The sequence below is a fragment of the Kribbella sp. NPDC056951 genome, from assembly GCF_042674205.1.
In the GTDB taxonomy this organism is placed as follows: domain Bacteria; phylum Actinomycetota; class Actinomycetes; order Propionibacteriales; family Kribbellaceae; genus Kribbella; species Kribbella yunnanensis.
Genome location: NZ_JBHUQZ010000003.1, coordinates 389,996 through 445,671, shown reverse-complemented (window position 1 = coordinate 445,671; position 55,676 = coordinate 389,996). Strand labels below are relative to the sequence as shown.

The following is a 55,676-nucleotide window of genomic DNA, read 5'->3' as shown; positions in this document are numbered from 1 at the left end:
AGGGTACGTGACCGAGCGCCGCAGCGCCCGTGAGAAATCAGCGGTACTTGTCGGGATCCTTCAGCCGCTCGTTCATCGAACCGGACCGGAACCCGCGCGGATCGACCCGGGCCGCGGTGAACCCTTCGGCCATGACCGCATCCACCAGCTCCTGATGGTCCACCCGGGCGATCAGCTCGTGATCGATCTCGATACTCGCCGCCTCGCCCAGATCGCGGACGCGCACGTTCTGCAGCCCGTACGACGCCAACCGCGACCGGATCGCCGCCTCGGCCCGGTCGACCCGGGCCAGCAGATTCGGCGTGATGCGGATGCCGTACGCGATCCGGCTGGACAGGCAGGCCGCCGCCGGTTTGTCCGAAGTCGCCAGCCCCCAGCTGCGCGAGGCCTCGCGGATCTGCGCCTTGGTCAGCCGCGCATCCTTCAGCGGGGTGATCGCACCCCGCTCGTGCGCGGCCCGGATCCCGGGCCGGAACCCGGCGATCGCGTCGTCGGCGTTCGTCCCGGTCGCGATCGCGGTGATCCCGAACTCGTCGGCGATCGGCTGCAGGGTCTCGACCAGCTCGGCCTTGCAGAAGTAGCAGCGATCCCCCGCGTTGGCCTGGTAGCCCTCACGCTCCATCTCGTGCGTGTGCGGCGTCACGTGCCGCACGCCGAGCGCATCGGCGAACCGCGCGGCCGGCTCCAGCTCCGCATCCGGGAGGCTCGGTGAGATCGCGGTCGCGGCGACCACGTTGGCCGGGCCGATCGCCCGGGCCGCAGCCGCCAGCAGGAACGCCGAGTCGGCGCCACCGCTGAACGCGACGACCAGCTTGTCGTAGCTCGACAACCGCTTCATCAGCGCTTCCAGCCGCTGCTCGAGCACATACGCCTCGAGCCAAGCCGGGAACTCGGTCAGATCGTTCAGTACGACGTCCGCGCCGTACGCGCGCAGTTCGTCAGCCGTGAACGGCCCGGTCGCGACCGCCACCGCAACCGCGCCGGCCGCCTGCGCGCCGTCGATATCCGCGGTGTGGTCCCCGACGAAAATGCCCGCCTGGTGCTCGCGGAGCGCCGTACCCTTCTCGGCTCCGTGCAGGTCGCCGACCGGCTCGTCGACGTCCAGCCCGAGGTGCTCCAGGTGCAGTCGCACGGACGGCGTGTGCTTGGCCGAGACCACCATCGTCCGCCCGCGCAAGGCCCGGATGGCGGCCAGCGACTCGGCCACGCCGGGCAGCGGCAGGCTGCCGGTGATCGCGTGCGAGGGGTAGTGCTCGCGGTACCGCGTGACCATCGCGTCGACCTGCTCCGGCGGGAACCAGTTCGCCATCTCCCAGGTCAGCGGCGGCCCGAGCCGGCTCACCACGAGCTCGGAGTCGATGGGGACGCCGGTCTCGGCGGCCAGCAGGTCCCAGACCAGCTGGATCCCCGGCCGCGAGTCGATCAGCGTCATGTCCAGGTCGAACCCGACCACGAGTTCCGGTACGTCGAAAGTCGCGGGAGCGGGTCGGATCTCGGCGGTTGACACGTCCCCAACCCTACGTCCTGCCGCCGACAGCCCGGTCTCGCATCCCGAAACGGCCGATAAGTCTAGTAAATCAGTCGGATTATGGATGTTAACCCCACAGGAGGAACCATGACCGCTCAGCTCGAAGCTCCCGAGATCACCGTAACCAAGGCCGGCGGCGCGATCGGCGCCGTGATCGGCAACGTCCAGCTCGGCGGCGATCTCGCCCCGGAGACGGTGGCCGCGATCCGCCAGGCCCTGCTCGACCACAAGGTGATCTTCTTCCGCGACCAGCATGAGCTGGACGATGCCGGCCAGCTCGCCTTCGCCAAACTGCTCGGTACGCCGACACTGGCGCACCCGACCTCGAAGAGCCTCGACGGCGCGGCGAACGTGCTGCCGATCGACTCCGACTACGGCAAGGCGAACAGCTGGCACACCGACGTCACGTTCGTCGACCGGGTCCCCGCGATCAGCCTCCTGCGTGCGGTCACCCTCCCGCCGTACGGCGGCGCAACCACGTGGGCGAACACAGTTGCGGCGTACGCGGGACTCCCCGCAGCGCTGCAGGCGCTGGTCGACCGGCTCTGGGCTGTGCACAGCAACGTGTACGACTACGCCGGTGCGGCCGATGAGGTCCGGATCGGTGGAGTGGACGTGAAGGTCGAGACGCACCGCAAGCAGTTCGTCTCACAGCTGTTCGAAACCGAGCACCCGGTCGTCCGCGTGCACCCGGAGACCGGTGAGCGCTCCCTGGTGCTCGGTCATTTCGTACGGCGCTTCGTCGGCCTCACGTCGTCCGAAACGACCGCACTGTTCCAGCTGCTGCAGAACCGGATCACGAATCTCGACAACACCGTCCGCTGGCAGTGGCAGCCGGGCGACCTCGCGATCTGGGACAACCGCGCGACGCAGCACTACGGAGTCGCCGACTACGACGACCAGCCGCGCCGGCTGCACCGCATCACCCTGGCGGGCGACGTACCGGTCAGCATCGACGGTGTCCGCAGTACGCCGCGCACTGGCGACGCGACGCACTTCTCCTCACTTGACAACTGACGACTACCTGTCTGACCTCTTGACACTCTGGATGCTTTTGTAAACCATCAGGGACATGGACTCGTTCGCGGACCGGACCAAACGGCGGCTGCATAACGAGCTGCTGGATGCTGCGTACGACGCGATCGTCGCCGGCGGGTACGACGGACTCCGGATGGCCGAGGTGGCTCGGCGTACCGGAGTCTCCCGGCAGACCGTCTACAACGAGTTCAGCGACAAGTGGGGACTGCTGCAGGCAGTCACCACCCGCGAAACGGAACGGTTCCTGCTGGAAGTGAACGCAGCACTCGCTGCAGAGTCCGAGCCGATCGCCGGTTTGCAGGCCGCGGTCGAGCGGGCGCTCGCACTGGCCGGGGAGAACCCGCTGGTCAAGGCGATGCTGGGACAGCCGGGATCGGACCAGGCCAGCCAACTGCTGACCACACGAGGACAGCAGTTGCTGGAGGTGAGTCACCAGGCGCTGGACGCCCACGTCCGTGAGCACTGGCCCGAGGTGCCGCCAGAGGACGCGACCAGCTGTGTGGACATCGCACTGCGCGTTGTCCTCAGCCACATCGTCACACCGGGTCCTCCACCGGTGGCCGTGGCTGCGCAGCTGGCTCGCGTCCTCAGTCCGTTCTTGAGCCAGCACCGTCTAGTCCAGTCCAGGAGGCAGTGATGACGAATGCGTTGCACAGGCAGGGTTTCAACTCGCTGAAGTCAGGTGGCTTCAACTGGGACGCACTGCCGTTGCGGCTGTTCGACAAGGGCAACCGCAAGTTCTGGAACCCACGCGACATCGACTTCACCCAGGACGCTCTCGACTGGCAGAGCCTCAGCGAGAACGACAAGGACAACGCCCTCATGCTCTGCTCACAGTTCATCGCCGGTGAGGAGGCGGTCACCGAGGACCTGCAACCGTTCCTGCAGGCCATGGCGGCCGAGGGCCGGTTCGGCGACGAGATGTACCTGACACAGTTCTGTTTCGAGGAGGCCAAGCACACTGCGGTCTTCCGGCTCTGGCTGGACGCCATCGGCGTCACTGAGGACCTGCACCGGTACGTCGAGACCAATCCGGGCTACCGGGCCATCTTCTACGAGGCCCTGCCGGTCGCACTCAAGTCACTGGCCAACGACCCGTCACCGGCCAACCAGGTCCGCGCCTCCGTCACCTACAACCACGTGGTCGAAGGGACGCTCGCTCTGACCGGGTACCACGCATGGAACCTGCTGTGTACGGCGCGCGGCGTACTGCCGGGCATGCAGGAGCTCATCCGCCGGATCGGTGACGACGAGCGTCGCCACATGGCCTGGGGCACGTTCACCTGCCGCCGTCACGTGGCCGCCGACGAGTCGAACTGGAAGGTCGTCACCGACACCATGGAAGAGCTGCTGCCGCATGCGCTCGTCCAGATCCAGTGGGCTCTCGACAACTCCCCAGAGCTCCCACCGGAGATCAACCCGACCGCACTGATGACGTACGCCGGCGACCGCGCCACCCGTCGCCTCGGCGCGATCGAGTCCGCAGTCGGCGCAGATGTGGCCGGTATCGACCTGGACTACTCGCCAGAGCGTCTAGAAGACGTCTTCGGCGATGAGGACTCAGCCGCCCTCGCGGCGGTCCGCTAGCTTTCGCACCTCGGTGTCGGCGGCCGTGACCACCCGGCCGTCGGCAGCGTGGACCTTGAGCGGCTTGAGTGGCTTGTGGTTGCGGCTGTCCAGCAGCTCGGAGTGCGGCTCTCCCGGCTCGAAGGAGTAGGCCTCGCCCCACTGGCGGAGTGCGACAATCACCGGGAACAGCGCCTCGCCCTTAGCTGTCAGCGCATAGTCGCTGTCCAGAATCCCCTGCTCCACAAGGCGTTTCAGACGCGCGCTGAGGATGTTCTTCGCGATCCCCAGACTCCGCTGGAACTCCCCGAACCGACGACTGCCGTCGAAAGCGTCGCGCACGATCAACAGCGACCACCAGTCGCCGACCGCATCCACCGACCGCGCCACCGGACAGTCCTCGTCGTCGAACCGCGTTCGCTTGACCACACCCACCTCCTTGGTTGCAAAATGCTACCACTCGCCTCTACGGTAGCAACATGCAACCAACCCATTCTGCCGGGGCCCGCCAGCGCCTGTTCCTCGCGGTCGCGGCCGGGGTCTCGGTCGCCACGATCTACTTCGCGCAACCTCTGCTCGTCACCATGGGCACGGAGCTCGGCCTGTCCCCAGCCACGGTCGGCCTATTCGTCACCGTGACCCAGATCGGCTACGGATTCGGCCTGTTCTTCCTTGTCCCGTTGGGCGATCGCCTCGACCGACGACGGTTGATCCGCTGGCAACTGGTGCTGCTGGCGGCCGCGCTGCTGCTCGTCGGCATCGCTCGCAACGCCGCGATGCTCCTGATCGGCCTCGCCGCCGTCGGCACCCTCGCCGTGGTCACCCAGTCCCTGGTCGCCTTCGGTGTCTCCCTGAGCGCACCCGCCGAGCGCGGCCGCACCGTCGGCACGATCACCACCGGCGTCGTCCTCGGCATCCTCCTCGCGCGGACAGCATCCGGCGTACTGACTGATCTCGCCGGCTGGCGCACGGTCTACCTGGTGGCGTGCGGCCTGTCCCTTTTGATCGCCGCCACCCTCTTCCGCTCCCCGCCAGAACAGAAGACAGACCTCTCGTACGGCGCTCTGCTCCGCTCGACTGTTGGTCTGTGGCGCGACGAGCCGTTGTTCCGCAACACCGCCATCCGCGCGTTCTTCCTCTTCGCGTCGTTCAGCACCCTGTGGAGTTCGGTCGCGCTGCCATTGACCGCGAAAGGCTTGTCGCACACGGAGATCGGCGCCTTCGGCCTGATCGGCGCGGCCGGCGCCTTGGCCGCGGGCCCGGCCGGTCGGCTCGCGGACCGCGGTCACGGACAACTGGTGGCCGTGACCGCTTCGATGCTGTTGGCAACGAGTTGGCTGGTGATCGCCTGGACGCCCAGATCACTGGTGGCGCTGGCGATCGGCGCCGTCGCACTGGACCTCGCCGTACAGGCGATCCACGTCACCAACCAGAGCCGCATCTACCCACTCCGCCCGGATGCAGGCAGCCGCCTGATCGGCGGCTACATGGTCTTCTACTCGCTCGGCAGCGGCCTGGGCGCCATCGCGTCGACCTGGCTCTACGCCCGCGCCGGCTGGACCGGCGTGAGCGTCCTCGGAGCGGTCTTCGCGCTAGGTGCCGTGGTCACGACAGTCCGAGCAGGCCGAGCGACTTCTCGCGCATCTCGACCTTCCGAATCTTTCCGGTGACGGTCATCGGGAAGTCGTCGACCAGCAGCACGTACTTGGGGATCTTGAAGCGGGCCAGCTTGCCGGTGGCGAACTCGCGGACGGCGTCGGCGTCGAGCGGGTCAGCGCCCGGCTTGAGCTTGATCCACGCGCAGAGCTCCTCGCCGTACCTCTCGTCCGGTACGCCGATCACCTGCACGTCGGCGATCGCGGGGTGCGTGTAGAGGAACTCCTCGATCTCGCGCGGGTACACGTTCTCGCCGCCGCGGATGACCATGTCCTTGATCCGGCCGACGATGTTCACGTAGCCGTCGTCGCGCATCACCGCGAGGTCGCCGGTGTGCATCCAGCGCGCCTGATCGATCGCCTCGGCCGTCTTCTCGGGCTCATCCCAGTAGCCGAGCATGACGGAGTAGCCGCGCGTGCACAGCTCCCCTGGCTCACCGCGCTCGACCACCAGACCAGTGGCCGGGTCCACGAGCTTCACCTCGACATGCGGCATCACTCGCCCGACAGTCGACGTACGGCGGTCCAGGTCGTCGTCACGCCGGGTTTGCGTGGACACCGGCGACGTCTCGGTCATGCCGTAACAGATGGCCACCTCGGCCATGTGCATGTCCGCCACACATCGCTTCATCACCTCAACCGGACACGGCGACCCGGCCATCACCCCAGTGCGCAGTGTGGACAGGTCGTAGTCGGCGAAGTCCGGCAGACCCAGTTCGGCGATGAACATCGTCGGTACGCCGTAGAGCGCCGTACACCGCTCGTCCTGCACAGCCTGCAGTGTCGCAGCGGGGTCGAACGCCGGACCGGGGATCACCATGCACGCACCGTGCGTTGTGCAGCCCAGGTTGGCCATCACCATGCCGAAGCAGTGGTAAAAGGGCACGGGGATGCACAGGCGGTCGTCTGCGGTGAAGGCGATCGTCTCGGTGACGAAGAAGCCGTTGTTGAGGATGTTGTGGTGGCTGAGCGTTGCGCCCTTCGGGAAGCCCGTTGTGCCGCTGGTGTACTGGATGTTGATCGGGTCGTCGAAGGACAGCTCCTCGGTGCGCTGCTGCAGCTCCGCGTCACTCACCCGGTCGGCTGCGTCGCGCAGGCTGTCCCAGTCGCCAGTGCCGATGTAGACGGTCTCCTCGAGCGCAGCGCAGTCCGGACGCACCTCATCGACCATGGCTCGGTAGTTGCTGGTCTTGAACTCGGTGGCCGAGATCAGCAGCCGCACACCGGACTGGTTGAGCGCATAGGCCAGCTCGTGCGTCCGGTAAGCCGGATTGATGTTCACGAGGATGGCGCCCACCGTGGCCGTCGCGTACTGCGTGATGGTCCACTCCGCGCAGTTCGGCGCCCAGATGCCGACCCGGTCGCCCTTGGCGATCCCCCACGCCAGCAGGCCCTTCGCGACCCGGTCCACCTCGGCACCCAGTTCGGCGTACGTCCAGCGCCGGCCGCTCTGCACCTCCACCAGCGCGTCCCGGTCGCCGTACTGCTGGACCGTCCGTCTCAGGTTGGCGCCGATCGTTTCGCCGAGCAACGGTACGTCGGAGATCCCGGAGGCGTAGGAAGGCAGGCTCATGCCTGTCATCGTCGCCCCGGTCAGATGCGTCTGCAACCGCACGTGCGGCAGGAAACAGGGGGTGGACGGCAAGCAATGTCCGTACCAACTCTCCGTCACATCGGTAGCGCTGCGTCATTGGACCGTTACAGTGGTTGGGAGAGGTGTGAGGCGATGGGCCGATCCGCCGAAGGTCAGCACCGCAGCGACCGTCCGCCCGGGCGTACCGCCGAAGCGGCACAACGGACCGCTGCGGTGAGCGAACGCGTCCGGGACCTGGGCAACGTCCTGGCGAGCACACTCGCGATCGATGTGCACGGCACCGATCTGCAGACCCTCAAACGCGCGCCCCGGCGTGCTCCGCCCACTGTGTCGGCAGCAGATCTGACCGCGCGTCCCGGACCCGTCTGGGACGCGTTCCTGCCCCAGGCGCCCGGCCCGTTCCGCTGGTGGGGCACCGAGCGCCGGTACGCGCGGCGGCTGGCCGCGGCCGAGGACCGGTTCGCGGAGGCGATCGAGCGGCACCGGGCCGCCGAGGAGAACCGCCGCGACCGGGTGACGCGTGCCCAGCGCGAGCAGGTCGAGCAGCAGCGCCGGCTGGACGAGGCGACCGCTGAGCAGCACGCGCGCGTCGATGCGTACCAGCGTGCAGTGGAGAGCCGCGACCGCGCTGCGGTGACCCGGTACTTCACCAAGGCGCTGGAGCGAGTGACCGAACCACTCGACTTCCCCCGCCGGCGACGGGTCGGCTACGTGCCCGAGTCCACGTTGCTGGCGATCGAGTGGGATCTCCCGGACATGAGCGTCGTACCGGCTGAGGCGTCGTACCGGTATGACCGCGTGGCCGACGCGGTGGTCGCCGTACCGCGGCCGGAGAAGGAGGTGCGGCTGCTCTACCAGCAGCTCGTCGCCCAGCTCGCACTGCGCGCACTGCACCTCGTCTTCGGCAACGACCGGTACGGGGTCGTCGACACCGTGGTCTTCAACGGCATGGTCGAGTCGGTGGACCTGCCGACCGGGCAGACCGTCCGGCCGTGCTTGATCACCTTGCGGGCAACGCGTGAGCAGTTCCAGGCACTAGTGCTCGACCAACTCGACCCGGTCGCGTGTGTGCGCCACTACTTCGCTGCTGAGGTGTCACGGCACCCAGAGGAGCTGCAGCCGGTCGAGCCGGTGCTGGACTTCGACCTGGCCGACCCGCGCACGGTCGAGCCGATCGACGTGCTCAGCGAGATCGACAGTCGGCCCAACCTGCTGGATCTGAGCCCGGAGTCCTTCGAGCACCTGGTCCAGAACCTCCTGACCCGCATGGGCCTCGAGACCCGCCTCTTCCGGCTGGGCACCGACGGCGGCATCGACTGCGTCGCCTATGACCCGCGCCCGATCACGGGCGGCAAGTTCGTCGTCCAGGCCAAGCTCTGGACGCGCACTGTGCCGCCCTCCGCCGTCCGCGACCTCTTCGGCACTGTCCTCGACGCCGGTGCTACCAAAGGCATCCTCATCACCACCAGCGGCTTCGGCCCGACCAGCTACCAGTTCGCGACCGGGAAGCCGCTCCAACTCATCGACGGCACCGCTCTGCTGTCGCTGTGCCACCTGCACAACATCCCGGCGCGCATCATCCCCAGGGCTAGCTGATGGGCGACTCGTAGATCTGGATCTCGGTGCCGGTCGCGTCTTCGCCGTCGTCAGGTGCGGTGTAGAGGCGAAGCTTGCCGGCGGTGGTTTCCAGGGCTACCGGGTTGCGGGTGGCGTTGTGGCCGGTCGGGGAGAAGTAGGGGAAGGGGATCTCGTGCAGGATGCGATTGCTGCGCAGGTCGAGGAGTGCGAGGCCGCCCAGGTCGTAGGAGCCCTTGGGACCGGGGAGGCTGGTGACGCCGCCGCAGAGCTGCTTGCCCCGGGAGACGTAGTCGCAGTCCTGGTAGTCGAGCAGGTGGCCCTCGTTGGCGACCCGTTCGAGGCGGTGGCCGGTGGGAGTCCAGTTGTAGAGAGTGCGCGAGCCCCAGCTGACTCCGTGCACCTGTCCGGTCGTGCGGTCGCGGACTACGCCGCCGACGTGGTCGTTGGCGCGGAAGCGCTCGGTGACGCGGTAGGTCTTCGGGTCGACTGTGTACACGATCGCCCGCGAGTTGGGCCGGTACTCCGCGACCGGGATCCACACGTCACGTCCGTCGAAGTCGATGCCGCCGGGGTGGTACGCCGTACCTTCGCCGAGGCGGATGTCCTGCTTCAGGTTGCCCTGTCGGTCAAGGACGAACAGGTGGCCGATGCCCTTACCCGGTGAACGGTCGTAGCCGTCGACAGGCACCGGGTACTTCACCGGCGCCTCCAGGACCTCCACACTCGACAGGAAGATCAGATCGCCGACCAGAGCGAAGCCCTGCGGGTGGTAGGTCGGGAAGCGCAGCGGGATGCGTGCGACCTGGGTCCACGCCGTACTGCGATTGGTCGCGGTGAACGCCCGGGTGACGGCGTCGTCCCGTCCGCTGGCTTCGGCAGTGCTGAGGCCGGTCAGCAGGAGACCGGCGAGCACAGTGGCAATGACGAGTCGGCTACGCATGACACCAGCTGAGCAGACTCCGTTGCCCGCAGGGAAGTGTCAGACTAACTGCCATGGAAACTGGGGTAACGGTTGTCGGATCAGGTCAGGTCAGCACGGCGCCCGACGTACTTCGGGTGTCCTTGAGTGTCGAACACGTCGCACCGGACGTGGCCGCCGCCGTCGCCCAGGTGGCCGAGCGCACGGACGCTGTGATCGCAGCGCTGCGCGGGCAGGGGCTGGACGAGTCCGACATCGGTACGACGACAGTCAACGTCTACCAGGAGTACCGCGAACCGGGGACCGCTGCGGCGTTCCGCGGCTCCCACCAGCTCACCGTGACCACCAGGGACCTCACCGGCTTCGGCACGCTGCTCAACGCGGCCGTGGAAGCAGCCGGCAACAGTCTGGGCCTGCAGTCGCTGCAGTTCGACGTACAGGACAAGTCTGCGCTGCTGACTCGTGCCCGCGAGCTGGCCTTCCGCCAGGCCCAGGAAAAGGGCACCGAGCTCGCTCATCTGGCCGGCTACTCGCTCGGCTCGGTCACTGCGATCAGTGAGACCTACAGCCACGCCCCCATCCGTGAGGTGGCCATGGCGGCCGGTGCGGCCAAGGCCTTCGACGCCGCGTCGATCAACATCACCCCCGGCGACCATTCCGTCGAGGTGTCCCTCGAGGTGCACTTCTCCTGGGCCTGAGACTCAGGTCTCAAAGCAGGCACAAAGGTTGCGCTGTCGGCGCTGTCGTAGAGACTTCTCTCATGTATGCACCGGCGCCACTGAGGCGGCAGTTGAACCGGTCCGGGCTCTTGCTGCTCGGACCGGCGTTCGTGGCGGCGGTCGCCTATGTCGATCCGGGGAACTTCGCGACCAACATCGCGGCCGGGGCGACGTACGGGTATCTGCTGTGCTGGGTGGTCGTCGGGGCGAACCTGATGGCCGTTTTGGTGCAGTATCTGGCGGCAAAAGCGAGTATCGCGACCGGGCGGACGCTGCCGCAGCTGTGCCGCGACCACTTCCGCCGGTCCACGTCGACCGGGCTGTGGGCGCAGGCTGAGCTGGTGGCGATCGCCACCGACCTGGCAGAGGTGGTCGGCGGGGCGATCGCGCTGAACCTGCTGTTCGGGATCCCGTTGCTGCTGGGTGGTGTGATCACCGGTGTGGTCTCGTTCGGCCTACTGATCTACCAGTCCAAGCGCGGGCAGCGGCCGTTCGAGGCTGTGATCATCGGGCTGCTGGCCGTCGTTCTGATCGGTTTCGTGGTCTCCACTGTTCAGTCCCAGCCGTCCGCGTCCGGTGTGATCGGTGGGCTGGTGCCGCGTCTGGACGGCGTGCAGTCGCTGGTGCTGGCGGCCGGCATGCTCGGTGCGACCGTGATGCCGCACGCGATCTGGCTGCACGGCGCACTGGTCACTGACCGGCACTGGAAGACGATTCGCTCCACTGCGGGCAAGAACCGCGTTCTGCGCGCGACCCGCACCGACGTAGCCGTCGCCATGGCGCTGGCCGGTGCGGTCAACCTCGCCATGGTCGTCCTGGCTGCCGCCGCACTCAGTGGGACCGGTGCCGACTCACTGGATGCTGCACACGCAGCCATCGGCGACCGGCTCGGTCACTTCTCCGCACTGCTCTTCGCACTCGCCCTGCTCGCCAGCGGCTTCGCTTCGTCCTCGGTCGGCACGTACGCCGGTTCCGTCATCCTGGACGGGTTCTGGCAGCGCAAGGTCCCGCTGACGGTCCGCCGCCTCATCACGCTCATCCCGGCGCTGGTGATCCTGGCGATCGGCATCGACCCCAGCCGCGCGCTGGTGGTGTCCCAGGTGGTCCTCAGCTTCGGCATCCCGTGTGCACTGTGGCCACTGGTCCGGTTGACCGCGTCCCGGCGCGTCATGGGCCACCTCGTCAACCGCAAAGCGACTACTCTCGCCGCATGCCTGGTAGCAACCGCCGTCACCGCGCTGAACGTCGTACTGATCGTGCTGACGATTCGGGGCTGACATGACGCGCGTTTTCGCGGTCAGCGACATCCATGGGCATCCGGAGAAGCTGAAGGGGTCCTTGCTGGCAGCGGGGCTGGCCGATGCCGAAGGCAACTGGTCGAATACGGACGCGCGGCTGTGGGTGCTGGGTGATTTCTTCGACCGCGGGCCGGACGGCATCGGCGCGCTGCGCTACGTCCGCGGTCTGGTCGAGCAGGCACCGGCCGGTGCGGTCAACGTGCTGCTCGGCAACCACGAGATCCTCGCGCTGGGGATGCGCAAGTTCGGCGACACCTTCGTCCCGCACGAGGGCATCACCAGCCGCAGCTTCGAGCGCTCCTGGGCACTGAACGGTGGCCAGGACCGCGACCAAGAGCTGTTCACCGACGACGACGTCGCCTGGCTGCTCGAGCAGCCGCTACTCGCCCTGGACGCCGATCACCTGCTGATGCACTCCGACACAGCCGAGTACGTCGACTGGGGTGACACGCTCGACCAGATCAACACCCGCGCCCGCGCCGACCTGCACTCCGACGACATCGTGGTCTGGTGGGAGATCTGGCGCCGGCTGACGTCGCGGTACGCGTTCCGGGGTGAGAGCGGTCCCGAGGTGGCTCGGATCATGCTCCAGGCCCTCGGCGGCCGGCGGATCGTGCACGGCCACAGCATCGTCGCTGACATGCTGCACATCTCCCCCGAGTTCCTCACCGGCCCACACCTGTACGCCGACGGTCTGGTGCTCGGTATCGACGGCGGCGCCTTCGACGGTGGTCCCTGTCTGGTCGTGGAGCTCGAGCAGTCCTAGGGGAATGCAGTCGGCCGCCAGGTGGTTGGCAGGGGTTATGGCGGACAAGACGCGGAAGATCCCAGGCCCGGACCACCCGATCACAGTCGCGAAGAACCCGGACCGAGTAGTGGTGAAGCTCGGCGACCAGGTGCTCGCAGACACCCGCGATGCGCTCTCCCTGCAGGAGTCGACGTACCCGGCGGTGCAGTACGTCCCCCGGGACGACGTCGACTTCACCCTGCTCGAGCGCACCGAGCACTCGACGTACTGCCCCTACAAGGGCGACGCGTCGTACTACAGCATCCTGCCCGCGGGCGAGGCCGGTGTGAACGCGGTCTGGACCTACGAGCAGCCGTACGACGCGGTCGCCGACATCCGCGATCACGTGGCGTTCTACGCGGACAAGGTGTCGATCGAGATCATCGCCGACTGACACCGCCCTGCAGGAACGACCGCAGCACGGGTGCGAGGAACTCCGGCGGTACGACGTGGTTCTGGTCGGCGAGTTCGATCAGCGCGGCCGCCCGGAGTTGCTTCACGACGCGATAGCCGGCGTCGATCATGAACGGTGGTGAGGCGGTGCCGGCCAGCACCAGAGTCGGCTGGGTGATGCTCGCCAGCAGTTCGACCGGCAAACGCCCACCGGGAGCGCCGTAGTCCATCACAGCGAAGTCATAGGCGAGCGTGGGCGCCAGCTCGGCGATACCAGGCTCAGCGGCGAGTTCGACGGCCTCTGACATCGGCACACCGGCCATCAGCAGGAACCGCTCGACCGCCTCCTGATTGCGCCCCTCCTTGAGGAGCTCGAGGACCTGTGCGCCGTCCTCACTGGAGTCGACGTCGTCCGGCCCGTACGGCGGCTCGTGCAGCACCACCTTGCTGAACGGCAACCCGCTGCTCGCGGCGACCGCCGCCAGCCCGGCACCGGACGAGTGCCCGTAGATCGCTGCCCGACCGCCGATCGCGGCAAGCAGCGCCGCGATGTCCTCCACCTCACGCTCCACCGCGTACGGCGTCTCGTCGCCGGAGTCACCGCGCCCGCGCCGGTCGTAGGTGATCAGATCGAACTCACCGGCCAACGCAAGCGCCAGCGGCTTGAGCGCATTCCGGTCACACAGTGCCCCCGGTACCAGGATCACCGGTTCGCCTCTGCCCAGTCGCTCGTATGCGATCGCCGTACCGTCCGCAGACGTCACACTCTCCATCGAAGTCCTCCTGCTCGTGGTCACTGCTCCTAGGTCGGAGCCGTCCGGGAGAAATCGACATGCGGTGCGCCCCGAGCGGTGGTTCACTGCGTGGCTGTGATCACTAACGTTGACGAGTACCTGCACGCGGCACCGCTGTCCGGCTCTGAACCTGAGGAGGTCGGGCCGTTCACGCTCTTCCGCAGTACGACGATCTGGCCGTACTACGCGCGTCCTCGCGCCGGTGTGACCGTGGAGCCGGCGGATGTCGAGGCAGTGCGAGCCCGGTGCGCCGAACTGGGTCTGCCGCTGAACTTCGAGTGGGTCGTCGAGGCGTGTCCGTCACTGGGACCCGCAGCCGCTGCGGCCGGGCTGACGGTGATCGAGCATCCGCTGCTGGTCATGGACCGGGCTGACTTCAAACCGGTGACGGTGGATGCGCGGGTCGAGATCCTGCCGGCCGATGCCGCTCTGGTCCGAGAGTCACGGGCTGTTCAGCACCTCGCCTTCAGCGACGCCGGGACCGCGGTCGGCACCGGTGGGCCGACTGAGCGGGACGCTGCAGCGGCTGAGCTCTCTGACGCACTGATTGCGGGAGTGGCGGATCGCATCAGCCGTGGGGTGACGGTGTCGGCCGGAGCATTCACCGACGACGGCATGGTCGCCACCGGTCAGCACCAGCCGGTCGGGACGGCCTCGGAGATCGTGGGCGTCGCCACGCTGCCCTCGATGCGGCGGCGTGGTCTGGCGGCCGCAGTGACCTCAGCACTCACTCAGCACGCCTTCGACAACGGTGTGGAGCTGCTACTGCTCTCGGCCGAGAGCGACGCAGTGGCAGCCGTGTACGAGCGAGTCGGCTTCCGGCGTATCGGGTTCGCCGGGGCCGCAGAGTGACACGCGGTTAGTGATCGAGTCAGAAGCGCCGTACCGTTGGAGGGATGACCACGTCCGAGCGCTCCCGCCCACGCACCCTCGCCGAGGCGCTGCGTAGTTGGGACGACGCTGCCCTCGGGACGTTGCTCCAGCACCGGCCTGACCTGGCCATGCCCATCCCGGCCGACACCAGTCAGCTGGCCGCTCGCGCCACTACGAACGCCTCGGCGGCGCGGGCGATCAACCGGCTCGACGAGTTCGGTGTCGACCTCTTGGAGTCGCTGTCGGCGCTGCCGGAGCCGGTCAGCCTGACCGATCTGGCTGCCGGAGTCGACCAGCCAGTGGAGACCGTGCGGCCGCGGATGGATGAGCTGCTGGACCTGGCGCTGGTCTGGGGCACCGAGGACGACCTGCGGCTGATCCGGGCCGTGCACGAGCTGCTCGGCCCGACTCCTGCGGGTCTGGGCCCGATCACTACGCGGCACTTCGGCGATCTGGACAAGCTGATCGCCGATGCCGGCCCGGACGCCCGTGAGGTGCTCGACAAGCTCACGTGGGGTCCCCCGACCGGATCGGTCGAGAAGGCCGAGCGTCCGGTGACTATCGCGTCCGCACGGACCCCAGTCGAGCGGTTGCTCGCACGCGGCCTCGTCGTACCGCGTGATCCGAACACAGTGGTGCTGCCGCGGCAGATCGGTCTGCACCTGCGCGGCGGGCGCGTGCTGGCCTCGACGCGGCCCACTCCGCCGCCGCTGGACGGCAAGACGGTGACGGCATCGATCGTCGACCGGGCCGCGGCCGGAGCAGCGCTGGACCTGGTGCGTCAGGTCGACCGAGCGCTGGAGCAGCTTGGACTCGAGCCACCGCCGGTGCTGCGTACTGGCGGGATCGGTGTTCGGGAGCTGCGCAGTCTGGCCGGGAAGATCGGTGCGGAGGAGTCCACCACCGGAGCCGTGCTCGAGATCGCGTACGCCGCCGGTCTGGTCGCGGCCGTCGAGATCGGGACCAACGAGCACTGGCTGCCGACGAACGCGTACGACGACTGGCTCGAACTGGACCTGGCGCATCGCTGGGCCCAGCTCGTGACGGCCTGGTTCGGTGGGATGCGGGCGATCGGTCTGATCGGTCGCCGCGACTCGGGCGGTTCAACAGCTGCCGCGCGCGAGCGGCTCATCAACGCGCTGGCACCGGACCTTGAGCGTTTGCTGGCTCCTGAGGTCCGGGTGCTGACTCTCAATGCATTGGGCGAGACTCCGGCAGGTATCGCGCCAGCCACGCACTCGGTGGTGACATGGGTGGCCTGGCATCGCCCGCGCCGGGGCGGGCAGTTCCGCGACGAGCTGGTCGAGTGGGCCATCACCGAAGCCGCACTGCTCGGGCTGACCGGTCTCGGCGCGTTGGCGACCCATGGGCGTCCATTGCTCGAGCAGGAGCCCAGTGTCGATGAGCTGGCCAAGGCCATCAGCCCGCTTGTACCAGAGCCGGTGTCAGAGATCCTTCTGCAGGCCGACCTGACCGCAGTGGCTCCCGGCCCGCTGGTGCGATCCGTTCAGGACGACCTGTCCGCCATGGCCGATGTCGAGTCGCAGGGCGGCGCTGCGGTCTACCGCTTCAGCGAAGGCTCGGTACGGCGTGCGTTCGACCTCGGGCGGACTGCCGACCAACTGCACAAGTGGCTGGCCGATCACTCGCGCACGCCAGTCCCGCAACCACTGACCTACTTGGTCGACGACGTTGCCCGGCGGCACGGCGTACTGCGGCTGGGTACGGCGTCGACGTACCTGCGGTGTGATGACGAGGATGTGCTCACCCAGCTGATCAGTTCGAACCTGCCTGGGGTTCGCTTCCGCCGGTTGGCGCCGACCGTGGTCGTGTCGCCGTCACCGCCGGATGTGGTGCTCAGCCGATTACGTGATGCCGGACTGGCTCCGCTGGCCGAGACGTTCGACGGCGTGGTGCACGTGAGCACGGCCACGACTCGACGCGGTGACCCGCCACGCCGCCGTACCAGCCGAGACTTCGCCGACAGCGCGGTGGACCTCACCGACGACCAGGTGAAGGCGGTGATCGAGAAGGTCCGCGCCGGCGACCGTCTGGCCGCGGACCGCCCGGCCGACGATGTCGCCGCCGAACCCACCGCCCCTGCCGAGACCATCGCCGTCCTGACCAACGCAGCCGAGGCCCACAGCCGCACCTGGATCTCGTACGTCGACCACAACGGCACGGCCTCCGAGCGCATCGTCGAGCCCACCCGGGTCGCCGACGGCTGGCTCACCGCCTACGACCCCAGCACCAACCAGCCCCACACCTATGCCCTGCACCGCATCTCCAGCGCCCGCGCAGTCGAAGGCTGACCAGCGGTTTGGCGGGTGGGGGCACAATGGAGGGTCGGGCCAACGATGGGAGTGACGGGTGACGGACGGGCCGTTGATCGTGCAGTCGGACAAGACTCTGCTGTTGGAGACTGCACATCCGGATTCTGGGGAGTGCCGGAAGGCCATTGCGCCGTTCTCCGAGTTGGAGCGCGCTCCTGAGCACGTGCACACCTACCGGCTGACTCCGCTCGGCCTGTGGAACGCACGGGCCGCCGGACACGACGCCGAGCAGGTGATCGACGTACTGCTGCGCTTCAGCCGCTACCCGGTGCCGCACTCGCTGCTGGTGGACATCGCGGAGACGCTGGATCGCTACGGCCGCTTGCGGCTGGAGAAGCACCCGCAGCACGGTCTGGTGCTGGTCACGACCGACCGCCCGGTGCTGGAGGAGGTGCTGCGCTCGGCGAAGGTGAAGCCGATGCTGGGCGCGCGGATCGACGACGACACCGTGCTGGTGCACCCGTCGGAGCGCGGTCACCTCAAGCAGACGCTGCTGAAGCTCGGCTGGCCCGCTGAGGACCTCGCCGGGTACGTCGACGGTGAGGCGCACCAGATCGAGCTGGTGAAGGACGGTTGGGAGCTACGGCCGTACCAGGAGCAGGCGGTCGAGTCGTTCTGGCACGGTGGCTCGGGCGTCGTCGTACTGCCCTGTGGTGCCGGCAAGACGATCGTCGGCGCTGCGGCCATGGCACAGGCGTCGGCGACCACGCTGATCCTGGTCACCAACACGGTGTCCGCGCGGCAGTGGAAGGACGAGCTGCTCAAGCGCACCAGCCTCACCGAGGACGAGATCGGCGAGTACTCCGGTGCCCGCAAGGAAATCCGGCCGGTGACCATCGCGACGTACCAGGTGATGACCACGCGCCGGAAGGGCGTCTACACGCACCTGGAGGTGTTCGACGCCCGCGACTGGGGCCTCATCGTGTACGACGAGGTGCACCTGCTGCCCGCACCGATCTTCCGGATGACCGCCGACCTGCAGACCCGCCGCCGGATCGGTCTGACCGCCACCCTCGTGCGTGAGGACGGCCGTGAGGGCGATGTGTTCTCACTGATCGGCCCGAAGCGCTACGACGCCCCCTGGAAGGACATCGAGGCCCAGGGCTGGATCGCCCCCGCCGACTGTGTCGAGGTGCGCGTGGACCTGGAGCAGACCGAGCGGTTCGTCTACGCAACCGCCGAGCCCGAGGACCGCTACCGCCTGGCCGCATCAACACCGGCCAAGTCCCGCCTGGTCAAACGCATCGCCGAACACCACGACGGCGAGCCCCTGCTGGTGATCGGCCAGTACATCGACCAACTGGACGAGCTAGGCGAGCGCCTGAACTGCCCGGTCATCAAAGGTGAGACAACGGTCAAAGAGCGCCAGCGCCTGTTCAACGCCTTCCGCACCGGCGAGATCAACCGCCTGGTCGTCAGCAAGGTCGCGAACTTCTCCATCGACCTCCCCGAGGCCTCCGTGGCCATCCAGGTCTCCGGTACCTTCGGCTCCCGCCAGGAAGAGGCCCAGCGCCTCGGCCGCGTCCTCCGCCCCAAGGGCGACGGCCGCACCGCCCGCTTCTACTCCATCGTCGCCCGCGACACCATCGACGCCGAGTTCGCCGCCCACCGCCAACGCTTCCTCGCCGAACAGGGCTACGCCTACACCATCGTCGACGCCGAAAACCTCTTCGCCTAGAACAGCGCAGCGACACGCGGTGACCGCCACTGTCACGCAGAGTCAGGAAGACTCCTCCTGCAGGCTCTTGCCGGAGGAGCTATCCATGGCCGACCGCATCGAACAGCTGTTGCACCGCCGTACCGACCTGAGCACGTTCCTGGTCCACCTGACCAAGGACACGGAAAATCACACCGCCCGGGACAACCTGCTGTCGATCGCCGAGTCCCGGACGATCGAGGCCAGGTCGCCGTTCGGGCTGGCCAAACAGCATGACCAGCTCTTGCATCGCACTCGGGCGACCCAACGTGTTGTGTGCTTCTCCGAGACTCCGCTGGAACACACCTGGATGATGGTTCGCGACATCCACGGACGTCAGGAGTCCTTCACGAAGTACGGCCTCGTCTTCACCAAGGCGATCTGCCGACGCCGGGGATGTAACCCGGTGTGGTACCTGGACATCTCCGTCGGACACGACTGGTTGAGCAACCCGGTCAACCGCCAAGTGGACCGCGCCATCGCGGAGTCGACCGTCGAAGGCACGGTCGACAGCCGACGGCTGGCCCTCCAGGACATCCTGCGGCTGACTCCGTTCATGGAGAAGATGGGCAACCCGAACGGTCAGCGCAAGGAGTTCTCCTGGGAACGGGAATGGCGGCACGTCGGCGACTTCTCCTTCAAGTCCGTGGAGAACGTCGTTGCCTTGCTTGCACCCGAGGACGACCATTCGGCGCTGCGCGACGACTTGAGCTACAGCTGGAAGCGGCGGAGCATCCCGTTGATCGATCCCGACTGGGGTCTGGAGCGGATGATCTCCGTCCTGTCCGGCGTTTCGGCCGTCTAGTCGACGAGGCGGGTGTGGATGCCGTTGAAGTGGGACTTCATGGAGCGGGCGAAGGCGTCGGGGTCGCCGGAGGTTAGTTTGTCGAGGAGGTCTCGGTGCCAGGCGGCGGCGTCGGCGGGGGTGTAGCGGGCGCCGGGGAGGCGGGCGTCTACGTCGGCGAAGGTGCGCCAGAAGACTGAGAGCAGGTCGATGACCAGGGCGTTGCCTAGGGGCTCGTAGAGGGCCTGGTGGAAGGCCCAGTCCTCGTCGGGGAAGTAGCTGCCGGTGGCGGCCTTGGCTTCCATCCGCTGGACCAGCTCTTCCAGGGAGTCTGCGCCGTGGGTGCTGAAGTGGGCGACCACCTCCTCGGCGAGGCCGACCTCCAGTGCCTGGCGGACCTCCAGGACGTTCTGGACGTCGCGGAGGTCGCCGGCCATCGACTGGGACATGCGGAAGGCGAGGCCGTCCTCCAGCGACTGCAGTGACACCTCACCGACGTAGGTGCCGTAGCCGTGGCGAATCTCGATGATGCCGACTGCTTGCAGGGCCTTCATCGCCTCGCGCAGGGGGTGCCGCCCGACACCGAGCTGGGCCATCAGGTCCTGTTCGTTCGGCAGCGGGTCGCCTGCCTTCAGGCCGCGCTCGAGGATGTAGGACTTCATCTGGTCGCGGATGAAGGTCTGATTCCCCGCAGCGCCACGTGGCCTCGTCACTGACAGTCCACCTCCTGTAAAGGTCGTTAGTGTAATCCGGCCTCGTCCAGTAGGGGGCGGAGTGCGGCGATCTCTGTGTCGTCGAGGGGGATGCAGGGGTACGCGGTGATGGGGCAGTCGATGACGCCGAGCAGGTAGAGCGCTGCCTTGAAGGCGCCGAGTGCTGCTGAGCTGGCGCCCATCCGCGACCGGTCTGCCACGTCGACGATGTCGAACAAGCGGATCAGCCGCTCCTGTTCGTGCCACGCATCCGCACTGGACGCACCGAACAAGCGCACGTAGCCGGCCGGGTCCACGTTCCCCAAGCCCGGTACGACGCCGTCCACACCGAACGCCAGTGCGGAGTCGACGGCTACCTCCGACCCGGTCATGATCGCGAACTCTTTGAGCCCGGCTTCTCGCCGTTCCATCACCAGCCGCCGCAGACTGGGCTCTTGCCCGCTGGAGTCCTTCACACCGGCGATGACCCCGGCCTGGGCGAGTGAAATGACCAGTGAGGTCGGCAGCTTCGTACCGACTCGCACCGGGATGTCATAGGCATACAAGGGCGTCTCGCCCGCCAGCTCGGCCAGTCGCGTGAAGTGTCGCTCGATCTCCGCGGGATGCGTTGCGGCGTAGAACGGCGCTGTGGCAACCAGCCCGTCCACTCCGGCCTTCAGAGCCGCCGAGACGTGCGCACCGACCCGAGCGGTCGACGTGTCAATCACACCGGCCAGCACCGGGACCTGGCCACTCACCTCACCCACTACGGTCTCAAGCACGACCTGCCGCTGTTCGTCGGTCAGAAACGTTCCCTCACCACAGGTGCCGAGAACGAACACACCATTGACTCCCCCGGTCAGCTGGTGCTGGATCAACCGCGCCAGCGATCCAGTGTCCACGTCGTACGACGGAGTGAGTGGTGTGACGAGCGGAGGTACGACACCAGTCAGCAAAACGAGCTCCCAATGGTCAAAGGGCGAATGTGGCAAAGCGCAGTGCAGCGAAGGACGAGGTCTCACCGGCCTCGTAGAAGATCCCCACCGACCCGTCGGCCAGCAGCACCAGATCGGAGTACCCGGCCATCCCGGGATGCACGACCAGTAAGGGCTCCCAGGACGCACCGGCGTCGGAGCTCACGAAAACGGTCAGCTCGCGCCGGACCGCCGGATCGGTCGGGGTCGACAGCAACAATCGCCCATCGGGAAGCGCCAGCACGCTCCCCTGGATCCCCGGTGCAGTGACCTCAGGGATCCCCGCGTACGGCGCCTCCAACGTGGCACCGCCGTCCGACGACCACGCGTGGACTCGGGCCGGCCCGGTACCTAGGTGGTTGCGCGCATTGAAGTACAGCCGGCCATCGGGGAGCTCCGCGACCGCATTCTCGTTGACGTTGATCTCCGGCTCGTCATTGCGATCGACGAACCCCACCGACCAGGTGTGTCCGCCGTCATCGCTCACGATGCAATGACCACCGTTGACGCCATCCGGCAAGGCAGAGTGGTTCGCCGGGACCACCAACCGTCCACTGCGCAAGGCGATCGCGTGACACGGTCCGGTCGCGTACCAACCCCAGTCCGCCGGTTTCACCTGCTCAGTGATCTCCACGGGCGCACTCCACGTCGTACCGGCGTCAGCAGACCGCTGCACGAAGACGCGTCGGCCGTCCTCCGGGTCACTCCCCCGCGCCAGTGACGACTCCGCGGCCTCAGCGCCGTTCTGCACCGACACCAACACGACATCCCCGCTGACCGGATCGAAGACCGGTGCCGGGTTACCGCAGGTCTTTCCTGGCGCCGCCAGCACGACCTGCAGCGGCAGCCAGGTCAGACCGCCGTCCAGCGACCGCCGCAGTACCAGCTCGATCTCTCCGGAGTCCCCAGGCCCGTGCCGCCGCCCCTCGCAAAAGGCGAGCACCAGCTCATCACGCGCCACCACGGCCGGGATCCGGAAGGTGTGGAACCCGCTCCCGGCCGGTTCGAAGACGACCCCGAGTCTTGAAGACATAGGACGTACTATGTCATCGTGTGGCCTCCCAACGACAGTGCTTGTCTAAAAAGAGTGAGGCTCGAAGATGCCCGTCAGCAGACGCACGTTCCTCGGCGGCGGACTGGCCGCCGCGGCGGTCGCGATGACCGGCTGCTCGTCCGGCCCGAAGAACACGGCGGCCGCCAACCGCGCTGTGGCCCTGCCGACGTACACGAAGTACGCCGGAGTGACGCCGGACCTGCCCGGCGACGGTGTGGTCCTGGACGCCTTCCTGAAGTACCCCGCGAAGCCGATCCGCGCGATCACCGAGGCTCCCGGGGACGGGCAGCCGATCACGTTCCTGACGAACATCCCGGGCGCGATCCCACCCGCGGCGGACCGGAACCAGTTCTGGCAGGCGCTGAACGACCGGCTCGGCTCCGAGCTGCAGATCAGCATGGCGTCCAACGACGAGTACAAGGACAAGTTCGCCACCCGCATCGCCGGCGGTGACCTGCCGGACATCCTCAACATCCCCGTCGACACCGCACAGATCCCCGGTCTGGTGAAGGCCAAGTGCCTGGACCTCACCGAGCACCTGTCCGGTGACGCGATCAAGAAGTACCCGTTCCTGGCCAACATCCCTGCGGACTTCTGGCAGGGCTGCGTCTTCAACGGCGCCATCTACGGCGTCCCGGTGCCGCGGGGCATGTCCCGGACCTCAGGGGTGCTCTATCGCGAGGACCTGCTCGCCGCCAAGGGCATCAAGGACCCCGCACCGAAGAACTTCGAGGAGTTCTTCGCCCTCGCCAAAGAGCTCACCGCCGCCAAGCAGAACAAGTGGGCGTGGACCCGGGTACCGCTGTCCACCCTCCGCCAGCTGCTCGGCGTACCGAACGTCTGGAAGGAGCAGGGCGGCAAGTTCACCTCCAGCTACGAGCATGAGGCGAGCCAGGAGGCACTGGAGGCGGCACGCAAGATGGTCGCCGCCGGAGTGATCAACCCAGATGCGTTCAACGACAAAGCCAGTGCGCGCAAGCAGTGGTTCAACAGCGGTACTGCGGCCTTCGACTACGACAGCTTCGTCGCCTGGAACCAGTACTACGCCGACAACATCGCAGGTGACTCCTTCGCGGTGAACATGCTCGACCTTCCCGGCAGCACGCCGTGGATGGGTGGTGCGCTGAACAACGTCACCGCCTTCAGCAAAGACAGCAAGCACTCGGCCGAGACCCTGCTCAAGATCGCCAACTGGATGGCTGCACCGTTCGGCACCGAGGAGTACCTGTTCCGCAAGTACGGCGTCGCCGGGCGCCACTACACGTTGCAGGGCACGGATCCGGTGCCGACCAAGGCAGGTACCGTCGAAACCGGTATCGGCCTGCAGTACATCAGCGACTCACCTCTGGCGCTCTACTGGGCCGGCAAGCCGGATGTGCCGCGCAAGCAGCACGCAATCCAGCAGAAGGTCGCCAAACGGCTGGTGCGCGACGCGTCGTACGGGCTGTACTCCGACACCCAGTCGAAGAAGCAGGCGCAGCTCGTGAAGACCATGACTGATCTGGAGAACCAGATCGTCCAGGGCAAGAAGCCTGTCGCCGACTGGACGCGTGGGCTGGCGGACTGGAAGTCGGCGGGTGGCGACAAGATCCGCTCGGAGCTCGAGCAGGCACTGGCCGACACGGCAGGGAAGTAGATGAGCCTCTGGCACCGGCTCGGCCGCGACCGGGTACTACTGCTGTTCGCACTACCCGGCGCGGCTCTCATCATCGCGTTCCACTACGTGCCGCTGCTCGGCAACGTGATCGCCTTCAAGGACTACCAGCCGTTCCTGGGGATCGGTGGCAGTGACTGGGTCGGCTGGTCGAACTTCGCAGTGATCTTCAACGGCGATCCGGCGTTCCTGCGCGCTTTGAAGAACACACTGATCCTGACCGGCCTGCAGTCGGTGTTCGTCTTCCCGGCGCCGATTCTGCTGGCCCTGCTGCTCAACTCGCTGTTCTCCGAGCGCATCAAGCGGATCGCGCAGAGCATCCTCTACCTGCCGCACTTCATGTCGTGGGTGATCGTGGTTGCACTCTTCCAGCAGATGCTCGGTGGGAGCGGCCTGCTGAACAACTACCTGCGTGAACACGACCTGGCCACGCTGAACATCATCGGCAACTCGGAGCTGTTCCATGTCCTGCTGACCTCGCAGATCATCTGGAAGGACACCGGCTGGGCCACCATCTTGATCCTGGCCGCACTGTCCCAGATCGACTCGCAGCTGTACGAGGCGGCCAGTGTGGACGGCGCAAGCCCGACCCGGCAGCTCTGGCACGTCACACTGCCCGGACTGCGCGGGATCATCATCCTGCTGTTCATCCTGCGTCTGGGCGACTCTCTGACCGTCGGCTTCGAGCAGATCATCCTGCAGCAGCAAGCCGTCGGCCGAGACGTCAGCGAGGTGCTGGACACCTACGTCTACAACAACGGTGTGCTCGGTGGCGCGTGGGGCGTCGCAGCCGCAGTCGGTCTGGTGAAGGGCCTCGTCGGCGTCGCTCTGGTGCTGGCTGCGAACAAGATCGCCCACATCTTCGGCGAGCAAGGGGTGTACAGCAGATGATGATCAGGGCGCTCAAAGGCGTTGTCCTGCTGGTGTTCTGCGCCGTGGTGATCATCCCGTTCGTCGCAGTGATCTCCACGAGCATCGCACCGAACAAACAGATCACCGAGTCCGGCGGACTGGTTCTCCTCCCCGAGTCGGTCGACTTCGCGGCGTACCGGTCGTTGTTTGCCGGCGGTGTGGTGACGCAGGCGCTGGGAGTGAGTGTCTTCGTCACCGTGGTCGGCACTTTGCTCAGCCTGACCGTGTCGTGCCTGCTGGCTTACGCACTGGCCAGGCCGAGCTTTGTGGCCGGACGGCCGATTCTGCTGGTGGTGTTGTTCAGCATGCTGTTCTCGCCCGGCATCATCCCCACCTACCTCGTGGTGAAGGGTGCCGGACTGCTGGACAGCATCTGGTCGCTGATCGTGCCGACCATGATCAGTGCGTTCAACGTGATCGTGCTGCGCGCGTTCTTCATGAATCTGCCGGGTGAACTGACCGAGAGCGCCCGGATGGACGGCGCCAGCGAGCTCAAGACCTTCGGGTACGTCGTCCTGCCCCTGTCGAAGGCGGTGTTGTCGGTGGTCGGGCTGTTCTACGCGGTGTCGTACTGGAACGCGTTCTTCTCCGCACTGCTCTACCTGAACGACAGCCGGCTCTGGCCACTGCAACTGGTCTTGCGGACGTACGTCATCAACGACACCCAACTGGGCAGCGCTGAGCTGGGAACCGAACTGCTGCCACCGCAGGCCTCGATCCAGATGGCGATCCTGGTGGTGTCGATCGTCCCGATCCTGCTGATCTACCCGTTCCTGCAGCGGCACTTCGCCAAGGGCGTGCTGACCGGAGCCGTCAAGGGTTGATCTCGGCCGCATGACAGCCGCGTCACGGACGGTTCCTCGGGGGTTGCCCAGGGCAACGTCAGGGTTGCGCCTGGGCAAAACCTGAGGGAACGGCAGGTACCGTCGAAAGGTATGGGGACGCAAGCGCTGGAGGGCGTGGGGGTAGTCGGGGAGCAGGACAAACAGCAGCGTCGGGCGACAGTCTGGCGAGTGATCCGGGAGGCGGTGCTGCTCGCGACCCTGTTCGGGGTCTACAGCGCCGGGCGCCAGATCGCGGCCAAACACACCGGGTCCGCGTTCGACCACGCTCGCGAGGTGCTGTCGTTTCAGAACTGGCTACACCTGCCCAACGAGGCGGCGATCCAGCAGGCGGCCCTCAGCTTCCCGCATCTGGTCCAGTCGGCGAACCTGTACTACGCCTCCGTGCACGCGCCGCTCACCGGCGCCGTACTGCTCTGGCTGAGCATCTGGCGACCGAAGGCGTACTCGAACGTGCGGTGGACCATCGCTGCGCTGACCGGACTCGCACTGATCGGTCACATCGCGTTTCCGCTCGCACCGCCGCGAATGATGCCCGGCTTCGTCGACACCGGTCTTGCCTACGACCAGTCCGTGTACGGCGCGGATCGGTCCGGCAGCGTGGTGAACCAGTTCGCCGCCATGCCGAGCCTGCACGTCGGTTGGGCGGCTCTGATCGCCCTGTCGATGATCCTGATCACCCGGTCCCGCTGGCGCTGGCTCTGGCTCGCCCACCCGATCATCACGTTCGCAGTGGTCGTGATGACCGCCAACCACTACTGGCTGGACGGACTGGTCGCCCTGGTGCTGCTGGCCGCCTGCCTGCCGCTGTTGCTCCGGCGGGGGCGGTTGCAGGCCGACCTGCCGCGGACGCGTAATTCAGTACCGATCCGGAAGGTGCTCAAGTAACGTAGCTGGGCTCCCCCACCCCCTGCTGGAGGTCACTCATGCCCGCAGACACGTCCGACACCCTCCAGGCCGAGAAGAACTATCTGAAGACCTCCCGCGAAGCTCTGGCACAGATGCGGGAGAAGACCGGCGCACTGGAGATTCACAGCGCGGACCGGGTGAACCAGGAGTTTCTGAAGGCTGCGATCTGGCGGCGGATGAAGGAGCTGGAGGACGACCCGGAGGTCCCGCTGTTCTTCGGCCGGCTGGACTACGTCTCCCCAGCTCCGGAGACCTTCCACATCGGCCGCCGGCACGTGAACGACGCCCTCGGCGAGCCCTTGGTGGTGGACTGGCGAGCGGACATCTCGGTGCCGTTCTACCGCGCCAGCCGGACCGAGCCGATGGGGGTCGGCGCCCGGCGCCGGTTCGGCTTCACGCACGGCGAGATGACCGCGTTCGAAGACGAGGACCTGACCTCAGCCGCTCCCGTCGAGGAGCACAGCGACATTCTGGACGCTGAGATCGAGCGCCCGCGCTCCGGTCCGATGCGCGACATCGTGGCGACCATTCAGCCCGAGCAGGACGTCATCGTCCGTGCGGGCGTCGAGGACACGATCTGCGTCCAGGGTGCACCCGGGACCGGGAAGACCGCGGTCGGGCTGCACCGAGCGGCGTACCTGCTCTATGCCTACCGGGACCAGCTCAGCCGGGCCGGAGTGCTCGTGGTCGGGCCGAACGCGAGCTTCCTGCGCTACATCGGTGACGTGCTGCCCGCACTGGGCGAGATCGAGGCCAAGCAGACCACTGTCGAGGAGCTGGTCGCCCATGTCCGAGTGACTGCGCCCGGGCCGGCGGCACTCGACGTACTCAAGGGCGACGCCCGGATGGCGGAGGTGCTGCACCGCGCAGTGTGGTCGCAGGTGCGGACGCCCGAGGACGCTCTGGTCGTGCCACGCGGTTCGCACCGGTGGCGAGTAGCGGCGTACCAGGCCGAGGAGCTACTCACCGAGCTGCAGACTCGCGGTGTCCGGTACGGCGCCGGTCGGGCAATGCTCCCGCAGCGCCTGGCGCACGCCGTCCTGCTGCGGATGGAGGCGGCCGGTGACTCACCGGATGACCGCGTGCAGGACGCGGTGGCGCGCAGCCGCCCGGTCAAGCAGTACGCCGAAGCTCTGTGGCCAGCGGTGGACCCGGCCAAGCTGTTGTTCCGCCTCTTCACTGAGCCGGAGCTACTGGCTGAGCACGCCGAAGGCATCCTGACTGCGGAAGAGCAGGCAATGCTGATCTGGGCCAAGGCGCCGCGCTCCGCCGGGGCAGCCAAGTGGTCAGTGGCAGATGCCACCCTGATCGACGAGATCGCCGATCTAGTCGACCGGACGCCCTCACTCGGCCACGTGGTGCTGGACGAGGCACAGGACCTGTCCGCCATGCAGCTGCGCGCTGTCGGCCGGAGGTGCTCGACCGGATCAATGACCGTGCTCGGTGACATCGCACAGGGCACCACTCCGTGGGCCACACCGTCCTGGGACGAGGCCCTGAAGCACCTGGGCAAGACCGGCGCCCACACCGAGGAGCTGACCGCCGGCTTCCGCGTCCCGGGTCAAGTGATCGAGTACGCCGCTCGTCTGCTCCCGACCATCGCTCCCCACCTGACACCGCCCACCGCCGTACGGCGTGCGCGCGGTGAGCTCACCATCAGCCGGGTCAGCGACAGTCTCGCGGCCGCTGTGACCACAGTGAGCGAAGTGTCGAGTCGACTGGGCTCCATCGGCATGATCGTCCCCGATGCGCTCGTCCCCGCCACTCGGAAGGCACTGCAGGAGCAGGGACTCGAGTTCGCCGTACTGGGTGATGAGGACGACGCCGAGTCGCACCTGGACGTCGTACCGGCGTCACTGGCCAAGGGTCTCGAGTTCGACCACGTAGTGCTCGTCGAGCCGGCCGGGATCGTTGCTGGTGAGGCCGACGAGCGCACCGGCCTCCGCCGGCTCTACGTCTGCCTCACCCGAGCCGTTACCTCGCTGGCAGTCCTGCATAGCCAGGACCTGCCGACCGTCCTAGCGACCGCAATTTAGCCCCGAAGTCGTTCGGCAGCGACAGCCGGAACACCTTGGCCCACGCCGAGGCGACCTGCTTCGGCAGCGGCCCGGTGGTGTAGCGCAGGTTGTACTCCTCGAAGATCGCCCGCACCTTGGGTGCGATCTCCTGGTACCGGTTGCTGGGCAGGTCCGGGAACAGGTGGTGCTCGATCTGGTACGACAGGTTGCCGGTCATGATGTGCATCGCGCGGCCGCCGCTGATGTTGGCCGAGCCGAGCATCTGCCGCAGGTACCACTCACCGCGGGTCTCACCGTCGATCGACTTCTTCTCGAACGTCTCCACGCCCTCCGGGAAGTGCCCGCACATGATCACCGAGTGGGACCACACGTTACGGATCACGTTGGCGACCGCGTTGGCCGCCAGCGTGTGCAGCACCGACGGCCCGGACAGCAGCGGGTGCACGACGTAGTCCTTGGTCATCTGGCCGCGGATCTTCTTCAGCACCTGCTTGGTACGCGCCTTGAAGTCAGGGTTCTGGCGGCGCTCCTTGGTGGCCAGGTTCCGACCGAGCTCCAGGTCGTACGCAGCGATGCCGTACTCGAAGAAGACGGCGTTGATGGCGTTCCAGAACGGCTGCGCCAGGTAGAGCGGGTACCAGCGCTGGTCCTCGTCGACACGCATGATGCCGTAGCCGAGGTCGTTGTCCTTGCCGACCACGTTGGTGAACGTGTGGTGCAGGTCGTTGTGCGCGTGCTTCCACTGGTCCGCCGGAGACGCGTGGTCCCACTCGTAGCTGGTCGAGTGGATCTTCGGGTCCCGCATCCAGTCCCACTGGCCGTGCAGGACGTTGTGACCGATCTCCATGTTCTCCAGGATCTTGGCCACCGACAGACCCGCCGTACCGATCAGCCAGGCCGGGGGGAACAGCGAGAGCAGCAGAACCGCCCGGCTGCCCAGCTCCAGCTTGCGCTGCACGCTGATCACCTTGCGGATGTACGCCGCGTCGCGGGCGCCCCGAGTGGCGATGACCTCGGCCCGGATCTCGTCCAGCCGGCGGCCGATCTCCTCGATGTCTTCGGGAGTCAGGTGGCCGATGGGGTTGGCGGCCTTCTTCTGCAGAACAGTCACAGGGGTCTCTTTCTCAACAGTCGATGTCGCAGGTGCCGGCCGCGGCCGAGATACAGGTCTGGATGAGTACGCCGTCACCTGGCGCGGCAGTGGTGACATCTCCCGAGCGGAGGTCGCGCACCGAGCCCGAGCGCAGCGGAAGCACACAGGAGAAGCAGATGCCCATCCGGCAGCCGGACGGCATCAGTACGCCGTTTTGCTCGCCGGCGTCGAGGATCGGCGTCGCACCGTCGAGCTCGACCGTGGTCCCGGTCGCTGAGAAGGTGATGCTGCCACCTTCTCCTGGCTCGGCCAGTGCGGTCCGGAAGCGCTCGGTGTGCAGCACACCCGCCCACTGCTCCTCGAGCGCATCCAGCAGACCCGCAGGTCCACAGGCCCACGTCTCGCGCTCAGCAAGGTCCGGTACGACGTCCGCCAGCGCAGCGACGTCGAGTCGGCCGTGCGTGTCGGTGTGCTGCTCGACCAACCGCAGGTGTCCAGCAGCGGCGTACTCGCGCAGCTCGTCGCCAAAGATCACGTCCTCGGCCCGAGCCTCGGAGTGCACCAGGACCGCATCGTTGAGCCGGCCGAGACCTGCGCGCAGCATGCCCATCACCGGAGTGATGCCGCTGCCGCCGGTGACGAACAGGACCTTCGCCGGCGCAGGGTCCGGCAGCACGAAGTCTCCGACCGCCTGGTCCAGGTGCACGAGCTGGCCCGGCCGTAGCTCCTGCGCGAGGTGTGCGCTGACGAGACCGTCCGGAACCGCCTTCGCGGTGATGGTGATCAGTCCGTCGCCCGGCGCGGAAGTCAGTGAGTAGGAGCGCCACAAGCGGACGCCGTCGACCTCCAGCCCGATCCGGACGTACTGACCCGGCCGGTGGCCGCGCCAGGCGTCGCCGGGCCGCAGTACGACGGTCACGGCGTTGCCGTTCTCGGGGCGGACGTCGACCACTCGGGCGCGCAGGTCGGCGCCTGCCCGGAGCGGCCGGAACATGTCGAGGTAGTCGGCGGGGTCACGCGGGTGGGTGGCCGCCGCCGCAACCTGCCAGGCCCGGTCGCGCAGCCGGCTGCGGAACGTCGTCCGCGCGCGCGGGTCTGAGGCAAAGGTCGTCATGCGTTCCAGCATCCTCGACCCACGGTGTAGTTTCATGACCAAAGACGGTGAATCTGAAACCTGACCTTGTTCGGAGGGAACAGTTTGTCGGCCACTGACCCCACCCGGCACGCCAGCCGGACGGCCCGCGGAGCCGCCGAGCTGAAGCTCGGCGAAGCGGCCATCGAGCTCCTCCGCGCCCGCCTGCCGGAGATCGCGGGCCTGACGGTGACCGCGATCATCGTCGAGGTCCCCGGCTACACCAATGCGCTGGCCGGACCGATGGGCGCCAAGATCGAGAACGCGGTCCAGTTCGCCCTCGGCGGCTTCCTGCGGCTGGCCAGCAGCGGCGAGCCCGGTACGCCGCTCGCGCCCACACTCGAGGCTGCGTACGTGCTGGGTCGCGGCGAGGCCCGCAGCGGCCGGAGCATGGACGCCCTGCTCGCCGCCTACCGCGTCGGCGCCCGGGTGTCCTGGCGAGAGCTCTCCCGTACGGCGGTCGAGGCCAGCCTGCCCGCGGATACGGTGGCCAAGTTCGCCGAACTCGTCTTCGCCTACATCGACGAATTGTCCGCCGCGAGCGTCTCCGGCCACACCGACGAGCTGGCCACCACTGGACGAGTCCGGCAACGCTATCTCCAGGTGCTGAGCCGCAGCCTGCTGCAGGGCGACACCCGCGAGCACCTGATCGGCAAGGCCGAGCAGGCCGACTGGGATCCACCGCGGACGCTGACCGCCGTGATCCTGCCGAGCGCACACCTCCGAGGCGTCCTCGGAGCCCTGGATCCACGGACCCTGCACCCGGACGACGACCTGGCCGATCTCACCACTCCCGATCCGCTGGGCGAGGAGGACCCCGCCGAGCTGGGCGTTCTGCTGGTCGCCGATGCTGATGGGTCGGCCCGGACCACCCTGCTGCGAACTCTCCGCGGGCGCCAAGCCACCGTCGGTCCGGCACAACCGTGGACGACCGTGCGTACGTCGTACCTGCGCGCTCTGCAGGCCCGCAGACTCCAGCTCACCGCCGGCGCGGACGCAGTCGTCGACACCGAGAGCCATCTGGCCACGCTGGTCGTCACCTCGGACCCGACGGCTCTCGACGATCTCCGTCGACAGGTGCTGGCACCTCTCGACGACCTGCGCCCAGCCACGGCGGACCGTCTCACGGAGACACTGCGCGAGTGGCTGCTGCACCTGGGCCGCCGCGACGATGTCGCCGCGGCCCTGCACATCCACCCGCAGACTGTCCGCTACCGCATGACCCAGCTCCGGCAGCTCTTCGGTCCGCGTCTGGACGATCCACAGGTCGTTCTCGACCTGACTATCGCCTTGTCCGCGAAGGCCCCGCTAGAACCCGCGGGACCCGCCTGAGCGACGCGACGACCGTCGGGACGAGCCACCACCACTGGACCGGGTGCGCGACGAGTAGGACCGCCGCGACGACCCGCTCGACCAGCCGCTGTCGCCATCACTGGACGAACTGCGGGACGACTCCCAGCTGCTGATCGACGTACCGACGTCGTCCCTCCAGCGCCCGAAGCGAGCACCTGCTCGGCGAGAGGCCCAGCGTGAGCGCATGCGCTCGCCGGCTCGCCGCGTGTTCTCTTCGGGGTACCACCAGCGTCGCCCGTCGCCCTGTGACCAGTAGCCGTCGATGTACGCGGCCAGTTCCTCGCCGAATGTCCAGTAGGGCTTGGCGTCCCGCCACAGCGTGACCATCCGGATTTGCGGCTGCTCACCGGCTTCGTCGCGCTGCTTGCAAGCCGCACACACGTCCACCTTGCGGGTGGTGCCACCTTCTGGCTGCCACTCGACCTCTGCCGAGCTGGGCCCGTGCCGCGGGTCGAAGAAGCACGGCGGTGTCGGCTCCGGGATCGGCTGCCCAGCTCGTACGGCGTCGATGCACACCAGCCCGTAGCGCGCAGAGCCGAGCAGGGTCGTCACGGCCTCGATGTCGGCGTCACCCTTGGCCGCATCCAAGCGGTGCCTAGCTTTCTCGACTGTGTCGAGCACATCCTTCGACAGCTTCGCCTGCTGCGGTTCACTCGTCGCAGGCAGCTCTGACACCTGCTGCGAGAGCGCGATGATCTCTTCGTTCAGCATCGGCCTGGCGACTGACAGATGCGCCTTCTCGTCGCTCCGCCGCGCTCTACGCGCTCCCAGCGTGACGATGCCCCACCAGAGACCGAACACTCCGCCAATGCCACCGGCCCACGGCGCAATGTCTACGTACCAAGGCTTGTCGACCACCTGCGCCCGCAGGATGAATCGCTCCAGCATCCGCTCGTAGTTCGGCGCACAGCAGTCCACGGCCGAGTCCACTGCGTCCTCGACGTGGTACGTCGGGCCATGGTCGGCGCGCTGCACCGCATGGAAGCCACGACCCTTGCTCTGCGAGCTCGCGTCGACCAGTACGGCGTACACACCTTCGACACCGACGCGGTCGTACAACTGGTCGGCGATCTCCTCACCCTCCCAAGCGAGGCTGGACGAGTATCTGCCGCCGGTCTGAATCTTGTCTGCGGGGATAACCGCGATCCGGATCGGCGCTGCCGCGTTCTTGGCCGCCGCGTTCAGTTCCGCGACCTCGCTCGCGCTGAGCTCGTCCACGTCGGGATCGACCCACACCCCGGTGTCACCGAGGTTCGCGGCCACCTCGTTCAGATAGGCGTCCGGTGTGGTCGCGGCCTGGGCCGGCAGCACCGGGAGCACTACTAGGGCCAGTACTGCAAGTAGGCGCTTCATCGTCCACTCCTTGCGAGGCGGGCTTGGCAGGACTTGCAGACCGGGATCTCCCGCGGCTGGCCGCCGCCGGGTGTGAACATCCAGTCGGTCACCGAGACGCCATGTGCTGGGTCGAAGAAACAGCGTGCCCGGCGCGGCGGTGCGGGCGTGCCTGCGACCAGTGCCTGCGCACAGGCCAACCGCCAGCGCCCGTACTCGACACGAGCGCGCACATCGAGCAGCTCGTCGTCATCCAGATCACCGTTGACCACCCGACCGGCATCGGCGTACGCATCCAGTGCTGCTTGCACATCCGCTGCGTTGTCCACGCCATCCAGACGCACGTCTGCCGCATCCAGTTCCTCACCGAACCGCGTGACGTCCTCACGTGCCAGCGCCTGTCGCTCGGTCAGCGTGTCCGCCTCGTCCGGCAGTACGTCGTACGACGGCCGGTACAGCGCAGGCCCCGAGTCCTTGGCCGGCCGGGCCTTCCACCAGCGCCGGACCAGTCCCAGCCCCGCGAGCATGACGACCAGTGCGCCCACCAACCAGATCCAGCCCGGCGGACCAGCAGATGCCTTCGGTACGTCGAGTTGGTCGAGCACCCCGTTGAGTGTGCCGACCGGATCGGACCGGCTGTGCCTGGCCAACTCCTCGGTCAGGATGTTCGCGATCGGGGTGTCCACCCCAACCGCACTCCCCCAGATGAGCGCACCGCCGAACACGACCAGGTACACGCCGTCCGCAGCCTGCTTGTCGACCAGTGCATCCACATAGGCCTTGGCTGCGGCCCCGTTGTCGCCACCGCCGTTGTTGAGCACGGCCGCCGGTACCACCGCGATCCGGATCGCCGGAACGCGCCCGTCGATCCGCGACCGCAGTTCGTCCGCATCCCGGTCCGGGACCAGCGAGCGCTGCGTGGAATCGACGTACACGGGTGACTTCTTCCACCCGTCGATGACCGGAGCGGGGTCAGCCGCTCCGGTCATCGTGGTGGTCAGCAGCATCAGCGCGGCCAGCAATCGCATGGCCGCTACCTTGCCCTAGGCAGAGGGCGAAACCGCTACCGACTCCTCTTCGACATGCTCGAGTTCTTCGATGTCTTCGAGCCCTGGGTCACGCCGCAGGGTCAGTGTCAGCGCCAGCACGATCAGCGACAGTACGGCGGCCAGCGGGGGCAGGTAGCGCAGTCCGGCCACCTGGATCACCAGACCGCCGACCACTGCGGACAGTCCGGCGCCGAGGTAGATCGCCGAGGCGTTGAGTGCAATCAGCAGTCCACCGCCCAGCTCCAGCAGCAGGTTCTGGATAGGCGGGTTGAAGGCCCAGGTGAACATGCCCCAGACGAACAAGGCCACGCCGGCGCCCACTGCACTGGTGGCCGTCAGGTCCAGTGTGCTGACCGCCAGGATGATTCCGATCAGCAGCACGATGAGGGTGCGGATGCTGCCGAAGCGGTCGGTGGCGCGGCCGCCGATCAGGTTGCCGACCACCGCACCAACGCCGTACACGAGCAGCAGGACGCCGGTGACGTTGCCGGTCAGACCGGCCGTCTCCTTGAGCAGCGGCACGATGTAGATGTAGACGCTGAAGGCACCGAGCACACCGAGCACCGACATCGCCAGGACGATCTGAACGCGACGGTCGGCCAGTCCGGCGAACCGCTCACGCAGCCCGACCACAGGTGGCGCAGGAACCTTCGGAAGCGCGGTCCGCTCGACCAGAGCAACCAACACTGCGACAACCGCGATCAGCGCGAAGACACCCTTATAGCCAAGGGTCGGGCCCAGCAGACTGCCGGCCGGCACACCCAGCACCAGTGCGAACGTCAGACCGCCGAAGACGACCGCAACTGCTCGACCACGCTCTTCAGGTGGGAGCAGTCCGGTGGCGAACAGAGTGGCCGCCGGCGTGTAGGCAGCAGCGCCGAACGCAGCCACCACCCGCCCGGCGACCAGCACCGGGTAGTTGGTCGCCACGGCGGCGATCAGGTTGCCGAGCGCGGCCAGAACGAGTGCGGCGATCAGAAGCGTGCGGCGCTCCCAGCGGCCGGTCAACGTGGCCAGGATCGGCGCACCGACGGCGTACGCGAGTGAGAACGCGGTGGCGAGCTGACCTGCGGCGGTCAGCGAGACGTGGAGCTCGGAGCTGACATCGGGCAGCACGCCGGACACGACATACGCGCTGGTGCCGACCGCGAACGCACCAGCACCGAGCAGGTAGATCCGTGCGGACATGAGGTCCTTCCCGGGGAGGAGTCGAGTAGTTCGATGAAGATCGTACTACGAAACTCATCGAAGTTCGACAGTCGTCGTACTATGGACCCATGACCAGGAAACAGCTCCCCCAGCCGGACCGGGGCGAGATCCGCGTCGAGGCGGTTCTGCAGGCCCTCGGCGAGCCGGTGCGGCTGCAGATCGTTCGCGCGCTCGCGGACACCCCGGAGGGCATCGCCTGCGGCGAGATCGAGCTGCCCGTCACGCCCTCTACCCGGGCGCACCACCTGCGCACCCTGCGCGAGGCCGGTGTGCTGACCACTCACACCGAGGGCACGCGGCGGATCAGCAGTCTGCGCCGCGAGGACCTTGATGCGCTCTACCCGGGCCTGCTGACCGGAGTGCTGTCGGCCGACCAGTAGCGGCGGCTGGCAGACTGGCGCTGTGGTCGAGCTACGCGCACGTTGGGACGGCCTGGTGCCCGGTCCTGGCGAACTCGCCGACGAGCTGATCACTCAGTACGTCGAGCGCAACAGGCGCGCCTATCGCGACCAGTACCTCGAGATCGTGCTGACGGCACTGGAATCGCTCATCCAGCTGTCGACCGACCCCACGTCGGTCCGGCTCGCGGCCTGGTTCCACCGCGCGGTCCACGAACCCGGTGGCACTCCAGCCGAGGATGCCGAGGCATCAGCACGGTTGGCCGAGCGACTCCTCCCCCAGTACGGCGTCGCGGCGATCCGGGTCGCCGAAGTCGCCCGCCTGGTCCGGCTGACCGGCGAACTGGCCGCACCACCGACCGACTCGTACGCACCGCCCCGGCGAGACGCCAATGGCGACGTACTGCTTGATGCGGTCAACGCGATCCTGTCCGCCGACCCGGTCCGGTACGCCGTCCACGTTGCCGAGGTACGGCGGGATGTCGGTGACCGCCGGAGCGCACTGGAGCAGCGGTACGACGACGTGCGCGAGCTGCTCGATGGTCACCTCTACCGCACCCAGCTCGCCAGGCAACGCCTCAGTCCGGTCGCCCGGGTCAACCTGGAGACCGAGCTGGCCGGGCTCGACAGTGAACTGCCTGCGCCCTGGCGTGGTTGGCAGCAGGCCGCCCTCACCGCTACAGCAATGTTCTGCGCGATCGGATCCACTGTGGTCGCGATCGCTGCCGCCGGCGCCTCCTGGCAGATTCCGACCGCACCCGGCGAGGCCGGCTGGCCGCCAGTCGCCTTGGCCGTACTTGCGTTCATCAGCGCACCAGTGCTGTTCCGCTGCGCGCGTAGTTCGAGTCAACGAGCCTGTCTGGTCGCGGGCGCCGTACTGGCGGTTGCTGTCACCGGACTACTGATCGCCTGGGCACAGGCGCCGCGGACCAACCCAGCGGTTGGCGTTGGCCTCCGAGTGCCATTGCTGATCTCCGCACTACTGCTCCTCCTGCTGTCAGGTGGAGCAGCACTCGCAGGCTCCTTACTACGCACCAGAACCGCACGCTTCCTCCCGAGCCGGAACCTCGGGCAGCAGTTGGCCTGGCTCGCCGTACCAGGGGTTGTCGCGCTGACCCTGCTGCTGATCGTGCAGCCGCTGGCGCGCAACTACGTCCTGAGCACGAACGAGCGAGTCGAACTGTCACCCCGCCCGGCAGGCAAGGCCACACCGTCCACTCTGAACGGCGCGGTCGCCTGGGTGAGCAAGGCGACGCTCGGTGCCGGTGCGGAAGAGGCGATCGGCACGCAATACGGCATCGCGATCCCGCGACCGAATGGTGTCGTCGACATGCTCGATGCCGCGACCGGTGATCTGCGCTGGCGCTACAGCCGGTCCGACTCCGACGAGCGGCCGACCATCGTGGCGACCGGTGATGGCGAGTACGTGCTCGCGGAGTTCCCCGATGTCGGCTACCTGCTGCTCGACGCCAACACTGGTCAGCGCAAAGCCGCCTGGCCCGGGCGGACGCGTGACCACCTCATCGCGCAGGCACAGCCGCTGCTGACCGGCGAGCGCGTCCTGCACGGTTCCGACAAGCTCCACGGTCTCGATCCGAACGGCCACGAGAGGTGGACCTTCAAGCCGGGTGACTGCTCCGATCTCGACGCAGTCGCCTCCACGGACGCGGTCGTCGCGTTCCTGGGGAACTGCGGCGACCAGCCGGACGCAGTGACCGGGCTGGACCTCAAGTCCGGCAAGAAGCTGTGGACCAAGACTGCGACCGACACCTACCGGCGTCCGGTCGTCGCGGGCGGACTCGTCGTGGTCGCCGAGCCGGGTGGGGACTCCGACGTACCGGAGGCTCTGACGGCGATCGAACCGCGGACCGGTGCGGTCAAGTGGCGCTGGCCGGTGCCACAGACCTGGGCCTGCCGGACGCTGCTGAACGCCGCCGGCCGGTACCTGATCGTCGTCGACTGTCCTGGACCGAGCACGATCGAGAACCGGCACACCGTCGTCACTGCGATCGACACCGCCACCGGCCGGACCGCCTGGCAGGTCACCGCGCGAGTGGACCCGCGGGCCAAGGTCACGGTGACCGCGGACGGCCGGGTCGTCTCACTCAGCCGGGACGCCGAAGCCTGCTCGGCCAACGTGATCGAGCGGGCCGGATTCCGCCAGGTCCGGTTACCCCTCGGAATCACCTGCAGTCGCGACGCCTTTGCGGTCGGTAATCAGGTCCTGGTGACCGGGGACAACGCTGTCATCGCCTTGCGCTAACTCAGTGTGATCCACAACGCAATGCCAACAGTGCAATTCGATGCTGTGAGCACCCTTCGAAGCGGCTAGGTGACGAGCCGGTATCGCTTTGGCCACGACCGTCTCCGGGAGCCCGAGATCGGTCGGTACGGACTCCTTGGTGGTGCGAGACTCCCTGCCATGGACCTGCGCGACCAGTGGAATCGCCTGCTGCCGCACGCGCAGCCGTTGGGCGATGATCTGCTGGCTCGTTACGCAGAGCAACATCGGCACTATCACGACCAGCGGCATCTGACCGAGGTCCTGCGCACGGTGGACGAGCTCGCCGACGCCGCCGACGATGCGGACACCGTCCGGCTGGCCGCCTGGTTCCACGACGCGATCTACGACCCGCAGGCCGACCCCGGTGAGAACGAAGAGGTCTCGGCCCAGCTGGCCGAGCTCGAGCTCGCCGCGTACGGCGTCGACGCCGCGAAGGTCGAGGAGGTCGGTCGCCTGGTCCGGCTGACCGCCAAGCACGACTGTGCGCCCGACGACGCGAACGGCGCCGTACTGTGCGACGCCGACCTGCGCATCCTGAGCATGCCCGCGGACCGGTACGACGAGTACGCGGCCGGCATCCGGCAGGAGTACGCGCACATCGACGACCGCGACTTCGCTCGCGGCCGGATGTCGTTCCTGCAAGGGCTGGCCGAGACCGACCTCTATGCGACCAGTGCCGGCCATGACGCGTGGGAGCGAGCCGCGCGCGCCAATCTGGACCGGGAGCTCGACTCCTGGGGCCCTAAGGCGGCCCGGCCGATCGGCGGCCTGATCCCGATCGTCTACTTCGGCGCTGCGCTCGGTGCGGTCGTGGCCGCGTCGGTCCTGCTCGGTCGCGGCCTTGGAGCCGCATCGAAGTGGCCGGCCGACCCCTCTGACCTCACCGGCTTCCCGGTGTGGGCTCCGATCGCAGGAACCGCAGCAGCCACAGCATTAGGCTGTGCGTGGTTCCGGCGCTCACAGCAGCGACTGCTGGCTATTCCGGCGCTGCTGTTCGCAGTAGCCGGTGTGATCGCGGTCGGGATCTGCTGGTGGCGTTGGCCGGCCGCACAGCCCGGTGCCGCGATGTCGGAGCGCTGGCCGTACCTGCTGCTCGCGTCGATCACCCTCATTCTCTCCGGCGGTCTGCTGGCTCTGGCACGCCGGCTTCGCCGCGCACCGCCGTACTCGCAGTCTCCGCCGCAGTGGCTGGGTGTAGCCGCCACTGCTGTATGTGGAGCCCTGCTGGCGTGGATCGTGGTGTCGGCTGGCGAGCCGTTCGTGCAGGCACGACTGGAGACAGCCAACACGGTCAGTACGACGACCACTGCCGAACCGACTCAGCTGCCGGTCCAGTTCGACGGCACGCTCGCTTGGACGCGCGAAGTACCCGCAGCCGGCGCCATTGCCGGTACGGCGGGCGGCGTGGCCGAGTTGCGACCGGACGGCGTGGTCATGTCCGACGGGAACTCCGGCCAGATCCGCTGGCGGTACGCGCGGGCAGATGTCGATGACGCAGCCTCCAGCGGTTCGAAGGGACTGCTGGTCTCCGGTGACGGCCGCATCGTCGCCGCCAACCTCCCGTACGCCGGGAATCGCGCACCGACCGGTATCGACCTGCCGACGTACGCCGTACTGAACGCAGTGACCGGTGACGTGCTCACCGAGGTTCACACCGACGGCCGGGCGCTGGCCGTCAACCAAGACCAACTGTTGATCTCCGAAGGCAACTACGTCGCCGCGCATGGCGTGAGCAACCCGACGCACTGGCGGACGCAGCTGCGCTGCAACGTGACGCAGGGCGAGTTGCTGAGCGACCAGGCGATCGTGGTCGACGCGTGTGCCGGCAACGGCGCAGTCGTGCGGGGTCTGGACCTCAAGACCGGTGACCAGCTCTGGGAGGTCGACCTGGGTCAGCGGTTCGACCTGAGCGCCGAGCTGGACCCGGACACCTGGGTCGGCGACCTGGTCGCCGTACCGGACACCCGTGAGGTCTCCGGCCTGATCTGGACCGCTGCTGCGGGCGGAACGCTCAACCAGTGGTCGATCGATGTCGGCGAGGGCCGGATGAGCTGGACCACCTCAGTGCCAGGTACGCCGCGGCCGCGGCTCGGACCGGCATCGTGCGACGCACAGCTCGCCGCAACCCACGCATCACTCGTGCTGATCACCTGCCGGAACGCTACGGACCCCTCCGCGCCGCAGACCTATGACGTCTCGGCGGCGAACCCGGCCGACGGCACTCCGCAGTGGCACCACCTGCTGCAGGTGCCACCGAAGTTGCAGCAGCCCGAGTACCCGCGGGACGGGTTCGCACTGCTGCCGGACGGGCGAGTGATCACGCTGATGCCGCAGCCGAACGGCAGCTGCTCACCAGTGATGATCGGTACCGCCGGCATCCAGCCCCGGCCGATCCTGCCCGGCCCGACGGCCGCATCGGTCGCCCGCTCCGAAGAGGTCACCTGCAACAAGCCGGTCACCACAGTGGCCGGTGCGCGGCCCGTCTTCTCCGACGGCACCCGGCTGTTCGCCCTGAACTGACCACTCGGGAATTCCGTTGCGGTAGGCACTGTTACTACCTAACGTGATCCGCATGTACCGCGTGGTTTTCGAGCTGTTCCTGTCAGGCACCGGCCTGACGGGCGCTCCCACGTGGGCTGCCGCGTCAGTCGATAGCCGACCCTCTTCCTGCTGATCAGGACCCGCGGAGGAGGGTGGCCCGAGACCGGCCCCCTTCCGCGCGGTGACAGCGCCGGGAGGCCAGCCGGAGGGTCCTGGACTCGTCCAGAATCTTCTGACCAGCAAGGGAAAACTCATGGCCAAGAGCCAGTTCGTGCGGTCCAAGCCGCACCTCAACATCGGGACGATGGGTCACGTCGACCACGGCAAGACCACGCTGACCGCCGCCATCACCAAGGTGCTCGCCGAGCGCGACCCGGCCGCCAACCGGTTCGTCGCGTTCGACGGGATCGACCGGGCGCCGGAGGAGGTCGCGCGCGGTATCACCATCAACATCAGCCACGTCGAGTACGAGACCGCGTCCCGTCACTACGCGCACATCGACATGCCCGGGCACGCCGACTACGTGAAGAACATGATCACCGGTGCCGCCCAGGTGGACGCCGCGATCCTGGTCGTGTCCGCACAGGACGGTGCGATGCCGCAGACGCGGGAGCACGTGTTGCTCGCGCAGCGCGTCGGCGTGCCGTACCTGGTGGTCGCGCTGAACAAGGCGGACATCGTCGACGACCCCGAGCTGCTCGACCTGGTCGAGCTGGAAGTCCGTGAGCTCCTGTCGGAGTACGGCTTCCCGGGCGACGACGTACCGGTGGTGCGCGTCTCCGGCCTGAAGGCGCTGGAGGGCGACCCGCGGTGGACCGCTGCGATCGGTGAGCTGCTGGATGCGGTGGACAGCTACGTTCCGACCCCGGAGCGCGAGCTGACCGAGCCGTTCCTGATGCCGGTCGAGGGCGTGCTCACGATCAGCGGCCGGGGCACAGTAGTCACCGGTGCGGTGGAGCGCGGCACGCTTCAGGTCGGTGCAGCGGTCGACGTGGTCGGTCTCGGTGAGACCGTCAGCAGCACGGCGATCGGGCTGGAGACGTTCGGCAAGACGCTGGACGTCGTACAGGCCGGTGACAACGCGGCGATCCTGCTCCGCGGTGTGAAGCGGGACGAGGTTCGTCGCGGCATGGTGGTCGCAGTACCCGGCACGGTGCGTCCGCACCGCGCGTTCCGGGCCACACTGCACGCACTGTCCACCGCCGAGGGCGGCCGGCACACGCCGTTCGCCGCGGACTACCGGCCGCAGTTCTACTTCCGGACCACGGACGTGTCCGGCGGTATCGACCTCGGTACGACCACACAGGTCATGCCAGGTGACACGGTCGACCTGGCCGTGGAGCTGGTGAAGCCGATCGCCATGAACGTCGGCCTCGGCTTCGCAGTCCGCGAAGGCGGTCACACCGTCGCCGCAGGCACAGTCACCGAACTGCTCGACTGACGCAACGGCCCTCAACCCTCAACGGGTTGGGGGCCGTTTGCGGTGCCGTAGACCTGCGGCGGTGATGCGGCTGACCAGCTCGCGGCTGGAGACCGGTACGGCGCCGGCCGCGATCAGGTCGTCGTACCGATCGCTGGGTACGTCGTAGTGGTCGCGGTCGAACCCGCGAGCCGGGATACCGGCGGCCTTGGCGAAGGCGTGGAGCTCCTCGTGCGACTCGTCACTGACCAAGTGCGACCAGAGCCGGTCCCAGGCTGACCAGGCGGGCGGATCGATCAGGATCATCCGCGGGAGTCCTGTGCGTCGAGCAGGTTGCGCCAGGAGCGGACGAAACGCGAGTTCACGTAGGCCTTGGTCCATGAGCCGTCCTGGCGGACCGACGAGCCGACGTGGAAGCGCCGTACGCCGGACTGGTACAGCCACGGCACATGCTCGGGCTTCAGCGCGCCACCGGCCATCATCACGCTCGCCACGGCCGGATCGGCCTTGGCCAGCTTGCACAGGTCGTCCAGCCCGTGGCCGACGCCCAGCGACGACCCTGCGGTCAGCACGCAGTCCAGACCGGACAGCGAGCGCAGCGCACGCCAGGCCGCCGCCTGCTCCAGTACGGCGTCGATCGCGCGGTGGAACGTCCACGGCGTACCGGCGAAGGTGCTGGCGAGTGCGGCCACCGACTCGACGTCGACCACGTTGTCCGGCGTCAGGAACCCCAGCACGAACCCGTCCGCACCGGCGGCGAGGTAGGACTGCGCCTGCGCGGTCATCCGGTTCAGCTCGGCGCCGTTCGTGGTGAACGAGTCGGACAGCCGCAGCATCACCCGCAACGGCAGATCGGTCGCCCGGCGGATCGCACTGACCGTCGAGACCGACGGCGACAGCCCGTCGGCCTCCATCGACGCGCACAGCTCCAGCCGGTCCGCACCACCCTCTTGCGCCGCCTCCGCATCCGCCGGATGCAGGGCGATCACCTCCAGCAACGAAGCCATGCCGCCATCATCCCAGGAAAGACTGTTGCACTCTCGCACGACCTTCTGTATCGTTTTTCTAGATCGATTTAGAAGAACGATACAGAAGGTGGTGCCGAGATGGCCGGAGTGACGCTGAAGACCGTGGCCAAGGCCGTGGGCGTCTCGCCGTCGACGGTGTCGAACGCCTACAACAAGCCCGACCAGCTCTCCGCAGCGCTGCGCGACCGGATCCTGGCCACCGCTCGCGAGCTGGGGTACGCCGGACCTGACGCATCCGCGCGGGCCCTGCGCAGCGGCAAGGCCGGCGCGATCGGCGTCCTGTTCACCGACAAGCTGTCATACGCGTTCTCGGACCCGTTCGCAGTCGGCTTCCTGGCCGGATTGGCCGAGGTCGCCGAGGAGTTCCGCACCAGTCTGCTGCTGATGCCGCTCAGCTCGACCGACATCGACAACGGCAGCGCGGTCCAGCAGGCAGCGATCGACGGTGCAGCGATCTTCTGCGTGCCGCACGGCCATCCGGCACTGGAGATTCTGGCCGCCCGCGGGATCCCCGCGGTCTCCACCGACAAGCGTGACTTCACGGAGGACTGGGTCGCCATCGACGAGTTCGAAGCGGCCACCCCGATGGGCGAGCACCTGGCCCGGCTGGGGCACCGCGACCTCGTCGTACTGGTCGACAAGGCCGAGCTGACCGGCGGACGGGTCGTGGAGCTGGACTGGGACGAGATCGGGTGCACCGACTGCGAGCTGCGCATCCAGGGCATGCTCAAGGCCATGCCGGACGCGCACGTCCGCCTGGTGTCCGGCGGGCACAACGCCTTCAGCTCCGGACAGGCCGGTGCCAGCTGGGTGCTCGACTCCCAGGACCGGCCGACCGCGATCGTCGGGCTGAGCGACGTACAAGCGCTCGGTGCAATGGAGGCGATGCGGGTGCGCGGGCTGGTCCCCGGACGGGACCTGACCGTGACCGGCTTCGACGACATCCCAGCTGCCGAGCCGGCCGGTCTCACCACCATCCGCCAGCCCATCAAGGACAAAGGGCGCCGCGTGGGCCGGGTTCTCCTAGACCCCACGACCACTGAACGCCAAGTCCTGCTGGACACCGAACTGATCGTCCGCTCGAGCAGCGGACCCGCACCGAAGACGCTCTGAGGAAGGAGCAACCATGACGTACTTCATCGCTGGAAACACCGCTGTCGAGAACTCTCGCGCACTGTCGCAGTCAGCGCTTCCGAACGCTCCGCAGGAGCCGTACGAGGAGCCGACGCGCCGGATCGCCGCACTCCGCACCCGCCTCGGCGCAGCTCTGCGCACTGCTGCTGCCCGCGAGCTCCGGCTCGCGGACCGCCTCGACCCCAGCCCTAGCTGCCGCTGACTGGGGATTGTCGGTGGCGTCTGGCACTCTGAAGGACGATGAGTGAGCCAGGGGTATTACTGACCGCGCGAGCCATGGTCCTGCACGACCTGGCCGCGCGGGGCTTCAACGACGCTGTCATGGTCACAGTGGTCGAGGACGCGGTCGCCGAGCGGCAGTGGTGGCTCGACCAGTGGCCGGACGGCGCGGAACACATCGCCGGCCTGGTCGCCCAGGACGTGCAGGACCGGCTGGTCGACTCCCGCATCCGCTGGCCGCGTTGCACCGCCTGCGATGACCTGAACGATCACGAGCTCCGGATCGAGCCGGAGCTCGGCCCCGACCCGCACTGGGTCTGCGAGCGCGCCGGAATCACCGTCGCGCCGCTCGGCCACCTCACGTAGAACCCTCACAACCCCGGTTCCCAGGAGAGCTCTGTCCGGGTAATACCTGATTGCTCTACATGTAGCCAGACTACTAATGTCTGCCTACATGAGATGGCTGGGGGTTCTACGAGGGGTCGCGGTGCTGCACGCGGTGGCGGTTTGCGTGCAGCCGATCGCGATCGGCATCTACCTGAACGGCGCGACAACCGGGCTGAAGGTGCATGAGCCGGTCGGCCTGGCGGTGAGCTTCATCGGGGTCGCACAGCTGGTGGTGGCGCTCATTCACTGGCGGCTGGGCGGCCGCGGCACGGCCGCACTGGTTTCCGCACTGATCCTGTTCGGCGAGAGCGTGCAGATCGGGATGGGGTACTCCAAGCAGCTCGCGATCCACATCCCGCTGGGCATCGCTCTGATCGGTACGTCGGTCTGCTTCGCCGCGTGGCTGTGTCGTCGCACTGTCCGGACGGCGGTCACCGCATGACACTCACAGTCCAGCCGCAGCGACGAGTCCGCCGTCCCAAGGTGTCGCTCTGGTCACTGCGCATCATCCTGCTGCTCCACGCGGCCATGGTCTGCGCACAGCCGATCCTGGCCGGCTACTTCCTGGCCGGCGAGAACGACGCGATGGAAGTGCACGGCCCGATCGGTTCGACAGTCTGGATGGCCGGCTTCCTGCAGGTGGTGATCGCAGGCTTCTACTGGCTCGGTGGCGGTGGACGCCCGTGGCCGCTGCTGTGGTCCGCACTGCTCGTGGTGGCGGAGTTCGTCCAGCTCACCTTCGGCTACCTGCAGAACTTCGCCGTCCACGTCCCACTCGGTACGGCGATCGTCGCCGTCGTCATCTGGATGACCATCTGGTCGTTCCGTCCGGCCGCACGCCGCGGCCGCCAGGAGGTCAAGCAGTGAAGCTGTCCCGCCGCACCCTGCTCGCAGCCACCGGAGCTGCCGTCACCCTGACCGGCTGCGGGCTGGACTCCTCCCCCGCACAGTCCGGCGAACTCCTGCGCAGCAAGGCGAAACTCCCCGAGCCATTCACCGTCCCGCTGCCCATTCCGCCAGTGAAGAAGCCCACCTCGCCCGGCAGGTACCGCGTCGTACAGCGCAAGGCCAGCTTGGAGATCCTGCCCGGCCTCAAGACCGAGGTGCTCGGGTACGACGGCCTGTTCCCCGGCCCGACGTTTGATGTGCGGAGTGGCCAGACCACTGTGGTCGAGCAGGTGAACGAACTCGACGTACCGACCGCCCTACACCTCCACGGCGGTCACACGCCCGCCGCGAGCGATGGCTGGCCACTGGACCTGCTGATGCCGGCAGGTGGTCACCACGACCACTCCGGTCACCACACCATGCAAGGCGGTGATGTGAAGACCGGGAGCCGCGCGTACACCTTTCCGAACACACAGCGCGCGGCCACGCTCTGGTACCACGACCACCGGATGGACTACACCGCACCACAGGTCTACCGCGGGCTGTTCGGTCTGCATCTGATTCGCGACGAGGAGGAGGACCGCCTCCCGCTGCCGCATGGCGACCGTGAGATCCCACTGGTGATCGCGGACCGCGCCTTCGCCGAGGACGGCTCCTTCATCTACCCGGCCGCCAAAGGCCGCCCCGGAGTCGAATCGGCTTATATGGAAGGCGTTGTGGCCGATGTGACGCTGGTGAACGGCGCACCGTGGCCAGTGCACGAGGTGGACGCAGTTCGCTACCGCCTCCGGATTCTGAACGCGGCCAACGCGCGCCGGTACGAATTGGGCTTCGACCGCGGTCCGGCGAAGTTCGTGCAGATCGGCAGCGATGGCGGACTACTCGGTGCACCGGTCGAGCACGAGACGCTGGTGGTCGCACCGGCTGAGCGATTCGACGTGATTGTGGACTTCTCGGCGTACAAGCCTGGTGACGAAGTCACTGTGGTCAATCGGCTCGACAACAACGCGCCGGTGCTGCGCTTCAAGGTGGCCCGGCGCGCGAGCGACGACAGCAGCATCCCGGCGAAGCTCTCGACGTACGCCGCTATCGAGGCGCCCAAAGGCATCGTCAAACGCCAGTGGCGCTTCCGCCGCGGCAGCGTCGGCGGTCACCACGGCTGGACGATCAACGGCAAAGCCTTCGACCCGGTGAACATGCAGGCGCAGGTGAAGCTCGACCAGTACGAGATCTGGTCGTTCGTCACCGACGTCCATCACCCGGTGCATGTCCACCTCGCGCCGTTCCAGGTCCTCAGCCGCCGCGGCCGCGAACCCGGCCCGTACGACGCCGGCTGGAAGGACACCGTGGATGTGCGGCCGGCCGAGGTGGTCGAGGTGCTGGTCAAGTTCACCGCACACAAGGGCAAGTACCTGATCCACTGCCACAACCTCGAGCACGAGGACATGGCGATGATGGCCGCCTTCGAAACGATCTGACTCCTCAGGGCTTGACGCCGGGCGCAGCCTTTCCCTATATTCAACACATCGGTTGATCAAGGGAATGGTTGATAAAGATGTCGGTTGATGACGGACAGCTCGATCGGGCCTTCGCCGCACTCGGCGACCCGGTACGGCGGGCGATGATCGCGCGACTCTCGCGTGGTGCGGCCACCGTCAACGAGCTGGCCGAGCCGTTCCCGATCACCACCCAGGCGGTGTCACGGCACATCCAGGTGCTCGAGGCCGCCGGGCTGATCACCCGGACCAGGGACGGCCAGCGCCGCCCCTGCCACCTGGTGCCGGCCACGCTCGAAGCACTGACCAGCTGGATCGACGAGTACCGGCTGGAGACCGAACGCCGCTTCCGCCGGATGGACGCGGTCCTCAACGCCATGAAGGAGCAGGAGCAATGAACGCCACCACCATCAACACCCCCGCCGGTACGCCGTTCGTCGAGGTCACCCGCGAGTTCGACGCCACCCCCGCCCAGCTGTTCAAGGTGATGACCAGCAAGGAGCTGCTGGGCGAATGGCTCGGCCCGCGCGATCTGGAGGCCGACATCCAGGAGTACGACGTCCGCCCGGGCGGGAAGTACCGCTACGTGCACCGCGACGCGAACGGCGAGTACGCGTTCCGCGGCGTCTTCCACAATGTCGAGCAGGACAAGCTGATCATCCAGACCTTCGAGTGGGAGGGCGCACCGGACCAGGTGTGCATCGAGAAGCTCACCCTGGAGCCGACCGAGACCGGCGTCCGGCTGCACCAGCAGTCCGTGTTCCCGTCCGTCGAGGCCCGGGACATGTCGGTCGAGTACGGCATGGCCGACGGCATCAACGACTCCATGGACCGCCTCGCCGAGCTGGTCGCCAAGGAAGGCTGACCGATGAGCCAGGTCGTGGTCGACATCTCGGTGTCACTGGACGGCTACGTCACCGGACCCAACGTCGGTCTCGACAACGGGCTCGGTGACGGCGGCGAGGCCCTGCACTACTGGGTCTTCCAGGGCACGGCTGAGGACACCGCCGTACTGGACGCCGCCTTCGAGTCCACCGGCGCGGTAGTGCAGGGCCGGAACCTCTTCGACATCATCGACGGCCCACAGGGCTGGAACGACGAGCTGGGGTACGGCGCGAAGCCGACCGGCGAGGTGAACCCGCCGATCTTCGTGGTCACCCACTCCGCACCCGAGAACACGCGTCTGGGCGACCGGTTCCGTTTCGTCGACAGTCCGGCCGAGGCGATCCGCCAGGCGTTGGCAGCGGCCGGCGAGAAGGACGTGTACGTCATGGGCGGCGGCCAGGTGTGTCACCAGGTGCTCGCGGCCGGACTGGCCGACGTACTGCGGTTGCACGTGGCACCCGTCGTACTGGGCGCCGGCACCCGCCTCTTCCCGGCGGAGGCCGCAACCGGATTCACCCTCGAGCTGGCCGACGCCGTGTCGACTCCGGCCGCCCAGCACCTCACCTACTCGATTGTGAAGGCTTAGTCATGGGAAACGTGATCGCATCCGCCGTCGTGTCACTCGACGGCTTCGTCGCAGACCTCGACGACGGGGTCGGCCCGCTGTTCGATTGGTACGGCAATGGCCCGGTCCAGGTCTACGGCACCGACCCCGGCCGCCCCTTCCAGGTCAGCCAGGCCAGTGCCGACTACATGAACGAAACCTGGCCCAACATCAGCGCCTGCATCATCGGCCGCCGCCTCTTCGACATCACCAACGGCTGGAACGGCGTCCCCGCAGTCGGCGACCACGTCTTCGTCGTCACCCACGAGCCGCCCACCGACTGGCCCTTCCCCGACGCCCCCTTCACCTTCGTGAACGGCATCGAAGAAGCCGTAGCCCAAGCCAAGACCCACTCCGGCGACCGCGACATCTCCATCACCGGCGGTAACCTCACCGGCCAAGCCCTGGCCGCCGGCCTGGTCGACGAGATCGCCTACAACCTCGCCCCCGTCGTCCTAGGCACCGGCCGCAAGTTCTTCGGCGACTACGCCGGCCCCCAGGTCCTCCTGGACAACCCCCGCATCATCGAAGGCGACCGCGTAACCCACCTGCACTACAAGGTCACCAAGTCCTGAGGTCCGGGTGTTCCGCGATGACTGTGCGGGAGCCGGGGTCTATTTCGGTGAAGCCGGCGTCTTGGACTACGGGGAAGCTGGTTTGGAGCAGCTGGGTCCAGTGGACTGGGTTGGCGGTGCGGACTGCTAGGGGGAAGGCTGCGGCGGCCCAGGTCTTGCGGGCGGGGGCTGGGAGGGCCAGCCAGGTCAGGTGGGCGCCATGGCCAACCTGGGCCATGGTTTTGCCGCTGGACATGTGTAGGGCTGGATTGATCCAGAGGACTGGGGTTTGGGGGTGCGGTACGGCGGGGGGTTCGGGCTGGTCGAAGTCGGTACCGGTGACTTGCAGTTTGGCGAGGTCCTTGGGGACGTCGTCCAGGGGGACGGGTGGGAAGACTCGGAGCTCGGCGGTGCCATGGGTGACGGTGATGCCGGGGAGGGCTTCGGCTCGGTGCCATTCGGCGCCCCGGGCGCGGCGGACGACTTTGCGGATGCGGTGGTCCTGCCAGGCGGTCATGGCGTCGGCCCACTCGCCCTCGCCGGTGGAGCGGTCGTCGGCGAGGATCGCCAGTACGGCGTGCGCCGCGGCCTCCAGGGCGTCGGTCTGCTCCGGGCGGGCGGTTTTCTCGACGCGAATGACCAGAGTCAGTACGTGCTCCACGGACGCGAGTCTGTCAGGGAGTAGGTTGGCCGCATGCAGCAGTACCTGGATCTTCTGAGGCACGTGTTGGACAACGGAGCTCAGAAGGGGGACCGCACCGGGACCGGCACGCTGAGTGTGTTCGGGTACCAGTCGCGGTACGACCTCCGTGCGGGCTTTCCGGCGGTCACCACCAAGAAGCTGCACCTGCGGTCGGTGATCGGGGAGCTGATCTGGTTCCTCAGCGGCTCGACGAACATCAAGTGGCTGCACGAGAACAACATCTCGATCTGGGACGAGTGGGCCGACGCGGACGGCGAGCTGGGGCCGGTCTACGGCTACCAGTGGCGCTCCTGGCCGACTCCGGACGGCCGGCAGGTCGACCAGATCGCCGGGCTGATCGAGGGGATCAAGAAGAACCCCGACTCCCGCCGGCACATCGTCAACGCGTGGAACGTCGCGGACGTCGACAACATGGCGCTACCGCCGTGTCACACGATGTTCCAGTTCTACGTGGCCGACGGACGGCTGTCCTGTCAGCTGTACCAGCGGTCGGCCGACATCTTCCTCGGTGTGCCGTTCAACATCGCGTCGTACGCGCTGCTGACCCACATGGTCGCGCAGCAGACCGGGCTGGAGGTCGGCGACTTCGTCCACACCCTCGGCGACGCGCACCTGTACCTGAACCATCTGGACCAGGCCCGCCTGCAACTCACCCGTGAGCCCCGGCCGCTGCCGACTCTCCAACTCGCACACCGCGACTCGATCGACTCCTACGAGATCGCCGACGTCGAGCTGGTCGGCTACGACCCGCACCCGGGTATCAAGGCGCCCATCGCGGTATGAGCATCATTCTGATCGCCGCAGTCGGGGCGAATGGTGTCATCGGGCGTGACAACGACCTGCCGTGGCGGATCCGCGAGGATCTGCAGCACTTCAAGCAGTTGACGCTTGGACACACGCTGGTGATGGGCCGCAAGACCTATGACTCGATCGGCCGACCACTCCCCGGCCGCCGTACCGTCGTCGTGACCCGGCAACCGGACTGGGCGGCTGACGGCGTACAGGTCGTTCACACCCTCGAAGAGGCACTCAAAGAAGACGGTGACCTCTACGTCGCCGGCGGCGGTGAGATCTACCGCCAGGCCTTCCCGTACGCCGACCGCCTGGAGCTGACCGAGGTCGACCAGTCCCCCGATGGCGACGTCACGTTCCCCGCGTTCGACGCTTCGGACTGGACCGAAACCGCCCGTGACCCCCACGACGGTTTCAGCTTCGTCAGCTACCGACGTAGCTGAGCAGGCAACGACTACACAACGACACCACCAAGTCGGCCGGGAACCGCGTAGATTGTGTGCGCGTCACGGAGGTGACAGCACGCGGGGGTGGGGGACGCCTCGCGCAGGCCACCGGAGGGGAACGACGATGACCGAAGCCGATAACACCGCCGGAGCAGCAGGAACCGGGCAGCCGGGTGCTGCGGCTCAAGGAGCCGCGCAGCAGGCGATGTCGCCGCTGCAGCCGCCGACCGCGACCGCTCCGGGCCTGATACTGACCGCTCCGCCGCCATCACAGGCAGTAGCGACGACAGCCGCTCCGAGCCTGGCGCCGGCGGTCGACGCGGCCGCACTGCCCGGGCTGGACGCGAAGGTCGACACCTTCCTCAGTGCGCTGATGGTGGCCGAGCCGCGCTCCCCGGAGTTCGCCGCCAAGGCCAGTGACGTGCGCAGCATGGGTGACCTCGATATTCGCAACGCGGCCGAGAGCTCGAACCGGTTGCTGCAGCAGCCGGTCAAGGCGCTGCAGAGCGGTGGCCTGTCGGAGGGGTCGACGGTCGGCAAGACGCTGCTCGACCTGCGCCGTACCGTCGAGGACCTGGACCCCAAGGGCGCCACCGGTACCCGGAAGCTGCTCGGGATGATCCCGTTCGGCGACAAGATCGAGGACTACTTCCGCAAGTACCAGAGCGCGCAGACGCACCTCGAGGGGATCCTGCACTCGCTGCGGAACGGCCAGGACGAGCTGGGCAAGGACAACGCGGCGCTCAACCTCGAAAAGCAGAACCTCTGGGACGCCATGACGCGGCTGAACCAGTACGTGTACGTCGCCGAGCGCCTCGACGCCCGGCTGTCCGCAGCGATCGCAGAACTGGACGCGACCAATCCGGACAAGGCGAAGGCCTTCCGCGAGGACGTGCTGTTCTACGTCCGGCAGAAGCACCAGGACCTGCTCACCCAGCTCGCCGTGTCGATCCAGAACTACTTGGCGATCGACATCGTGATCAAGAACAACATCGAGCTGATCAAGGGTGTCGATCGGGCCTCCACGACCACGGTCTCCGCACTCCGTACGGCGGTCATCGTGGCGCAGGCGCTGGGCAACCAGAAGCTCGTACTGGACCAGATCACCGCGCTGAACACCACCACCAGCGGCATGATCGAGCGCACCTCGCAGATGCTCCGGGACAACTCGGTGGCGATCCAGCAGCAGGCGGCGTCGGCCACCATCGGGCTGCCGCAACTGCAGGCCGCGTTCGCGAACATCTACGCGACCATGGACGCGATCGACACGTTCAAGTCCGAGGCACTCGACAACATGGCGGCCACGATCGGCACGCTGGAGTCCGAGGTGACCAAGTCCCGCAGCTACCTGGACCGGGTGGCCGGACAGAACCAGCAGGTCGTCCACGGCAGTCTCGACATCAACATCGGTCGCTGACTCCACACCACTAGCAGGGGACGGGCATGGCTCTGGGGGACTTCTTCGCGCGACTCACTGGTCGCCAGCAGGAGCCCGAGCCTGCCCCGGGACCCAGGGCACCGACGCACGACGACCTGCTCGCGGCACTCGTGCGGGTCGAGCAGCTGATCGCCCAGGGCGCCGTACCGGCTGTGGTGGCGTCCCGGGTGAACAGAGTCGTCCGGATCGTGCGGGAGACGATTCCGCGGCTGGGCAACCTGGCCGGCAGTGCGCAGGCGTACTCCGTGATGGCGACGGCTACCGACTACCTGCCGGAGGCAATCGGCGGGTACCTGCGGTTGCCACGTCAGTGGGCCGACACCCGGCCGGTGGACCGCGGCAAGACCTCGCTGATGATCCTGATCGACCAACTGGACCTGCTCGGGGCCACGATGGACAAGGTGTTCGACGCGGTGAACCGGGCGGATGCGGCAGCTCTGATTGCCCATGGCCGGTTCCTGCAGGAGAAGTTCGGCACCGGCTCCACCGGCGGAGGCTTGGCCCTCGGTCCGACCACATCCACGCCACCACCTGACACAGGACCACTACAACCACCACCAGGACGAGGAGGGGCATGAGCGGCGAGGGGGGATTGTCACTGCAGCAGGCGCTGGCAGCGCTGCTGGAGGTCGCCGTGCGTGCCGGAGTCGAGGAGAACCGCGCCCGCACCGAGGCGCTGTCACTCGCAGCCGCTCTGGCCGAGTCAGCGCCCGGTGCGCCGACAGACTGGGCCAAAGCCTTCCCGGGGGCAACCACACAGGACTTCTTCGATGCCGCCGTGCGCGGACGACGCTGGCGGGGCGCACCAACCGCCGTACTGACTGAGCTGGTCACCGCTGGCTCACCAGAGAAGATCCCGTACGCCGAAGCTCTGGCTGAGCTCGCATCTGCGTCGTGCACGTTGGGTGAGCCGACCATGCGCGTTGTCGGCAACGCATCTGTCGCTGCGGCTGCTCAGTTGCAGGCGGCTGGTGCCCGACCACTCCAGGTGGCATCCACTCCGACACCTGCTGCTGCGGTTGCTGTCGAACCGAAGCCTGAGGAGCCGGCCAAGACGGTCGACGAGTTGCTGGCTGAGTTGGACGAGCTAACCGGCCTTGAGCGAGTCAAACGCGAGGTGCACCGACAGGTCGCCGTACTGCGCGTGGAGAAGCTGCGGACCGAGGCGGGGCTGAAGAGCCCGACTATCACGCGGCACCTGGTCTTCGTGGGCAATCCGGGGACCGGCAAGACCACAGTGGCCCGGCTGGTCAGTGGGATCTACAAGGCACTCGGACTGCTCTCCAAAGGACAGCTGGTCGAGGTGGATCGCTCTGAGCTCGTCGCCGGGTACCTGGGCCAGACAGCGACCAAGACCGCAGAGGTGGTCGCGTCAGCCGCCGGTGGGGTGCTCTTCATCGACGAGGCGTACAGCCTGACCGCCGGTGACCTGGGAGCGGACCAGTACGGGCGTGAGGCTGTGGACACGCTGGTGAAGGAGATGGAGGACCGGCGGGACGACCTGGTCGTCATCGTGGCCGGATACCCCGAGCCGATGGCCGTCTTCATCGCCGCGAACCCCGGACTGGCCAGTCGCTTCCGCACCACGATCGCCTTCGACGACTACAGCGACGACGAGCTCACCGACATCCTCACCGGCCTGTGCGAAGGCGCCGACTACGAGCTGGTGCCGGAAGCGCTGGAGAGGTTCCGGCACATCCTCACCGAGACCCCACGCGGCCAGTCCTTCGGCAACGGCCGCTTCGCCCGCAACACCCTCGAAGCCGCCATCGGCCGGCACGCCTGGCGGCTTCGCGACGTGACGGCACCCACGACCGACCAGCTGCGTCAGATCCTCGCCGAGGACCTCAGCGACGAGGTTAGCGACAACGAGCAAGGAGAAGAGGCGTGACCCAGACACAGAGTGCGCCGCCCGCGACCTGGTCGCCGCCGACGCCACAGCAGACCGCAGCCCTCCAAAGCCCCGGTACGCCGGCGCCGCGTGGTGCCGTCGCGCAGTGGTTCGAAGGCACCCCGGGGCGGATGCGCGCCTTCCTCGTGCTCGCGGCCGCGATCAGTGTCGTCTTCGGACTGTGCGCTGCTCAGGGCTTCAACCATTCGGACGGCGCACTGCAACGTGCGGAGGCGAACGCAGCACAGCTGGTGCGTATCCAGGCGATCCACACCAACCTGGTCAGCGCCAACGCCGACGCGACGAACGCCTTCCTGGTCGGCGGTCTCGAGCCGGCTCAACAGCGCCAGCACTTCGTCGACTCCATGGCTAGCGCCGCCCGTCTGGTGGCGGAAGCCGCCAGCGCGCAGCCGGCTGACCGTGACGCCTTGGGGCAGCTGAACACCACGCTGGTCACGTACCAGGGTCTGATCGAGCAGGCGCGAGCCAACAACCGCCAGGGGCTGCCGATTGGCTCGCAGTACCTGCGCGACGCGAACGCGACCCTGCAGAACGACTCCCTGCCGCTGGTGAAGGCCCTGGTCGCCGCCAACGAGAAGCGCGTCGACACCGAGTTCGACGGAGTCAGCGTCGGCGTCTGGTGGGTGTTCGTCAGCGGACTGCTCGCTCTGCTCGTCCTGTTCTTCACTCTGCGCTGGTTGGCCCGTAAAACACACCGCTACCTCAACATGCCGATCCTGGTCGGCGCCGTCATCGTCCTGCTCACCATGTTCATCGGTGGCTTCGCACT

General features: G+C 67.5%; 55 protein-coding genes (1 of these 55 cut by a window edge). 39 read left to right on the top strand and 16 right to left on the bottom strand.

The window, feature by feature from the left end:
* Positions 1-37: 37 nt before the first annotated feature.
* Positions 38-1,507, bottom strand: coding sequence for an ATP-dependent sacrificial sulfur transferase LarE (larE, locus tag ACFTSF_RS15025; RefSeq protein ID WP_380154312.1), 1,470 nt, complete (start codon positions 1,505-1,507; stop codon positions 38-40).
* 108 nt (positions 1,508-1,615) lie between these two features.
* Here larE and ACFTSF_RS15020 point away from each other — a divergent pair, with 108 nt between their 5' ends.
* The 3 genes from ACFTSF_RS15020 to ACFTSF_RS15010 are packed head-to-tail and all read left to right on the top strand — an operon-like array spanning position 1,616 to position 4,153.
* Positions 1,616-2,545, top strand: coding sequence for a TauD/TfdA dioxygenase family protein (locus tag ACFTSF_RS15020; protein ID WP_380154311.1), 930 nt, complete (start codon positions 1,616-1,618; stop codon positions 2,543-2,545).
* Between the two features lie 55 nt (positions 2,546-2,600).
* The gene (locus tag ACFTSF_RS15015; RefSeq protein WP_380154310.1) at positions 2,601-3,203 is read left to right on the top strand and encodes a TetR/AcrR family transcriptional regulator; all 603 of its coding nucleotides are present in this window, start codon (positions 2,601-2,603) and stop codon (positions 3,201-3,203) included.
* Complete coding sequence (locus ACFTSF_RS15010; RefSeq protein ID WP_380154309.1) at positions 3,203-4,153, top strand: R2-like ligand-binding oxidase; 951 nt, start codon at positions 3,203-3,205, stop codon at positions 4,151-4,153. The genes ACFTSF_RS15015 and ACFTSF_RS15010 overlap by 1 nt, the downstream gene beginning before the upstream one ends.
* Here ACFTSF_RS15010 and ACFTSF_RS15005 read toward each other — a convergent pair.
* Positions 4,127-4,561 carry a helix-turn-helix domain-containing protein gene (locus ACFTSF_RS15005; protein ID WP_344144964.1) on the bottom strand — a complete coding sequence of 145 codons (435 nt, stop codon included), beginning with the start codon at positions 4,559-4,561 and terminating at the stop codon, positions 4,127-4,129. The two genes, ACFTSF_RS15010 and ACFTSF_RS15005, sit on opposite strands and share 27 nt — an antisense overlap.
* Before the next feature lie 50 nt (positions 4,562-4,611).
* Between ACFTSF_RS15005 and ACFTSF_RS15000 the strand changes: the two genes are divergently transcribed.
* Entirely contained in the window at positions 4,612-5,802 is a 1,191-nt protein-coding gene (locus tag ACFTSF_RS15000) for an MFS transporter (RefSeq protein ID WP_380154308.1), read from the top strand.
* Here ACFTSF_RS15000 and ACFTSF_RS14995 read toward each other — a convergent pair.
* Complete coding sequence (locus ACFTSF_RS14995; protein ID WP_380154307.1) at positions 5,738-7,360, bottom strand: AMP-binding protein; 1,623 nt, start codon at positions 7,358-7,360, stop codon at positions 5,738-5,740. The genes ACFTSF_RS15000 and ACFTSF_RS14995 overlap by 65 nt on opposite strands.
* A gap of 234 nt (positions 7,361-7,594) precedes the next feature.
* Here ACFTSF_RS14995 and ACFTSF_RS14990 point away from each other — a divergent pair, with 234 nt between their 5' ends.
* Positions 7,595-8,977, top strand: a complete 1,383-nt coding sequence (locus tag ACFTSF_RS14990; protein WP_380154306.1) for a restriction endonuclease — start codon at positions 7,595-7,597, stop codon at positions 8,975-8,977.
* On the opposite strand, the gene ACFTSF_RS14985 is transcribed toward ACFTSF_RS14990, so the two are convergent.
* Complete coding sequence (locus ACFTSF_RS14985; RefSeq protein ID WP_380154305.1) at positions 8,970-9,899, bottom strand: DUF6454 family protein; 930 nt, start codon at positions 9,897-9,899, stop codon at positions 8,970-8,972. The genes ACFTSF_RS14990 and ACFTSF_RS14985 overlap by 8 nt on opposite strands.
* Positions 9,900-9,952: 53 nt before the next feature.
* Between ACFTSF_RS14985 and ACFTSF_RS14980 the strand changes: the two genes are divergently transcribed.
* From ACFTSF_RS14980 to ACFTSF_RS14965, 4 genes are all read left to right on the top strand, one after another.
* On the top strand, positions 9,953-10,576 hold the full coding sequence (locus tag ACFTSF_RS14980) for an SIMPL domain-containing protein (protein WP_344144956.1): 624 nt from the start codon (positions 9,953-9,955) through the stop codon (positions 10,574-10,576).
* A gap of 62 nt (positions 10,577-10,638) precedes the next feature.
* Positions 10,639-11,874, top strand: a complete 1,236-nt coding sequence (locus tag ACFTSF_RS14975; protein ID WP_344144954.1) for an Nramp family divalent metal transporter — start codon at positions 10,639-10,641, stop codon at positions 11,872-11,874.
* A gap of 1 nt (position 11,875) precedes the next feature.
* On the top strand, positions 11,876-12,661 hold the full coding sequence (locus ACFTSF_RS14970) for a metallophosphoesterase (protein ID WP_380154304.1): 786 nt from the start codon (positions 11,876-11,878) through the stop codon (positions 12,659-12,661).
* A 37-nt stretch (positions 12,662-12,698) separates the two neighbouring features.
* The gene (locus tag ACFTSF_RS14965) at positions 12,699-13,076 is read left to right on the top strand and encodes a DUF427 domain-containing protein (RefSeq protein ID WP_380154303.1); all 378 of its coding nucleotides are present in this window, start codon (positions 12,699-12,701) and stop codon (positions 13,074-13,076) included.
* Here ACFTSF_RS14965 and ACFTSF_RS14960 read toward each other — a convergent pair.
* Positions 13,063-13,848, bottom strand: a complete 786-nt coding sequence (locus ACFTSF_RS14960) for an alpha/beta fold hydrolase (RefSeq protein ID WP_380154302.1) — start codon at positions 13,846-13,848, stop codon at positions 13,063-13,065. The genes ACFTSF_RS14965 and ACFTSF_RS14960 overlap by 14 nt on opposite strands.
* A 90-nt stretch (positions 13,849-13,938) precedes the next feature.
* Here ACFTSF_RS14960 and ACFTSF_RS14955 point away from each other — a divergent pair, with 90 nt between their 5' ends.
* From ACFTSF_RS14955 to ACFTSF_RS14940, 4 genes are all read left to right on the top strand, one after another.
* Positions 13,939-14,721: a GNAT family N-acetyltransferase gene (locus ACFTSF_RS14955; RefSeq protein WP_380154301.1), complete on the top strand. Its 783-nt coding sequence runs from the start codon at positions 13,939-13,941 to the stop codon at positions 14,719-14,721.
* 44 nt (positions 14,722-14,765) lie between these two features.
* A complete protein-coding gene (locus tag ACFTSF_RS14950; RefSeq protein ID WP_380154300.1) occupies positions 14,766-17,054 on the top strand; it encodes a helicase-associated domain-containing protein in 2,289 nt (762 codons plus the stop codon).
* A gap of 58 nt (positions 17,055-17,112) precedes the next feature.
* Complete coding sequence (locus ACFTSF_RS14945) at positions 17,113-18,753, top strand: DNA repair helicase XPB (protein ID WP_380154299.1); 1,641 nt, start codon at positions 17,113-17,115, stop codon at positions 18,751-18,753.
* Between the two features lie 85 nt (positions 18,754-18,838).
* A complete protein-coding gene (locus tag ACFTSF_RS14940; protein ID WP_380154298.1) occupies positions 18,839-19,576 on the top strand; it encodes an abortive infection system antitoxin AbiGi family protein in 738 nt (245 codons plus the stop codon).
* Here the strand turns inward: ACFTSF_RS14940 and ACFTSF_RS14935 are convergent.
* The 3 genes from ACFTSF_RS14935 to ACFTSF_RS14925 are packed head-to-tail and all read right to left on the bottom strand — an operon-like array spanning position 19,573 to position 22,254.
* Entirely contained in the window at positions 19,573-20,268 is a 696-nt protein-coding gene (locus tag ACFTSF_RS14935) for a FadR/GntR family transcriptional regulator (RefSeq protein ID WP_380154297.1), read from the bottom strand. The two genes, ACFTSF_RS14940 and ACFTSF_RS14935, sit on opposite strands and share 4 nt — an antisense overlap.
* Positions 20,269-20,294: 26 nt before the next feature.
* Entirely contained in the window at positions 20,295-21,203 is a 909-nt protein-coding gene (locus ACFTSF_RS14930) for a dihydrodipicolinate synthase family protein (RefSeq protein ID WP_380154296.1), read from the bottom strand.
* A gap of 16 nt (positions 21,204-21,219) precedes the next feature.
* On the bottom strand, positions 21,220-22,254 hold the full coding sequence (locus ACFTSF_RS14925) for an exo-alpha-sialidase (protein ID WP_380154295.1): 1,035 nt from the start codon (positions 22,252-22,254) through the stop codon (positions 21,220-21,222).
* A 67-nt stretch (positions 22,255-22,321) separates the two neighbouring features.
* On the opposite strand from ACFTSF_RS14925, the gene ACFTSF_RS14920 reads away from it, so the two are divergent.
* The 5 genes from ACFTSF_RS14920 (at position 22,322) to ACFTSF_RS14900 (ending at position 28,628) form a co-directional block, all read left to right on the top strand.
* Positions 22,322-23,911 carry an extracellular solute-binding protein gene (locus ACFTSF_RS14920; RefSeq protein ID WP_380154294.1) on the top strand — a complete coding sequence of 530 codons (1,590 nt, stop codon included), beginning with the start codon at positions 22,322-22,324 and terminating at the stop codon, positions 23,909-23,911.
* Entirely contained in the window at positions 23,912-24,820 is a 909-nt protein-coding gene (locus tag ACFTSF_RS14915; RefSeq protein WP_380154293.1) for an ABC transporter permease, read from the top strand.
* Positions 24,817-25,665, top strand: a complete 849-nt coding sequence (locus ACFTSF_RS14910; RefSeq protein ID WP_380154292.1) for a carbohydrate ABC transporter permease — start codon at positions 24,817-24,819, stop codon at positions 25,663-25,665. The genes ACFTSF_RS14915 and ACFTSF_RS14910 overlap by 4 nt, the downstream gene beginning before the upstream one ends.
* Positions 25,666-25,776: 111 nt before the next feature.
* Positions 25,777-26,571, top strand: a complete 795-nt coding sequence (locus ACFTSF_RS14905) for a phosphatase PAP2 family protein (protein WP_344144929.1) — start codon at positions 25,777-25,779, stop codon at positions 26,569-26,571.
* 38 nt (positions 26,572-26,609) lie between these two features.
* Positions 26,610-28,628 carry a HelD family protein gene (locus tag ACFTSF_RS14900; protein WP_380154291.1) on the top strand — a complete coding sequence of 673 codons (2,019 nt, stop codon included), beginning with the start codon at positions 26,610-26,612 and terminating at the stop codon, positions 28,626-28,628.
* On the opposite strand, the gene ACFTSF_RS14895 is transcribed toward ACFTSF_RS14900, so the two are convergent.
* Positions 28,567-29,721 (bottom strand): acyl-CoA desaturase, encoded by a 1,155-nt coding sequence (locus tag ACFTSF_RS14895; protein ID WP_344144927.1) that lies wholly within the window; start codon positions 29,719-29,721, stop codon positions 28,567-28,569. The genes ACFTSF_RS14900 and ACFTSF_RS14895 overlap by 62 nt on opposite strands.
* 13 nt (positions 29,722-29,734) lie before the next feature.
* Positions 29,735-30,817, bottom strand: coding sequence for a ferredoxin reductase (locus ACFTSF_RS14890; RefSeq protein WP_380154290.1), 1,083 nt, complete (start codon positions 30,815-30,817; stop codon positions 29,735-29,737).
* Positions 30,818-30,901: 84 nt separating this feature from the next.
* Here ACFTSF_RS14890 and ACFTSF_RS14885 point away from each other — a divergent pair, with 84 nt between their 5' ends.
* Positions 30,902-32,167, top strand: coding sequence for a PucR family transcriptional regulator (locus tag ACFTSF_RS14885; RefSeq protein ID WP_380154289.1), 1,266 nt, complete (start codon positions 30,902-30,904; stop codon positions 32,165-32,167).
* Here the strand turns inward: ACFTSF_RS14885 and ACFTSF_RS14880 are convergent.
* From ACFTSF_RS14880 to ACFTSF_RS14870, 3 genes are read right to left on the bottom strand one after another with little or no spacing between them, the layout of a single operon-like run.
* Positions 32,144-33,541, bottom strand: a complete 1,398-nt coding sequence (locus ACFTSF_RS14880) for a hypothetical protein (protein WP_380154288.1) — start codon at positions 33,539-33,541, stop codon at positions 32,144-32,146. The genes ACFTSF_RS14885 and ACFTSF_RS14880 overlap by 24 nt on opposite strands.
* Positions 33,538-34,548 (bottom strand): hypothetical protein, encoded by a 1,011-nt coding sequence (locus tag ACFTSF_RS14875; RefSeq protein ID WP_380154287.1) that lies wholly within the window; start codon positions 34,546-34,548, stop codon positions 33,538-33,540. The genes ACFTSF_RS14880 and ACFTSF_RS14875 overlap by 4 nt, the downstream gene beginning before the upstream one ends.
* 15 nt (positions 34,549-34,563) lie before the next feature.
* Positions 34,564-35,757 (bottom strand): MFS transporter, encoded by a 1,194-nt coding sequence (locus tag ACFTSF_RS14870; protein ID WP_380154286.1) that lies wholly within the window; start codon positions 35,755-35,757, stop codon positions 34,564-34,566.
* A gap of 89 nt (positions 35,758-35,846) precedes the next feature.
* Between ACFTSF_RS14870 and ACFTSF_RS14865 the strand changes: the two genes are divergently transcribed.
* The 4 genes from ACFTSF_RS14865 to tuf all read left to right on the top strand — a co-directional run bounded on the left by ACFTSF_RS14865 (position 35,847) and on the right by tuf (position 42,442).
* Positions 35,847-36,158 carry a metalloregulator ArsR/SmtB family transcription factor gene (locus ACFTSF_RS14865; protein ID WP_344144915.1) on the top strand — a complete coding sequence of 104 codons (312 nt, stop codon included), beginning with the start codon at positions 35,847-35,849 and terminating at the stop codon, positions 36,156-36,158.
* Between the two features lie 22 nt (positions 36,159-36,180).
* Positions 36,181-38,439, top strand: coding sequence for a PQQ-binding-like beta-propeller repeat protein (locus ACFTSF_RS14860; protein WP_380154285.1), 2,259 nt, complete (start codon positions 36,181-36,183; stop codon positions 38,437-38,439).
* Between the two features lie 159 nt (positions 38,440-38,598).
* On the top strand, positions 38,599-40,980 hold the full coding sequence (locus tag ACFTSF_RS14855; protein WP_380154284.1) for a hypothetical protein: 2,382 nt from the start codon (positions 38,599-38,601) through the stop codon (positions 40,978-40,980).
* A gap of 274 nt (positions 40,981-41,254) precedes the next feature.
* Positions 41,255-42,442: an elongation factor Tu gene (tuf, locus tag ACFTSF_RS14850; RefSeq protein ID WP_380154283.1), complete on the top strand. Its 1,188-nt coding sequence runs from the start codon at positions 41,255-41,257 to the stop codon at positions 42,440-42,442.
* Positions 42,443-42,460: 18 nt separating this feature from the next.
* Here tuf and ACFTSF_RS14845 read toward each other — a convergent pair whose 3' ends face one another.
* Both ACFTSF_RS14845 and ACFTSF_RS14840 read right to left on the bottom strand, forming a co-directional pair.
* A complete protein-coding gene (locus ACFTSF_RS14845) occupies positions 42,461-42,727 on the bottom strand; it encodes a DUF4031 domain-containing protein (protein ID WP_344144907.1) in 267 nt (88 codons plus the stop codon).
* Entirely contained in the window at positions 42,724-43,428 is a 705-nt protein-coding gene (locus ACFTSF_RS14840) for a copper homeostasis protein CutC (protein WP_344144905.1), read from the bottom strand. The genes ACFTSF_RS14845 and ACFTSF_RS14840 overlap by 4 nt, the downstream gene beginning before the upstream one ends.
* A 99-nt stretch (positions 43,429-43,527) precedes the next feature.
* On the opposite strand from ACFTSF_RS14840, the gene ACFTSF_RS14835 reads away from it, so the two are divergent.
* From ACFTSF_RS14835 to ACFTSF_RS14790, 10 genes are all read left to right on the top strand, one after another.
* Complete coding sequence (locus ACFTSF_RS14835) at positions 43,528-44,562, top strand: LacI family DNA-binding transcriptional regulator (RefSeq protein ID WP_380154282.1); 1,035 nt, start codon at positions 43,528-43,530, stop codon at positions 44,560-44,562.
* A 13-nt stretch (positions 44,563-44,575) separates the two neighbouring features.
* Positions 44,576-44,785, top strand: coding sequence for a hypothetical protein (locus ACFTSF_RS14830; protein WP_344144901.1), 210 nt, complete (start codon positions 44,576-44,578; stop codon positions 44,783-44,785).
* A 38-nt stretch (positions 44,786-44,823) separates the two neighbouring features.
* On the top strand, positions 44,824-45,168 hold the full coding sequence (locus ACFTSF_RS14825; RefSeq protein ID WP_132404359.1) for a hypothetical protein: 345 nt from the start codon (positions 44,824-44,826) through the stop codon (positions 45,166-45,168).
* Between the two features lie 88 nt (positions 45,169-45,256).
* On the top strand, positions 45,257-45,631 hold the full coding sequence (locus tag ACFTSF_RS14820; RefSeq protein ID WP_380154281.1) for a hypothetical protein: 375 nt from the start codon (positions 45,257-45,259) through the stop codon (positions 45,629-45,631).
* Positions 45,628-46,056 (top strand): hypothetical protein, encoded by a 429-nt coding sequence (locus tag ACFTSF_RS14815; RefSeq protein ID WP_380154280.1) that lies wholly within the window; start codon positions 45,628-45,630, stop codon positions 46,054-46,056. The genes ACFTSF_RS14820 and ACFTSF_RS14815 overlap by 4 nt, the downstream gene beginning before the upstream one ends.
* Positions 46,053-47,555 (top strand): multicopper oxidase family protein, encoded by a 1,503-nt coding sequence (locus ACFTSF_RS14810; protein WP_380154279.1) that lies wholly within the window; start codon positions 46,053-46,055, stop codon positions 47,553-47,555. Before ACFTSF_RS14815 ends, ACFTSF_RS14810 begins: the two co-directional genes overlap by 4 nt.
* A gap of 77 nt (positions 47,556-47,632) precedes the next feature.
* Positions 47,633-47,971, top strand: coding sequence for an ArsR/SmtB family transcription factor (locus tag ACFTSF_RS14805; RefSeq protein ID WP_380154278.1), 339 nt, complete (start codon positions 47,633-47,635; stop codon positions 47,969-47,971).
* Positions 47,968-48,438 (top strand): SRPBCC domain-containing protein, encoded by a 471-nt coding sequence (locus ACFTSF_RS14800; RefSeq protein ID WP_380154277.1) that lies wholly within the window; start codon positions 47,968-47,970, stop codon positions 48,436-48,438. The genes ACFTSF_RS14805 and ACFTSF_RS14800 overlap by 4 nt, the downstream gene beginning before the upstream one ends.
* Positions 48,439-48,441: 3 nt before the next feature.
* The gene (locus tag ACFTSF_RS14795) at positions 48,442-49,044 is read left to right on the top strand and encodes a dihydrofolate reductase family protein (protein WP_380154276.1); all 603 of its coding nucleotides are present in this window, start codon (positions 48,442-48,444) and stop codon (positions 49,042-49,044) included.
* Between the two features lie 2 nt (positions 49,045-49,046).
* Positions 49,047-49,637 carry a dihydrofolate reductase family protein gene (locus ACFTSF_RS14790; RefSeq protein ID WP_380154275.1) on the top strand — a complete coding sequence of 197 codons (591 nt, stop codon included), beginning with the start codon at positions 49,047-49,049 and terminating at the stop codon, positions 49,635-49,637.
* Here ACFTSF_RS14790 and ACFTSF_RS14785 read toward each other — a convergent pair.
* Complete coding sequence (locus tag ACFTSF_RS14785) at positions 49,624-50,277, bottom strand: peptidyl-tRNA hydrolase (protein ID WP_380154274.1); 654 nt, start codon at positions 50,275-50,277, stop codon at positions 49,624-49,626. The genes ACFTSF_RS14790 and ACFTSF_RS14785 overlap by 14 nt on opposite strands.
* A gap of 33 nt (positions 50,278-50,310) precedes the next feature.
* On the opposite strand from ACFTSF_RS14785, the gene ACFTSF_RS14780 reads away from it, so the two are divergent.
* The 6 genes from ACFTSF_RS14780 to ACFTSF_RS14755 all read left to right on the top strand — a co-directional run.
* The gene (locus ACFTSF_RS14780) at positions 50,311-51,102 is read left to right on the top strand and encodes a thymidylate synthase (protein ID WP_380154273.1); all 792 of its coding nucleotides are present in this window, start codon (positions 50,311-50,313) and stop codon (positions 51,100-51,102) included.
* Positions 51,099-51,554: a dihydrofolate reductase gene (locus tag ACFTSF_RS14775; RefSeq protein WP_380154272.1), complete on the top strand. Its 456-nt coding sequence runs from the start codon at positions 51,099-51,101 to the stop codon at positions 51,552-51,554. Before ACFTSF_RS14780 ends, ACFTSF_RS14775 begins: the two co-directional genes overlap by 4 nt.
* A gap of 127 nt (positions 51,555-51,681) precedes the next feature.
* Positions 51,682-52,974, top strand: coding sequence for a toxic anion resistance protein (locus ACFTSF_RS14770; RefSeq protein WP_344144878.1), 1,293 nt, complete (start codon positions 51,682-51,684; stop codon positions 52,972-52,974).
* 26 nt (positions 52,975-53,000) lie between these two features.
* Positions 53,001-53,573, top strand: coding sequence for a hypothetical protein (locus tag ACFTSF_RS14765; RefSeq protein ID WP_380154271.1), 573 nt, complete (start codon positions 53,001-53,003; stop codon positions 53,571-53,573).
* On the top strand, positions 53,570-54,886 hold the full coding sequence (locus tag ACFTSF_RS14760; protein WP_380154270.1) for an AAA family ATPase: 1,317 nt from the start codon (positions 53,570-53,572) through the stop codon (positions 54,884-54,886). The genes ACFTSF_RS14765 and ACFTSF_RS14760 overlap by 4 nt, the downstream gene beginning before the upstream one ends.
* Positions 54,883-55,676 carry the 5' portion of a hypothetical protein gene (locus tag ACFTSF_RS14755; RefSeq protein ID WP_380154269.1) on the top strand. Its footprint extends 511 nt past the window's final position, so only the first 794 of its 1,305 coding nucleotides appear in the window; the start codon lies at positions 54,883-54,885; its stop codon lies beyond the right edge, outside the window. The genes ACFTSF_RS14760 and ACFTSF_RS14755 overlap by 4 nt, the downstream gene beginning before the upstream one ends.

Excerpts from the sequence above, each read along its gene's own strand:
- ACFTSF_RS14780 (WP_380154273.1), top strand. The coding sequence starts at position 50,311 with ATGCAGCAGTACCTGGATCTTCTGAGGCACGTGTTGGACAACGGAGCT.
- ACFTSF_RS14820 (WP_380154281.1), top strand. The coding sequence starts at position 45,257 with ATGAGATGGCTGGGGGTTCTACGAGGGGTCGCGGTGCTGCACGCGGTG.
- ACFTSF_RS14950 (WP_380154300.1), top strand. The coding sequence starts at position 14,766 with ATGACCACGTCCGAGCGCTCCCGCCCACGCACCCTCGCCGAGGCGCTG.
- ACFTSF_RS14800 (WP_380154277.1), top strand. The coding sequence starts at position 47,968 with ATGAACGCCACCACCATCAACACCCCCGCCGGTACGCCGTTCGTCGAG.
- ACFTSF_RS14940 (WP_380154298.1), top strand. The coding sequence starts at position 18,839 with ATGGCCGACCGCATCGAACAGCTGTTGCACCGCCGTACCGACCTGAGC.
- ACFTSF_RS14790 (WP_380154275.1), top strand. The coding sequence starts at position 49,047 with ATGGGAAACGTGATCGCATCCGCCGTCGTGTCACTCGACGGCTTCGTC.
- ACFTSF_RS15010 (WP_380154309.1), top strand. The coding sequence starts at position 3,203 with ATGACGAATGCGTTGCACAGGCAGGGTTTCAACTCGCTGAAGTCAGGT.
- ACFTSF_RS15020 (WP_380154311.1), top strand. The coding sequence starts at position 1,616 with ATGACCGCTCAGCTCGAAGCTCCCGAGATCACCGTAACCAAGGCCGGC.
- ACFTSF_RS14985 (WP_380154305.1), bottom strand. The coding sequence starts at position 9,899 with ATGCGTAGCCGACTCGTCATTGCCACTGTGCTCGCCGGTCTCCTGCTG.
- ACFTSF_RS14900 (WP_380154291.1), top strand. The coding sequence starts at position 26,610 with ATGCCCGCAGACACGTCCGACACCCTCCAGGCCGAGAAGAACTATCTG.
- ACFTSF_RS14840 (WP_344144905.1), bottom strand. The coding sequence starts at position 43,428 with ATGGCTTCGTTGCTGGAGGTGATCGCCCTGCATCCGGCGGATGCGGAG.
- ACFTSF_RS14915 (WP_380154293.1), top strand. The coding sequence starts at position 23,912 with ATGAGCCTCTGGCACCGGCTCGGCCGCGACCGGGTACTACTGCTGTTC.
- ACFTSF_RS14760 (WP_380154270.1), top strand. The coding sequence starts at position 53,570 with ATGAGCGGCGAGGGGGGATTGTCACTGCAGCAGGCGCTGGCAGCGCTG.
- ACFTSF_RS14795 (WP_380154276.1), top strand. The coding sequence starts at position 48,442 with ATGAGCCAGGTCGTGGTCGACATCTCGGTGTCACTGGACGGCTACGTC.
- ACFTSF_RS14835 (WP_380154282.1), top strand. The coding sequence starts at position 43,528 with ATGGCCGGAGTGACGCTGAAGACCGTGGCCAAGGCCGTGGGCGTCTCG.
- ACFTSF_RS15000 (WP_380154308.1), top strand. The coding sequence starts at position 4,612 with ATGCAACCAACCCATTCTGCCGGGGCCCGCCAGCGCCTGTTCCTCGCG.
- ACFTSF_RS14925 (WP_380154295.1), bottom strand. The coding sequence starts at position 22,254 with ATGTCTTCAAGACTCGGGGTCGTCTTCGAACCGGCCGGGAGCGGGTTC.
- ACFTSF_RS14975 (WP_344144954.1), top strand. The coding sequence starts at position 10,639 with ATGTATGCACCGGCGCCACTGAGGCGGCAGTTGAACCGGTCCGGGCTC.
- ACFTSF_RS14980 (WP_344144956.1), top strand. The coding sequence starts at position 9,953 with ATGGAAACTGGGGTAACGGTTGTCGGATCAGGTCAGGTCAGCACGGCG.
- ACFTSF_RS14920 (WP_380154294.1), top strand. The coding sequence starts at position 22,322 with ATGCCCGTCAGCAGACGCACGTTCCTCGGCGGCGGACTGGCCGCCGCG.
- ACFTSF_RS14855 (WP_380154284.1), top strand. The coding sequence starts at position 38,599 with ATGGACCTGCGCGACCAGTGGAATCGCCTGCTGCCGCACGCGCAGCCG.
- ACFTSF_RS14825 (WP_132404359.1), top strand. The coding sequence starts at position 44,824 with ATGAGTGAGCCAGGGGTATTACTGACCGCGCGAGCCATGGTCCTGCAC.
- ACFTSF_RS14960 (WP_380154302.1), bottom strand. The coding sequence starts at position 13,848 with ATGGAGAGTGTGACGTCTGCGGACGGTACGGCGATCGCATACGAGCGA.
- ACFTSF_RS14870 (WP_380154286.1), bottom strand. The coding sequence starts at position 35,757 with ATGTCCGCACGGATCTACCTGCTCGGTGCTGGTGCGTTCGCGGTCGGC.
- ACFTSF_RS14770 (WP_344144878.1), top strand. The coding sequence starts at position 51,682 with ATGACCGAAGCCGATAACACCGCCGGAGCAGCAGGAACCGGGCAGCCG.
- ACFTSF_RS14775 (WP_380154272.1), top strand. The coding sequence starts at position 51,099 with ATGAGCATCATTCTGATCGCCGCAGTCGGGGCGAATGGTGTCATCGGG.
- ACFTSF_RS14905 (WP_344144929.1), top strand. The coding sequence starts at position 25,777 with ATGGGGACGCAAGCGCTGGAGGGCGTGGGGGTAGTCGGGGAGCAGGAC.
- ACFTSF_RS14965 (WP_380154303.1), top strand. The coding sequence starts at position 12,699 with ATGGCGGACAAGACGCGGAAGATCCCAGGCCCGGACCACCCGATCACA.
- ACFTSF_RS14765 (WP_380154271.1), top strand. The coding sequence starts at position 53,001 with ATGGCTCTGGGGGACTTCTTCGCGCGACTCACTGGTCGCCAGCAGGAG.
- ACFTSF_RS14845 (WP_344144907.1), bottom strand. The coding sequence starts at position 42,727 with ATGATCCTGATCGATCCGCCCGCCTGGTCAGCCTGGGACCGGCTCTGG.
- ACFTSF_RS14890 (WP_380154290.1), bottom strand. The coding sequence starts at position 30,817 with ATGACGACCTTTGCCTCAGACCCGCGCGCGCGGACGACGTTCCGCAGC.
- ACFTSF_RS14865 (WP_344144915.1), top strand. The coding sequence starts at position 35,847 with ATGACCAGGAAACAGCTCCCCCAGCCGGACCGGGGCGAGATCCGCGTC.
- ACFTSF_RS14875 (WP_380154287.1), bottom strand. The coding sequence starts at position 34,548 with ATGCGATTGCTGGCCGCGCTGATGCTGCTGACCACCACGATGACCGGA.
- ACFTSF_RS15015 (WP_380154310.1), top strand. The coding sequence starts at position 2,601 with ATGGACTCGTTCGCGGACCGGACCAAACGGCGGCTGCATAACGAGCTG.
- ACFTSF_RS14970 (WP_380154304.1), top strand. The coding sequence starts at position 11,876 with ATGACGCGCGTTTTCGCGGTCAGCGACATCCATGGGCATCCGGAGAAG.
- ACFTSF_RS14880 (WP_380154288.1), bottom strand. The coding sequence starts at position 33,541 with ATGAAGCGCCTACTTGCAGTACTGGCCCTAGTAGTGCTCCCGGTGCTG.
- ACFTSF_RS14830 (WP_344144901.1), top strand. The coding sequence starts at position 44,576 with ATGACGTACTTCATCGCTGGAAACACCGCTGTCGAGAACTCTCGCGCA.
- ACFTSF_RS14910 (WP_380154292.1), top strand. The coding sequence starts at position 24,817 with ATGATGATCAGGGCGCTCAAAGGCGTTGTCCTGCTGGTGTTCTGCGCC.
- tuf (WP_380154283.1), top strand. The coding sequence starts at position 41,255 with ATGGCCAAGAGCCAGTTCGTGCGGTCCAAGCCGCACCTCAACATCGGG.
- ACFTSF_RS14995 (WP_380154307.1), bottom strand. The coding sequence starts at position 7,360 with ATGAGCCTGCCTTCCTACGCCTCCGGGATCTCCGACGTACCGTTGCTC.
- ACFTSF_RS14815 (WP_380154280.1), top strand. The coding sequence starts at position 45,628 with ATGACACTCACAGTCCAGCCGCAGCGACGAGTCCGCCGTCCCAAGGTG.
- ACFTSF_RS14805 (WP_380154278.1), top strand. The coding sequence starts at position 47,633 with ATGTCGGTTGATGACGGACAGCTCGATCGGGCCTTCGCCGCACTCGGC.